Here is a 57,671-nt window from a genome sequence, read left to right as displayed (position 1 = left end):
CGACTCGGCCCGAACTCGTGACGTACGCCGAGGAGGGTCTCTGGGAGGACGTCGATCGCATCCGGGCGCTGGACCTCGAGACCGACGAGACGTGGGTCGTCCGGCCGACCGACGCGGACGAGGCCGTCGGCCACGAGTACTGGCTGGCGGACGGCGAGACGATCGGCTACCACGGCTGGCGGGGCGGCCGCGACGATCCGGACGCGTTCTTCGGACACGTTCGGTACGATGGCACGGACCGGCGCGAGTGGCCGGCACCGGATCTCTACACGCACTTCCACAGCAATACCCGAAATCTGGTCGTCGGCGACGGCACGTACCGCGGCGCGCCGTTCGACCTGCTCTGGTCGTGGGACGATGAAGACGGCGGGTACCGAACGCCGCGCAAACTCGTAGCTCACGGCTGGAGCGGCGACGACGACGTCCATCCCCACTCGCGGCTGAGTCCGAACGGGGACCGCGTCGTCTTCGATAGCTCCCGCGCCCGCGAGGGGACCGACAGCGACGTCTACCTGGTCGACGTTCCCGACGACCTCGAGGAACTGCCGACGTTCGACGGGCTGTAGTCTATCGTAACAACTGAAACGGTTCACACCTGCTCGCACAACCCCGGTTCTCGCTCACTCCGTTCGCTCACGGCTCGCAAGGCTCGCCGTCTGCTCACGGGCGCTGCGCGCCCGTTCGCATGGTCCGCAGGATCAAAGATCCCGCGCTATTCGCATTCCCGCGGTTCTCGCTCACTCCGTTCGCTCCGAACCGCGCTCGCTCCGAACCGCGCTGCCCTCGTGCGATCAGGTGTGCAGTGACGTTCAGTGGCTACTATCGTTGTGGGAGCCGGGCCGTCCGCGCTTCCCGTGTCGGTTGTCGTCGGTGACGAGTTCGATATCGGGTTTCGGCGGGTCGTCCATCCCGTGTCCGAGGAAATAACTCGGCCACGGCGGCTGGTTGTAGCCAACGTTCTGCCACGCGATCGCGGTCCGGTACTGCGGGTCGTGCAACAGCGTGTACAGCCGGTGGTCGGTCTCGTGGGGCGTCGCGTACAGGCGCAGCGCCTCACTGTCTTCAGTTCGCCAGATCACCTCCTCGCGCCAGTCGCCGAGGATGTCTCCGGAGAGACACGGATTGCCCTTCGACGAGTTGTTAGAGCGTGTGCCGTCGAAGGACTTCACGAGGTCTAGCTCCTCGGTTTCGGGGTTCCACTTCTTGATCCAACCCACGCCGTACCCCTCCTCCCAGCCGAGGAAGTCGTGGTCCAGTAGCTCCCGCTGCAGGTCGCCCGTCCACCAGACCGCGGAGTTGATCGAGTCGACGGTGTCCTCGCTGAGCCGCTCGCCGTCGGCGGTCCACGTGCCGAGCCCGTCGTCGGATAGCGGTATCCCCGCCCACGCTTCCGCTCCCTCGTAGTTCGGGTCGATGTCGGCGATCATTCCCCTGCCGATGTCTCCATCGCCTTCCTCGCCCCACAGTAACTCGCCCGTCTCGGCGTCGCGGAACGTCATTCCGTACGGTCCCCACTCGTGGGGCATGAAGACCTCGAGCCCGTCCCGACTGGGGTCGAAGTCGCTCACGTGCAGGGCGTCGCCGTGGTTCCAGCCGGTCGAGTAGAGCCCGGTGCCGTCGTGGTCGATGACCGCGGCGCCGTAGACGATCTCGTCCTTCCCGTCGCCGTCGACGTCGGCGGTTGCGAGCTGGTGGTTGCCCTGGCCCTCGTACTCCTCGTTACCGTCGTCGCTGTCGAAAATCCATCGGGTCTCGAGGTCGCCGTCCCGGAAGTCCCAGGCGGCCAGCATCGACTTCTCGTAGTAGCCCCGCGTCGTGAGGATGCTCGGTCGTTCGCCGTCGAGGTAGGCGACGCCGGCGAGGAATCGGTCGCCGCGGTTCCCGTAGCAGTCGCCCCAGTCGCAGATGTCCCCCCGCGCGGGCTCGAAATCCGTCGTCGCGAGTTCCTCGCCCGTCTCACCGTCGAAGACGGTGAGGTACTCCGGCCCCTTGAGGACGTATCCATCCTCGTTCGCGTAGTCGGCATCCGGGTCGCCGATGACCGCGCCGGTTCCATCCGTTGTCCCGTCGGCCGTCCGGACGGCCAGTTCGGCCGTCCCGTCGCCGTCGAAGTCGTAGACGACGAACGGCGTGTAGTGTGCACCCGCTCGGACGTTTTGTCCGAGGTTGATCCGCCAGAGGTGCTCGCCCTCCATCGTGTACCCGTCGAGCAGGACGTCGCTCGTGTGGCCCGACTGGGAGTTGTCCTTCGCGTTCGACGGCGTCCACTTCTGGACGATATCGAGCGATCCGTCGCCGGTGAGGTCGCCCACGCTCGCGTCGTTCGCGTGGTACGTGACCGTCTCCCCGTCTTCGCCCTCGACGGGGGAGGGTTTGTTCAGCGGAATCTCCTTGTACTGCTCGTCCCACACCTCGACGGACTTCGACATGCCGGGTTTGCGGTGGCCGCGCTTTCTGCGGTTCCGTCCGCTTTTCACACGACCGACGCCGACCGGGCGTATCGCGTAGGTCGAATCCGTCGTCCCATCGGGATCGAGAAAATTCGTGCTGTCGGTGATCGGTTTGTTGTTCACCCGTTCACCGTCGCGGTATACGTGGAACCCGAGGTTGCCAGGGTCCGTCCCGAACAGTCGCCACCGAACGAGTACGCCGTCTTTCGCCGGAACGGCCACGAGTCCCCGGTCAAGTGCCTCCATCTGACGGGGAGATCCGCGCCTGCCCTTCCCCCGTCCTCTCCCGCCAGCGCGCCGATTGGTTCGGCTGTCTGCGGTTGCTGCGCTGATACCGCTCGTTCCAAGCACCGTCGTCCCGGCCGCGATTCCACCGAGGAGTTCGCGTCGGGACCGTCGAAATCGCCGTTCGCTCTTGTTCGAATTAGTCATTGTCTTACACACCGCACGTTCCTCAAACCTGTTCTATAATTATAAGCGTTCGGGTGATAAAACCAAGCGTGATACTCTCTCAATCCGATTTCGAAGGGGCGATCCGTTGACCACGAACTCGACCGGGCGGCCGTGATCACACGACGATAGAACGAACTGCTCGCCGAAATCTCCTTGCTCTCCGAGGGTCGGAACGGGGGTCCCGCGCTCCAGCGACCAGCGAGGATCGACCGCGCCGGCACGCTTTTACGGTGCGGTTGAGTGTGGCACACCGGCTACGATGTCTCCCCACCAACCCGTGGACTTGCGAACCGAGTACGCGTCCAACCCGCTCGGAATCGACGAGACCGAACCCCGGCTCAGTTGGCGCGTCGACGCCGACTCCGAGCGTCGCGGTGCGAAACAAATCGCGTTCAGAGTGCTCGTCGCGTCCACGCCGGACCGTCTTTCCGCCGGCGACGGGGACCTCTGGGATACCGGAAAGCGACCGTCAAACCGTCCGGCAGTGCCGTACGGTGGTCGCCCTCTCGAGCCGGAAACCGAATACTTCTGGGCGGTTCGCGTGTGGGACGAATCCGACGAACCGAGCGAGTGGAGCGATTCGGCCCGGTGGGAGATGGGACTCCTCGATCCCGCCGACTGGGAGGCGTCCTGGATCCGCCGCTCCGAGGACGGCACGTTCGAGCGCGGCCGGTTCACCTACCTTCGCCGCGAGATCACTCTCGAGGGGGCGGTCGATCGGGCGCGAGCGTACGTCTCCGCCAGTCACCAGTACGAACTCTCCGTCAACGGGCGCGCGGTCGACCGCGGCCAGTCGTTTTCCTATCCGGACTACCAGTACTACAAGACGGTCGATCTCACGGACGATCTCGAAACGGGCGCGAACGCGATCGGTGCCCTGACTCACTGGAACGGCGACGGGCAGGGGCGACCGGCCGCCGAACCCGGATTCGTCTGCCAGCTCGTCGTGGCGTTCGCCGACGGTTCCGAGCGGACCATCGTCACCGACGGCTCGTGGCGCGTCCGCGAGGCCGAGTGGCGGGAGGACGCACCGCTGCGAAACGACGAGATCGCCGAGCCGGTCGAGCGCATCGACGGCCGCCGAGCGCCGATCGGCTGGGACGAACCGGGGTTCGAGACGGCGGCGTGGGAACTCGCAGACGTCGTCGGTACCCACCCGACGGGACCCTGGAAGTGCCTCGTCGCACAGAACACCGAGGTCGTGCGCTCACCGATCGAACCGGAGTCGATGGAACGACTCGAGTCCGGATCGTACGTCGTCGATTTCGGGCGCGTGTACGCCGGTCTTCCCGAGGTACGCTTCGATGAGGGGACTGACAGCCATCGAGTCGAACTCACGGCGGGCTATCTGCTCGAGGGCGATAGGACGGTTTCAACCGTCGAGGGAACCCAGTGGACCGACATGAGCTACGAGTACGTCCAGCACGATGGTGAGGGACGGTTCCGACCGTTCAACTACCTCGGCGTCCGGTATCTACAGATAGACGACCCGGGCGAGCGACTCGAGCCCGAGCAGGTGCGGCTGCTGGCGACGCGGAACGACGTTCCCGACGAGACGGCCGCGACGTTCGAGTGCTCGAACGAAACCGTCGATGCGGTCTTCGAACTCGCGCGCCACTCCGCGCTGTACGGCTGTCAGGAACAGTTCGTCGACACGCCCACCCGCGAGAAAGGCCAGTTCCTGCTGGACGCGGCCGCCATCTCGCGGACGACGGCCCTGGCCTTCGAGGAACGGACGCTCAGCCGGAAGGCGATCGAGGAGTTCGTTCGCTCCCACTACCGGTACTGGGCGGGTGACGGTCGTCTGAACGCCGTCTACCCGAACGGGGACGGCAAGCGCGACATTCCCGACTTTACCGCCTCGTTTCCCGGCTGGGTCTGGCGGTACTACCGCGCGTCCGGCGATCGGCGAACGCTCGATCTCGCTTACCCGGTCGTTCGGTCGATCGCAGCCTACGTCGAGCGCTACGTCGACGCCGATACCGGACTCGCCACGAGCCTCCCGGGCGGCGACGGCGGTCCCTACGAGGAGGGGATCGTCGACTGGCCGCCCGAGATGCGATACGGCTACGATCGGGCGTGGCCCGCCAGGACGACGGTCAACGTCCTCTGTGCGAGCGCGCTCGAGCGGGCGGCCGACATCGCGTCGGCACTCGAGCGGCCGGGCCACGAGCGAGCGCACTACCGCGACAGCCAGCAAGCGCTCGAGGACGCGATCGACGAGCACCTGCGCCAGGGCGACCGCTACGTCGACGGCTGCGACGCGAGCGACGCGAGCGAGTCGGCGTCCCAACACGCCAACGCCCTTCCGCTAGCGTTCGATCTCGTCCCCGAAGCGCGCGTCGACGCCGTCGCTGACCGCGTGGCCGACCGAGGAATGGAGATGGGACCGATGACGGTCTCGTGGTTACTCGAGGCGCTCGAGGCCGCGGACCGTCCCGAAGCGATCGTCGAACTGGTAACGAACCCCGCGGACGACGGCTGGGCGAACATCCTCGAGCAGGGTGGAACGTTCACCTGGGAAAGCTGGCACTGTCGCGATCCGTCGCTGCCGGACGACCGCCGGCGCAATCGCAGCGAGTCTCACGCCATGGGCGCGACGGTGCTGGTGAGCATTCTACGGGTGCTTCTGGGCGTTCGCCCCGGCGGTGTCGGGGGCGAACGCGTCGAGATCCGCCCGCCGGACGCGGGACTCGAGTCGGCGTCCGGTCGCATTCCGACCGAGCGGGGCGCCGTCGAGGTCTCGTGGACCCGCGGAGCGAGTGGCGAATTCGGCGACGGCGGTACGTTCAGTCTCGAGGCGACGATCCCGTGGAACGCGTCGGCGACGGTCGTGCTTCCGATGGACGATCGAGACGCCGTCGCGTCCGTCGACGGCGAACGGGTCCGGTTCAACGGGGACGACGGGAACGGCGGGAGATCGGCGACGCTGCCCGACGGCGTCTCGGCCGTTCGGGGCGGCGATCGCCTCGAGATCGACGTCGAATCGGGGTCCTACCGGTTCGCTCTCGAGTGACATCGCCGCGGCGTGACGTTCGATTCGGCGCTCGTCGCCTCGGCCGCAGCCCTGGCAGGGGACCGGTGTGTTATAGTCGCTCGAGGATCGACCGTCTCGCATGAAGCAGTACACGATCGCCCGTGCACGAAGCACCGTCCCCCTCGGCGACGCCGTCGACGGAACACCGTGGGAGGAAGCGACGGTATTCCGCATCGACGAATTCTCGTGGCACGAGGGCGGTCCGAAACCGCTCACGACCGGCCGCGTTTGCTACGACGACGAGGCGATATATCTGCAGTTCTCCGTCGAGGACCGCGAGATCACCGCGTCGGTGACGGCGCTCAACGGCCCGACATTCGAGGACAGTTCCGTCGAGTTCTTCGCCGATCCGACCCCTGACGAGGACTCGAGGTACTTCAACTTCGAGCCGAACTGCTGTGGCCAGTTCAAGGTGGCCTGGCAGGAGGCCGGCTGGCAGGAGCGAGGGATCGATCGCGACCTCATCTCGCCCGAACTCGCCGATCGAATCTCGATCCGCACCTCGGTCCCCGGTCCGACGACGGACGGCGAGTCCGACGCCGACGGCTGGTGGCTCGCCGCCGCGATTCCCTTCGACGTCCTCTCGGAACTGACCGGTCGCGAGATCGCGCCGACCGCGGGAACGGAGTGGCGGGGTAACTTCTACCGGAGCGGCGTCGCTACCGACTCTCAGAAGGCGACCTGGAACCCCATCGAGAAACCCGCGCCCGACTACCACTCGCCGGAGTACTTCGGTCGACTTCGGTTCGAGTGAGCCGCCGCCGGACCGTCGGTACCGGACTTAGCGGACCACTGCCACCGGGTCGTCCTAGCCGCAGTAGGAGTTCCCGCTGACGTCCGTGCTGTTCGCGTACGTTTCGATCGCTCCACCGGCGTTGTTACAGAGGTGATTGTGGACGATCGCGTTGTCTCCCGTATCGGGACCGGTCTCGTAGACGCCGTACTCGGCGTTGTCCGTGATATCGAGGTTTCGGACCGTGACGTTGGTCGTGTGGGGATGGTCGCCGCTGTCCCGCGAGTCGATTCGGATACCGCTGCTGCCGGTGTTCGTGACGGTCCCGCCGTCGATGAGTAGATACCGAGTGTCCTGAACGAGGTTCCCGCCGTTGCCGTCGAGGAACACGTTGTAGATCTCGATGCCCTCGCTTCCGGAGACGGTGAAGATCCCGCGGCCGCAGTCGACGGCGTCGACCCGGTTGACGACGATCTCCGGCCCGGCATCGTTCGCACACCGGAAGCCGGCGTAGCCGCCGCCCTGATCCGCTCGAGTGGCGTCCACGCGATCGACCGTCGCGTAGGCCGTGTCGTTCAAGAGCAACCCGCAGCCGCCCGTGTCGACGGTCTCGACGGTGCCGATGCTGACGTCGTCGACGCCGTAGGTCTCGACCGCGTGGTGCTGAGAGCCTTCGACGTAGGCGTAATCGAGCGAGACGTTCTGGCTCCGGCCGCCGTCGCTGTCGTCGATTCGGATCCCGATCCCGACGTCTTCAGTGTCCCACAAGGACATGTTGATGTCGCCCAACTGAACGTCCGAACAGCTCTGGATCCAGATGCCGTAGCGGGGGTTGCCCTCGATGGTGACATTCTGGATCTCGATCGATTCGACGCTCCGTGCGCGAAACGGCACGATCAGATCGTCGCCGCTGTCTTCGACGAAGATCGTGCCGCTGTGATCGATCACCGTGTAGCTGGGCAGATCGACGGCCTTGACGTCGCCGTCCCAGGAGTGGGGACCGACCGACCCGGAGTTTTTGATCAGGACTTTCTCCTTGGAGGTCCGGCCCGCGGTAAGGCTATCGACGGCCGCCTGAATCGCGTCGATGTAGTCCGAACCCTCGTACACCGTCCCGTCGTTGGCGGCGTACCAGGTGCCGTCGGTCTGCCAGACCTCGGCGTCGTGGCTGCTCGCCTGCGCCGTACCGATCGCACCCGCCGCCAGCCCCGCGGCCGCGACTGACAACGCGCGACGGCGAGTGACGCGCGGCGTCGGGGTGCTCGATTCGCTTGGTTCGGACGCTTCCCTGTGGGGATATCTCGTGCTATCTTGTGACATAGTAGCATCGATAGTAATTCGCTCCTATATTCTTAAATTTTATTTCTAGAATTAAATACACCTGTATTTTCAACCCGCTGTAACTCTCGAGCCGAGTCGGCCTATGCCGAGTCACCCCGTGCATACGAACAGACCAGCCGGATCGAACCCGAACCGGGTCGAGAACTCGCCTGCGTTCGATCGGTCGGGTGGTGGCTGAACGGTCGCTGGTTCTCCGTGGCGAAAGCCGGGACGAACGCCGATCGACATCACCGCTGCGGCGTTCCGATTGCCCGTCAACGCGTTCCGACATGTGGGACGGCTGGTCGCCTCCCGGGCACCGACTCGCAGACGGTCCGTCGCTATCACACGAGGATAGCGGCGTTCTCGAGGTCGTACTCCCGGAGGTAGTCGCGCTCGAGGGACATCCGGTATCAGCTCGAAGCCGTCGGCGGCGAGCAGGTCGGCGATACCAGGTCTAGTGACGGGAAACGGTCGAACGCGCTGTGAGTCGCGAGAGCGCCCCGGCTCCGATTACAGCACCTGAAAGCGAACTGGTGGTCGACCTCGAGAAGGAGAAACAGACGGGAAGCGACGGATCCTGACCGTGCCGACGCGTTAGGAGTCGGCGAACGAGAAGACGGGTTTGCAGGTTTCGGACTCGAGGAAGGCCTCGAAGGCGTCGGTCGGTTCGTCGACGCTGAAGGTACGATCGATGATCGCGTCGGCGTCGATGGCACCGACGGAGAGGAGCCGGATGGCCTGTTCGAAGTTCTGCCAGGTCGAGCCGTAGGAGGTGTTGAGGTCGATCTCGCTGCGAACCACCGGCGTCATGAACACTTCGCTGGGTGCGCCGGGAAGGCCGACGACGACGACCCCTCCGCCCTTGCGGACGTGTTCGATGGCCATCTCGATACCGCTTTTGTGACCGGTCGTGTCGAACACGGCGTCGAACCCGATGCCGTCCGTTCGGGCGTCGACGACCGCCTCGAGGTCGTCGTTCTCGATGTCCACCGTGTCGATGCCGAGTGTTTCGACCAGCGGGAGCCGGTACTCGGTGTCTTTGCCGAGTCCGGAGACGAGGACGTCGGCGCCCATCGAGTTCGCGACGGCGGCGACGAGGACGCCGATCGGGCCGGGTCCTTCGACGAGGACGGTGTCACCCGGCGTCACGTTCGACTGGTCGAACACGGCCCGCGTCGCGATGCTGAGGGGTTCGGTGATGCTCGCGTGACCGAGCGGGACGTCCTCGGGGATATAGTGGAGGTCACGTGGTTTGACCGTCGTATATTCGGTGTATGCACCGTCTGTGTGCATCCCCGTGATCTCGAAGTTCTGGCAGACGTTCGGCTGGCCGTTCTTACACTGAAAACACGCACCGCAGTCGTGGATCGGCTCCTCGACGACGTGGTCGCCGACGGCGAAGTCGGTGACGCTGTCGCCGACCTCGACGACCTCGCCGGAGTACTCGTGGCCCATGATCCGCGGGATGGGAATCCACTCGTAGCCGTCTTCGTACGTGTACGCGTGCGCGTCGCTGCCGCACAGCCCCGCCGAGTGGACGCGAACGAGTACTTCGTCGCTGTCGGGAACCGCCTTTTCGCGCTCGCGAATCTCGATAGATCTGGGACCGGTATGGACTATGGCCTTCATATAGGGTTACTTCGCTCTGGTCGAGCTATCAATAAGTGGGTGACTCACCTACATATACCTTTAGGTGCGAGTAGGGGGGTCCGAACGATGACGTTTTCGGCTGGATCAGTGCGGACGATCTCGGCGGCGTTGTTCTCGATGGTGACGTGCGGCCCCGACACGCCGAAGACGAGGCAACCGCTGTCGACACGTCGTAGTCAGTCGTTGGTACTCGAGTACTCGAGCGATCCGATCCACCGCTGTCCGCCGAGGGGGCGTTCGTCCCCGACGGGTGGCTGAATGCCGTCCGCGGATCCCGCTTCGGAACGTCCGTCGGGGGCCGTCTATAGTAACAACTGAAACGATTCACACACCGATTGCACAGCTGTCATGCGATTGGGTGTGCAGTGACGTTCAGCGGCTACGATAGTTACAGACGTCGGCACCGGCCGGCGGAACCGGCTGTTCCCTGCTCGGCGTTCCATCATCGCCGACGATCGGCCACCCGGCGTCGTCCCACCGAATGGGATCGATCATGAGCACGCGGGTATCGATCTCGTCGGTAGCCTCGACGTGGTACACCATCCACCAGTCACCGTCGTCGTCCTGAATCGCAGTGTTGTGGCCGGGTCCGATGAACTCGTCGGTTCCCGTCAGGACCGCGACACCGGCGTGGTGGTCGTTCAGGTCGCGCAGGTCGTCGCCGTTCTGGTTGACGTAGGGGCCGAAGAACGACTCCGAGCGACCGACCTCGACTTCGTAGGTGCTGTTTCGGCCGTCACAGCAGTTGCCCGTCGAGTAGAACAGGTAGTAGTACCCGTTCTCCCTGACGATCATCGCTCCCTCTATCATGTCGCCGGCCATGTGAAACACCGTTCCGGGGACGTAGTCCCTCCCGTCAGGGGTCAGTTCGACGCCGTAAATACCGTACCAGCTTCCCCACACCATGTAGGGCGTGTCGTCGACGACCACCAGTTCGCCGTCGATGGCGTTCGTCATCCCCAGGTCCTCCGCACGGAACACCGGTCCCTGGTCGGTGAACGGTCCCGCAGGATGGTTCGCGGTTGCGAGACCGATTCCCGGGTTGTTCTGGCTTCCCCAGGTCGAGTACGAGTAGTAGAGGTAGTACTCGCCGTTGAAGTAGTTGACCGACGGAGCCCACACGCCCGCGTCCGGATCGTCGCGCCAGTCCGGTTGCATCTCGAACGCCGAGCCGATGTACGTCCAGTCGACCAGGTCGTTCGACCGAGCGATCGGGACCACGTCTTCCGGCGTTTCCGTTCCGTACGCGTAATAGGTGCCGTTGCAGGTTCGAACGACGCTCGTATCACCGAACCCGATCGGGCCGACCGGATTTTGATACGTGTGCTCGTCCGCGAGCGCCAATCCGCTGAGACCGACCGCACCCGTGGCGGTGATCGCACTCGCTCCGATTCCTCTCAGTACGTTCCGACGAGGGGTGTTCGTGCTATCATCAAACATGATGTGTTATAATATACTGGACTAGTGTTAAAATAATTATCTTAGTATGTATTATATACGGCGAACCAATTGTGCTGTCGGCTTCAAACCGGTGCGCGAGCGAACGGCGACCGCGGCCGAACTCACCCGTCGTGCGGCGTCGCGCTTCCGTTCCGAAGACCGCGGGTCCACTCGAGGCGTCCAGGAACGCGTCGAGCGACTCGTCTGCGTCGCTCGCGTCGAAATCGGATCGACATCGTCCGGTCGACGGGATCGAATCCCCGGATACGCGCGCGTCGCCGCTCGGACTGGTAACGCCGATCGATGCACGCTGGCGGCTATCTTCGCTGCGATCGGCAAAAGGTTTACCACGGGTTCTGGTGAAATTCACCGCATGTCTTCGGTATCTGAGACTGAGGAAGTCCATCGACCGACTGACCTCCAAGTCGAGTACGAGACGACCCCGTCAAACGTCGATCCGTCGGAAGCGCCCCGGTTCTCGTGGCGTCTGCAGACCGACCACCGAGGTTCTCGGCAGACGGCGTACCGAATCGTGATCGGTCGCGACGAAAGCGCCGTCGACGCCGGTCGAGGGTCCCTCTGGGACTCCGGCCGCGTCGAGTTGTCGACGTCGACGAACGTCCCGTACGACGGACCCGACCTCGGTTCCGACAAGCGGTATCACTGGTCGGTAAAAGTGTGGACCGATGAGGGGGCAACGGAATGGGCGGAATCGGCTTCGTTCTTCACGGCCCTCCGTCCCGAACGGTGGCGCGGCGAGTGGATCACCCACCAACCGGGCGCGGGGGACACCGACGGCTGGCGAAGTCGGTGGCGGCGCGCGGACGAACGCGTCGAAGAGTGGGTTCAGGTCGACCTCGGTTCCAGCGAGCAGATCACGGCGGTCGACCTCCATCCGGCGTCACCGGTCACGGTGGTCCGAACCCCCGACGACGCGGCAGTCACGTCGTCCTGGTTCGACGACCCGCTCGAGGGCTTCGGTTTTCCGGACGCCTATCGAGTCGAGGTCGCGGACGATCCGGACTTCGAAACCGCGACGACCGTCCTCAAGGTCAACGCGTCCGACGAGGCGGTCGACGACGTACCGGACGGCGTCCCGGAGGAGACGGCGGTCGTTCACGCTCACGACGGTCTCGAGGCCGACGGTCGATACGTGCGGGTCACCGCGATGGAGCCGTTCGCGTTCGAACCGCTCGCCGAGGAGTCGTCTCACGCACAGAGTGCGGCTCGTCGGACCGAACACGTCGACGCCTGGCAGTGTTTCGCACTGGCGGCGCTCGAGGTGCGAAACGGCGACGAGGACCTGGCCCGCGGACGACCGGTCGAGGCCTCATCGTCCGCGGAGACCGATACGTGGGGCCGCGATCACCTCGTGAACGGGCACACCAAATCCGAGATGGCGGCGGCGTCGCCGCTGTTGCGGACGGAATTCTCCGTCGAGGAACCGATCGAGTCGGCCCGCGCCCACCTCGCCGCCGTCGGGTACGGCGAACTCCACACCAACGGCGAACGGGTCGGCGATCACCGACTGAACCCCGCCTGGACGGACTACGAGCAGCGCGTCTGCTACTCGAGTCACGATCTGACCGATCGGATTTCGGTCGGGATGAACGCGATCGGCGTGTGGCTGGGCCGCGGATGGTTCTCGAAGCGGGGCGCTTACTGGGTCCCCGACGGGTCTCCGCGCGCCCGGCTCGTGCTCACCGTGACGTTCGAGGACGGATCGACGCGAACGGTCGCGACCGACGGTGACTGGACGGCAACGGAGGGCCCGATCCGTGAGAACGACATCTACGACGGCGAACTGTTCGACGCCCGACTGTCCGAGGACGGGTGGCGGTCGCCGGGGTTCGACGACGGAGACTGGAATCCCGCGGCCGTCGTCGACGATCCGGGTGGGGTGCTTCGACCGCAGCGCGTCGAGCCGATGCGCGTCGTAGAGACGTTCGACGTGGAGACGGTTCACGAGCATCCGGACGGCCCGATCCTCGACTTCGGACAAAACCTGACCGGCTGGCTCGACCTCGAGATCCGAGACCCGGACGACGGCGACGAGATCGTCCTCGGACACGCCGAACGGCTCACCGAAGATGGGGACCTCTCCACGACCGATCTCCGAACCGCGGACGCGACGGACGTCTATATCGCCGCCGGGGACGACGTCGAGCGGTACGAACCACGGTTCACCTATCACGGCTTTCGATACGCGCAGGTCACGGGGTATCCAGGCGAGTTCGATCCGGATCTCGTGACGGCGAAGGCCGTCCACACGGCGATGGACCGACGGGGGACGTTTTCGTGCTCCAACCAGGATCTCGATCAGGTCCAACACAACGCCGTCTGGGGACTTCGCGGGAACACGCACTCCGTTCCCGAGGATTGCCCGCAGCGCGACGAACGGTTCGGGTGGACGGGCGACGCCCACATCTCGACCCGGTCGCTCCTGTTCAACTTCGACGCGGCACGGTTCGACGAAAAGTGGGCCCGCGATCACGACGACGCCGCCTCGGAGATGGGGTACGTTCCCGACGTCATCCCGAACAAGGTGAGCGAGGACCCCGCTGATCCGACGTGGTCGATCACGCGGGTGATGATCCCCTGGTACCTCTACCGACACGAGGGGAACGAACGCATCCTTCGGGAACAGTACGAGGGGATGCGCGACTACGTCGACTACTGGTACTCCGTCACCGAGAACGGGATCCTCACCGGTGACTATGGCAAGTACGGCGACTGGCTCGCCTTCGAGAACGTGGACGATCGGCGCGGTCTCCCCCACGACCTGTACAACACGGCGTTCCTCTATCAGGTCACGGATACGTTCGCGAAGATCGCCGACGCCCTGGAGAACGACGCGGACGCGGAGGCGTATCGCGACCGCGCCGACCGGATCGCGGAGGCGTTCAACGACCGGTTCTTCGACCCTGACCAAGGCGTGTACGGGCCCGGAACCCAGTCGTCGTACGCGGTCCCGCTCTTTCTCGACTTGGTCCCCGACGCCGAAGTCGAGTCGGTGGTCGACAATCTCGTCGAGAAAGTCGACGCCGACGGCCGCACACTCAAAACGGGATTCCTCGGGACCAGACCGCTCCTCCACTCGCTCGCCGCGCACGGCCACGCCGACGTCGCCTACGACGTCGTCAGCCAACCCGAACGACCCGGGTGGGTGTACATGGCCCGCAACGGGGCGACGACGATGTGGGAGCGCTGGGACAGCGACGACCGCATCGGAGACGGTATGAACTCGTTCAACCACTCGCCGTTCACTCACGTCTCGGAGTTCTTCTACGAGGTACTCGCGGGGATCCGAATCGGCGACCGTTCCGTGACCGACCACGTGACCATCGCGCCGGCGCTCGTCGACGATCTCGAGTGGGTCTCGGCTGCTCTCGAGACGCGAAACGGCGATCTCGCGGTGGAGTGTCGGCGCGACGAAGACGCCGCGACGTACGAGCTGTCCGTGACCGTTCCCTGGAACACGGACGCGACCGTCCACTTACCGGACGCCGCCACGAGTGACGTGACGGAGTCCGGGACGCCGCTGTCGACCGACACGGCGGGGGTTCGATCCGTCCGCAAAGACGGTGATACCGTCGTCGTCGAATTCGGCTCCGGCGCGTACGAGTTCTCGGTGGCGTAGGAACGTTCCGGCGTTCGTGCGTCGATCCCGCTTCACGGTGGCGGCTCCTCTTCTGAACGAACGATCAATACCTGAACGACAATACGAGTTTTTATTATGGAGTGTGTTGGCTGTGGAAACGCGGAATGAGTATAATTAACACGATACGGCTTCGTCCACTCCAGGGCATCGGCGGACAGACGCTCGTACTTACCGAATGGATGGCCATCTGCGTCTTCATGCTCGGTCTGATCGTATTCGGCGCCTACATGCGCCAGAATACCGCAGACTCGGCGAGTACGTTCCTCGCGGACCGGTCGCTGCCGCCGTCGGTTCAGGCGTTTTCGACCGTCGCGACCAATCTGAACGCGAACGACTTCCTGGGTCTCGCCGGGTTCGCGTACGCGTACGGGATCATCGTCCTGCTGGGCCCCATCACGAACGCGATCGCCATCGTGCTGGCGACGATCGCGATAATTCCGTTCATCAGACAGATACAGGCGTTCTCGCTTGGCGAATGGCTCACCCGACGGTTCTCGAGACCGGTCGGCGACGCGTACGACTTCATCTGGACGTTCGTCTGGATGTTCGTCAACATGGGCCTGTACATCTACGCCGGGTCGCTCGTCTTGAACACACTACTGGGCTGGAACCTCTGGCTGTCGATGGGCGTGATCATCGTCGTCGGAACGGCCTACACGATTCTCGGCGGGTTCGGCGCCGTCGCCGGGTCGGACACCATACAGTTCGTCCTCATGTTCGTCCCGCTGGTCCTCCTGCTTCCGGTCACGCTGTACATGGTGGGCGGGATCTCCGGGCTGATCGAGGGCCTGGAAGCCCACCAGGCGTCCATGACGCCCTCGGATCACCCGCTGGCCGCCGAGTTCCCAGTCGACGGTCCGATCGCCGTCTTCCTGCTGTACTTCGGGTTCCTCGCGTCCGCGATCTCCTACTGGAGCGCCGAATCGCAGATCCTCCAGCGGCCGCTGTCGGCCGAGGACGCGGAGTCCGCGCAGATCGGGTACCTGTACACGAGCATCTGGTACGCCATCCTCGTCCCGCTGTTCATCCTCCTTCCGGGTCTCGCCGCCGCCGTTCTGTACCCGAACCTCGACGTCGCCGACCACGCGATGCCGATGCTGATCAACGACGTCATGCCGCCCGGACTGTACGGCGTCGTCGTGGTCGGACTGATCGCCGGCGTCCTCTCGAGCGTCGACTCGCAGCTCAACAATTTCCAGACGCTCTTTACGGAGCGGATCTACCGCCGGTACGTGGCGCCGGACCGGAGCCCGGCACACTACGTGCGGATCGGCCGTATCGCGGGCGTCGTGTTCATGGTCGCCTGCATCGGCGTTGCGTACATGTTTTCGCTGGAAGATTCCATGTACCTCGTCGCGCAATCGGTCCTCGCGACGATCATGCCGACGTTCGCCGCCGTGGCCATCGTCGGCGGGCTCTGGGATCGGTCGACGAGCACGGGCGCGATACTCGGCATCGCGATCGGTTTAGCCGTCAGCGTGTACATGGGATTCGAACTCGGCCACGAGGCGCTGTACTCCCGATCGCTCTACTCCCTGTTGCTCGTGACGGGAGTCGTCGTGGTCGGGAGCCTCCTCACCGCGCCGAAAGACCACGAGACGCCGACGAACTTCGTCCAGTCGGCGCTCGACGACGACTCCGCCACCCTCAGTCCGCGCGTAAAACGAATCGCGGCCGTCTCCGTCTCGGTCGGAATCGCCTTGCTCATCGTCGCGATCCTCCTCTTCCAGGTGTGAACCCATGACAGACCGATCCATCACGCAGACCCAGGACGAACCGATAGACGACTCGCGGACTCGAGCGCAATCCGACGCCGACGGGTACGATCTTCCGATCGATCTGTACGCCGGCACGATCATCGCGATCATGGGTCTGCTCGTTCTCATTACGCCGCTGGTCGCCGAGATGCCGTCGGACGCGCCGTGGAACCCCATGGCCATGAATCTCATCAGTGGTGCGATATACGTGGTCGTCGCACTCGCACTGCTCGTCCGCGCAGATATCTTCTAATCGGTCGCCCCGACTCGAAGATTCTCGGTCGGTGCAGCCGATAATCCAGCCGATATCGCAAACACTTATATGGCTGTTTCTCACATCTCGACACGAATCTATCGGGATTGACTACTATGGAAATCACAGACGTCACTGCAACCAAGATCAGCAACGAGTCGTGGGGCGAGTTTATCGAGTTCCCCCTCGTCACGATCATGTCGAAGTACGAGGAGTACCGGAACGTTGACGGCGAGAACCCCCAGGCACGCCGTAAGTGGATGGGTCCCGTGGGCGACGTTGTCGTCGAGGTCGAGACGGACGCCGGGATCACCGGCGTCGGCGTCGGTAACTGGGGAACCGGCGCCATCGCCACCGTCGTCGAGGAGACGCTCTCGAAGATCGTGATGGGCGAAGATCCCACCCAGCGCGAGAAACTCTGGGAGCAGATGTACCGCGCGACGCTCCCCTTCGGTCGGAAAGGTGTCGCCGTCATGGCGATCAGCGCGGTCGATCAAGCACTGTGGGACATCGCGGGCAAGGAAGCCGATAAACCGGTCTACGAGCTGCTCGGCGGCCCCACGAAAGACGAGATCCCCGCCTACGCGTCGAACCTCCACCCCGTTGACATGGAGACGCTCGAACGCGAGGCCATCCAGTACGCGGAGGAGGGCTTCGACGCCGTGAAACTGCGCTTCCTTCACGGGCCGGAGGCCGGCCGCTCGGGGATGAAGGAGAACGAGGAGGTCGTCAAGACGGTCCGCGACGCCGTCGGCGACGAGCTCGAGATCGCGGCCGACGCCTACATGGGCTGGTCGGTCCGCTACGCGAAGAAGATGCTCGATCGCCTCGAGCCGTACGACATGGCGTGGGTCGAAGAGCCGGTCATCGCCGACGACATCGACGGCTACGCCGAGGTTCGCGAAGCCGCGCCGATGCCGATCTCCGGGGGCGAGCACGAGTTCACCCGTTGGGGTCACGAGGACCTCCTCGAAGCGGAGGCCGTCGACATCCTCCAGCCCGACGTCGGCCGGGTTGGGGGCATCACGGAACTGATGAAGGTCGCCGACATGGCCCAAGTCCACGACGTGCCCGTGATCCCGCACGCCGGCACGAATCCGACGCTGCACGCCATCGCGGCGCACACGAACATGCCCATGGCGGAGTACTTTCCGACTCCGGAATGGTTCCAAGAACAGCAAGAAGAGAAGGAGTCGACCTACGCTGACGCGATCTTCGAGAACCCACCTTCGCCCGAGAGCGGGTCGATTCCGCTCCCGGACGAACCCGGCGTCAGTACCCAGCTGAATCACGATGCGCTGGAACACTTCGCCGTCGAGTAACATGACCGACGTCACATTCGAGTACAACGTGCCGGTGTTCGCGGGCGCGCCGGAGTCGGGAACCGACCCCGTCCACCGCGACACCCCGTGTTACGAGCGACTCGACTGGGAGACGACGAAGGAGGGCGTCCTGAAAGCCGAGGCACTCGGCTTCGATGCCGCGTGGGCACCGGACCACCTCATGCTCGGTCGCGACAGAGCCGAGTACGAGTGCTGGACGCTACTGTCCGCGCTGGCTGGCCTCACCGAGGACATCAACCTCGGCTCGCTCGTCCTCTGTAACGACTACCGCAACCCCGCGCTGGTCGCCAAGATGGCCGCGACGCTCGACATCGTCTCCGACGGCCGCCTCGAACTCGGTCTCGGTGCCGGCTGGCACGAACCCGAGTACGAGGCCTACGGCTGGGAGTACCGCGACGGCTTCGAGCGGTTGATGCGCCTGGACGAGAGCATCCGCCTGATGAAAGCCATGTGGGCCACCGAATCCGGCGAGGCGGCCTCCTTCGCGGGCGATCGCTACGAGATCGATGGCGCCTACTGCGATCCCGGACCGGTCCAGGATCCACACCCGCCGATCCTCGTCGGCGGCCAGGGCGAGGAGGTGACGCTGAAACTCGTCGCAAAGCACGCCGATATCTGGAACACGGACGTGTTCAACGGGACCCCGGAGACCCTCGAGCACAAGATCGGCGTCATCGAAGACCACTGCGAGACGGTCGGCCGCGACTCCGACGAGATCGAGTATTCCTGGGACGGCCACGTCATCTGTACGCGCGATCCCGAGAAGTACGAGCGACTGCTCGATCTGATGATCCCGATCCAGTTCGAGGAGGAGTACGTCGATCAGGCCGACATCACGACCGAGGAGATCGCCAGCGAGTACTTCATTATGGGTACGCCCGAGGAGTGTGCCGACGCGATCCAGCGACGGATCGACGCCGGCGTCACGAAGTTCCAGTGTTGGTTCGTCGACTTCCCCGACACCGGCGGGATGGAACTGTTCGCCGACGAAGTGATGCCGCAGTTCCGGTAGCGTTCCGTTCCCGCCGTAGCCGCATTTTTGGGTTCGGTCCCGTCTTCGAACGCTCCAACCGCATGCAGGACGATTCGGCTTCGTGCAAGGCGAGTTCCTCGCGCGTGGCGGACGGACACTGCGTAATAGCTATGGGTACGTCGCTCGAGGGGAAGAACGCATGGCTCGAATCGCGTTCCACCTGCAGATAGCCGACGGAAAGCGCGACGAATACCGTGATGCTCACGAGAGCGTCCCCGACTGGCTCGAGGACGCCTACCTCGACTCCGACGCCGGACTCGAGACCTACAGCGTCTTCGAGCAGGACGGCCACGTCTTCGGCTTTCTAGAACTCGAGAATCCGGAGGCGATCAAGGAGGTCATGGAGACGAGCGACGCGCAGGCTCGCTGGGCCGAACAGATGGACGGCATCATCGTCGACGACGATTCCGATCAGTGGATGGACGAAGTCTACCGAATGATCTGATGCGTACGGACTGATCCGGGTCGATGGTCAGCGTCGACGGACCGTGGTTCAAACGCTCTACCGATCGCGATATCATAAAAAATTTCAAACAGTTATTTTGCGATTCACTCTGTCCTCGTGGTACAGTGACACGCAGTGTATCCGGACAGACCGGACGAACGTGGGCGAGCGTGCGAGGTGTCGTAGAACGCTGTGCTCGGATTTCTCGAACAGGATATCCGAACAGGGCTTCCAGGTGTTTACGCTTGTACGGCCGTAAACGATTATTCGTTCCCGTCTCGGTTGTATCGGTCATACCGGACAGTACGGGTTCCGTCGATCGTGCATAGCGTACCCTCGCGTGGAGCAGTGAGGGGATCAATGCGACTCGAGACGAAAAAGGGAGGGTTGTCGGCTCGTTCGTCCGCCGGTGGAAGAACGTCCGGGGGTAATGTCCGAGGGTAGCGTTATACGGCTGTGAAGCGTCGTTACGGGGATCCTTTGACGCCGTAACGATCGCGCTTCTCCGCAACGTCGGCCGAGACGGCTCCACCGCTGCACCCGACTTCGCAGCCGACTTTTCCCTCGTACTCGAGCGATACTGGCTGCGACCAGCTTTGTGCCGTCCATTCAGCGAACCGCGATGAGAACCCCCTCGTTGGTCGTTACTGCGAGGTTTGCGGCGAGGCCACGGTCGTCCGCCGCTGTCTCTGCAGCGGCTACTGCTTTTGCGTCGTTTCGTGGGCCCGTCCGTTCCGTTTTCACGGAGTATACCGCCTCGGCCCGGTTATAGATCTGCGTTGGAATAGCGGACCTTCGGGACGGTACGAATCGGTGGATTCATATCTCCAGATACACATTCGCGGCTGCGATCCCTTCGGTTCCGTCGGACAAAAAGCCCTCTGTAACCGGTGTCTCGAGCGAAGAATCCCGCTCGTGTAGCGACTCTATCCGGCCTCACCGAATCCCAGGATGACACACAGTACGCTACGCTGATAGTTTTGTGATAGAACGTGAAATCGAATCTCGGATTTCTAAACGCCGACTCGGAACGAGGACGAACGGCGGACGACCGGACTATCCCCCGCAGTCCGTCGATTCTACGGAGTTTACAATTACAAGCATACCTCTGTAAAGATTCTCGGTATCCAAATGCTTTTTATAGAGCGGCGACTATGGTGAATTAGTGACCGATCGTACTCATTCAGCCGAACCAGGGAGCCATTGTGGCTGCAAGCTCGGACGGGTCGCTGACAAGTATGCGTTTACGGGTCTCGATGAGGATCTGATCGCATACTGGACCGGCGACGCGGACGAACAGTATAGCACACGCAAACTCGCGACGCACGTAAACCAGCGCATCCTCGAGTCGGCACTCGAGGATGCGGGACTGCCGCCGAAGGAGGGGGAAGTCGAAAACACCTACCGGCTGTTGACCGACGACGTCAGCAGCGGGACGCAGGTTCAGACCCGCAACGAACTCGAACGCGACGGCGTCCCCATCGAACAGATCGAATCGGACTTCGTCTCCCACCAGACGGTCTACAATCACCTGACGGATTGTCTCGACACCTCGCTCGAGACGCCGAGCGACGACGAACGACTCGAGCGAAGCACGGAGAAACTCGGCGCGCTCCAGAACCGAACCGAAGCGGTCACGGCGGATACGGTCGCCCAACTGGAACGCAACGAGATCATCGACATCGGGGAGTTCAACGTTGCAGTCACCGTCACGGTGACTTGCGAGGACTGCTTCGAGGAATACACCGTCAGAGACCTGCTCGACGAGCGCTCCTGTAACTGTCAGGAGCTGGGTGCGGGCGATAACTGATAGGTATTTATAGTATGCGGCGCTAATCCAACGCAGTCTCGCCACCGAGACTGCACACCACGCAGGGGAAGTGGCAATACCTATGTATGTGGGCGGACAACGGCATCACATGGAAACTGGATTAGACACGAAAAAACGGAACGTTCCGGGAGAGGCGACGCTCTCCGTAAACAATATCGGTGGTATCGATGATGCCGAAGTCTCCTTTCAACAGGGCGTGACAGTGCTTTCCGGTCGAAATGCGACCAATCGGACCTCACTGCTGCAGGCGATTATGGCCGCGCTCGGAAGCGATCAAGTGAGTCTCAAAGCCGACGCGAACGAGGGAAGTGCGGTACTCGAATTTGGCGACAACACCTACCGCCGGCACCTCGAGCGCCGAAACGGAACGATAGCCACCGACGGCGACCCCTACCTCGAGGACCCGGAACTCGCCGATCTGTTCGCGTTCTTACTCGAGTCCAACGAAGCGCGACAGGCCGTCGCTCGCGGCGACGACCTCCGCGAACTGATCATGCGTCCGGTCGACATCGACGCGATCAAAAGCGAGATCGAACAGTATGAACAGCGAAAGCGTCAACTCGACGAGCAACTCGACGAACTCGACGATCTCGAACAGCGCCTGCCCGATCTCGAGGCGAAACGGACGCGCGTGTCCGAAGAAATCGAGACGCTCTCCGACGAACTCGAGGAGGCCCAGGCCGAACTCGAGGAGACGAACGTCGACGTCGAGGAGCGTCGGGAGGAAGAATCCGAACTCGAGACGAAACTCGAGGAACTGCGCGGGACGCGATCGGATCTCGAGCGGACCCGCGACCGGATCGAAACCGAGCGCGAGAGTATCGAGGCGCTCGAGGAGGAACAGGACGAGGTTCGCACACAGCTCGAATCGCTCTCGACGGGCGACGAGACGGAGATCAGCCGGCTCGAGGCGGAGATCGAGACGCTGCAGGACGAAAAGGCGACGCTCTCCGAAGCGATCTCGCAACTTCAGAGCACCATCCAGTTCAACGAGCAACTCCTCGAGGAGCCGGATTCGTTCCTCGAAAACGCAGAACAGGACGACGACGAACCCGTCACGGAGCAGTTGCTCGAGGACTCCGAGACCGTCACTTGCTGGACCTGTGGGTCGTCGGTCGCCCGAGACCAGATCGAAACGACGATCGAGCAGCTTCGAACCGCACGACAGGAGCGACTCGAAGAGCGCTCCGAGATCAGTTCCGAACTCAACGACCGACGAGAGACGCTCTCGAGCATCAACGAAAACCGAACCGAGCACCGCCAGACCCAGCGGCGCCTCGAGTCGATCGACGACGAGATCGAGCGCCGAAACGACCGCATCGAGGAGTTGACCGAGGAGCGCGAGGCGCTCACCGACGAGATCGATGCCCTCGAAGTCGAGATCAACGATCTCGAGACGGAAGACTACAGCGGCGTCCTCGACCAGCACAAGGAGGTCAACCAACTCGAGTTCAAACTCGAGCGCAAAGAGCGCAAGCGCGACGAGATCACGGACCAGATCGCCTCGATCGAGGACCGACTCGGCGAGCGCGAGGATCTCAAAGCCCGTCGTGAGGACACCACCGACGAACTGACGAACCTCCGGACGCGGATCGACCAGATCGAGGCCGACGCGGTCGAAGCGTTCAACGAACACATGGAGAACCTCCTCGAGACGCTGGAGTACGGCAACCTCGATCGGGTCTGGATCGATCGGAGCAGTCGGGAAGTTCGTGAAGGTCGCCGAAAGGTCTCGCGATCGTCGTTCGACCTCAAGATCGTCCGCAGCACCGATGACGGTGCGGCCTACGAGGATACGATCAACCACCTGAGCGAGAGCGAACGGGAGGTAATCGGACTCGTGTTCGCGCTGGCGGGGTATCTCGTCCACGACGTCTACGAGACGGTGCCGTTCATGCTCCTCGACTCGCTCGAGGCGATCGACTCCGAACGGATCGCGACGCTCATCGAGTACTTCGAGTCCTACGCGCCGTACCTCGTCGTAGCGTTGCTTGACGAGGACGCACAGGCGGTCGAAGTGGAGCACAGTACGGTCTCGAACATCTGATCGAAGCGGCGGTATCGCTCCGAAACCGACTTCTCGCATGCGGTTTTATCACTATCCGGTCGAAAACGGCTGCATTCGGAGGCAGCGCCCAGCGGGACGGTCTCGAATACCGACCTCGCGTCGTTTGTCGTAGCTACTGGAAGTCATTGTACGTTTCAGTCGTTGCCACCGCACGGAGACCGCCACTTCCGCCTGAACGTACGTCAGCCTGCGACGGATATGGAACCCCATTTCTCTCGGTACTCCTCGATACCCGTAGCCGAGTTGTGAATGTATCAAATTACTTTTCCTATTGGGGACGTACTAGATAAGTGAATATTACGGTACAAGAAGTCAAATGACTAAGCTGCGCTACGCGAAGGACGATGGGACTTTCGAGCAGAATTCGTCTCTTCTTTTCTTCGAATTTGATCGGGCAACAACACGATTCCGTCGTATACTGCGCTCAAAGCGGATAAGATGCGTTCTACTCACGCTACAATCTCTAATCCGATCCGAGGGAAATTAACAATATTAGTTACAACACTGTATTCCGAGTGGTTAGCTCTCATCCAAACTTTTCGGTCCGAGATTCACTCGGATGCTCGCTCGAGGAAGCGTCGCTAGAGTCCAGCGGTCCAGTCGGATCGCAAGAGCGTCACAATCACGTTTACGAATCGGCGTACATTTAAGTACGGACCCGGCTATACTGGGTGACGTACCAACTGATGGCGTCTCCTTCACCACCGCTCGAGGGCACCTGCAAACTCCTTCCCGAACCGGTTCCCAGCGACGAGCTATTCGAGTGCCTCGCGGCGGAGTACGCCGCACTCGCCGACGACTACGGTGCACGGAACGTCCTCGTCCTGAAGCGCCATCCCGCGGGCCTCGAGTCCCTTTCCGAGGCCCTCACCGACGCCGAAGCGACGACCGAGTCGCCGCGATCGCCGCGCGTCGAATCGCTTCCGGAACACGCCTCGAAAGTTCTCGAGGAGTTCGATCCGACGCTCGACCGACTCGAGTACGAAGAGCGGATCGAACTCATCTCGCTGGTGATCGACGGGGCCAGTCGAGACGTTCCGAGCTACCTCGAGCGGGCGGCGAATCACGAGAGTTTCGCCCGTGACGTCGGGCAATTGCTCCTCGAGGCGACGCGCCAACGACTCCGCCTCGCCGATATCGAGGCCACGAAGCCACACGAATGTCTGGCCTTCCTGTACGCGATGAACGACCGCTTCCACGCCGAACTCGAGGATCGAGGCTACGTCGAGCGGGCCGACGTGATTCCGCGGACCGTCGATCTGCTCGAGTCGAATACGGACGGGCTACGGGACAGAGTCGGCGACTCGATCAACGCGGTCCTCGCCGTCGAGTTCGAGGAGTACCGTCGACTCGATCGGCGGTATCTCGCGGCGCTCACCGCCGAGGCCGACCTCGTCTGTCTGGGCGAACGCCACGCCAGCGTCGAACGCACTCGGATCGAACCGGGCCGAATCGAAGCCCTCGTCGGAAACGGCCTCGAGATCGAGGTCGTCGAGTCTCCCCGCGCGGTGGGCGGTGAACGCGACTCGCAGACGCCACCGCACCGATCGATCACGCGGTTTTTAGCGACCGGAGAGACGCCCGGATCGCGCACAACACCGGGACAGCGAACGCACAGTGATGACGACCAGCGAGCGCGGGGCGATGACGACGGATCCGCGCCGGTAGTCCACGGGCGAGCGCGCCGAATCCGGAGTCGAACCGCCCGCGAACAGGTGAAAACGGTCGCGACCGAAATTCAGGCGCTTCGGGACCGTCACGACTGGAGTTACGACGGGTTCGCCGTCGCCGTGCCGCGGATCGAGCGGGTCCCCGAGGTCAGAACCCAACTCCGCAACGCCGGGATTCCGACGGCGACGATCGGCACCCACTCGCTCGCCGAGGACCCCGCGGTAAACGAACTCTACGCGTTCGTGACGCTACAGTGCGAACGGGAGCGGGACGGCGAGGGAATCGGCCCTCTCGACCCGACCGATCCCACTCGAGACGCGACCGATCCTCGCGACGTCTCGATCGATCGGCTGCACGCTCGCGTCGACGACTTCTCGGCTGAACTGCTCGAGTCGTGTACCGACTCGAGCGTCTCCCGGTCGCTCGAGCGGTGGATCGGTCGGACGGATCTGAAGGGACGGATCGCCCGTCAGGAGGACTGGGTCGACGCCCGAGAGCAGTACGCCGGCATCCGACGGGTGCTCGAGATCGCCCGATTCGTTGAGGAGACGGACCTCGTCGGGCCGGACTGGCGGGGGCTGCGCCGGATGCTCCGGCGGACGATCCAGTACGACGCCGCCTACGTTCACGCCGTCGAGACCCAGCCGCCGACCGGAGGCGTCACGGTCTGTGCCGTCGGGGATCTCAAGTACGAGTCGCGGGACGCCGTCTTCTTGCTCGACCTGACCGACGACACCTACCCCGGCGAGCAGTTCCTCACCCAGCTGTTCCCAACGGCGTGGCTCCGCGACATGCCGACCTACCCGGCGGTCACCGATCCATCAGCGGCGGATATCACGGAGACGTTCGCCACCACCGAGGCCGCCGAGATCGGCGATCCCTTCGAGACCTATCACGCCGACCGATCTCGGCGACAACTCGCCCTCGGTGCTCGCGCCGCGCGAACCCACCTCTACTGTTGTTCCTACGAGCGGGGCTCCGGGGGTCTCCGTCGGACCTACGACGAGTCTCGCTACCTGCAACTGGCCGACTCGAGACCCGAACTCGCGCTCGTCGACGTCGAAACCGAGACGACGGCGGCGATTCACGGCGAGACGAACGCGCTCGAGGCGCTGCTCGCCCAGCCTCACGGCGAACTCGAGCGGATCCTCAGGGAGGCGAGTACGGGCGGCGAGGCCGATCTCGGAGCCACGGAGGAGCTGTTCGAGGAGATCGCCGTCGTCCTCGAGGCGGGCGACGTGAACGACGAACTCGCCGAAGCGGTGCGTTCGCAGTTCGAGTTCGCGGCCGGAGAGGTGATTCGCGATGACTGAGGGGCGCGCCGAGTCGATCGCCACCGGCCTCTCCGCGGCGGGCCTGGCGACCTACCTCACCTGTCCGCGCCGGTACGAGTTCGCCCGCGTCCACGGCCTCGAGGGCGACGGCGACGAGACAGCGATAGACGACCGCGTCGCGCTCTTGCGAACGGCGATCTGTGATGCGTTGCGACGCGGTAACACCGACGAGGCGAGCCTCGTGGACGCCGCACGTGAGCGACTCGAGGCGCTCTGGGCCGATCACGACGAGCGGTTCCACTCGCTGGCCCAGCGACGCCACGAACGGCGAGTGCTCGAGGCGACGCTCGAGGCCTACGCCGAGCGCGTCGGGGTCGACCACGCGGCCGGGATCGATCGACTGGCGGCGGACGCCACCGACGGGGGGTTGGTCGGGCCGGGCCTTCCGCTCTCGAGTGCGGTTTCGGTGCCCGGCGAAGACGCCACCGTCACGATCGACGCCAGCGTCGACTACGTTTACGCCGACGGCTCGTCGGTCGTCGGCGTTCGGTTCGTCCCGACGCTCGCACCGCTCGGCCTCCTGCGCTACCGATCGGACTGGGAGGGAGCCGTCGCCGAGGAGTTCACCGATCACTTCGACCCCGACGCGGAGACGTTCGAACCGGCGTTCGTCGGCACGCTCTTCGAGACCGCCGTGGTGATCGACGGCCTTCGGAATCGCTGTGACCGACTCGGACTCGAGGGGCGAACCTGCCGGTACGTCCAGATTCCGCTCGCCGACCGCTCGGGCACGTCGGTCAACTGGGTTCGCGAGACGGTCGAGGCGAGCCTCGAGACCGTGGATCTAACCGAACCGTATCTCGACCACCACACCTACGGGATGACGCACGAACACCGGAATCGGACCGTCGACGACCGACTCGCAGCCGTCGTCTCTCGCCTCTCCGAGCGGGCGTTCGATCCGACCGACCGCTGGGACGACATTTCGAACACCGTCTGCCCCACCTGCGAGTATACGGTCTGCTGTCAGGATCACCTCGCTCAGGAGGTGCGCTTCGATGGGTGACGATGGCGGCGAGGGGTCTCTCGAGGAAAATCGTCTCGAACCGACGGACAGCCAGCGGGCCGTCATCGACAGTCGGGTGGCCTGTACCTCCGTCAACGCCGGGGCCGGAACCGGCAAGACGACGACGATGCTCATGCGGATCGAGCGCGCGATCGAACGGGGCGACGTCGACCCCGAGGACGTGTTGGTGTTGACGTTCGCGAACGAGGCCGCCGGGAGCATCCGTGAGGCGGTCGCCGAACGCCTCGATCCCGGGGCGGCGGCGGCGATTGACGTCTACACCTACCACTCCTTCTGTTACCGATTGGTTCAGGAGTACGCCTACTACCTGGGCTACTCGCCCGAGTTCGACGTGATTACCGAACAAAAACGACGCCGAATCGTGGGTCGGCTGCTCGCCGAGAACGACTACGACTTCGCGGCCGCGTCGGTTCGGGGCGACGGCTCGCCGGAAGCCGTCACCAGCGCCGTCGATCGGTTCATTCAGGCGATGAGTCAGGAGGATATCGCGCCCGACCAGCTCCAGAACCAGCTGCCGGCGGTACGCTCTCTCGAGCTCTGCAACGAGTTCGTCCTCTGGCTCGAGCGAACGGCCGGCGACGAGCTTTCCTTCGACAACGAGGCGCTGCGATACTTCAACGCGGACGAACACCTCGAGGCGAGCCGAGAGTCGCTGGTCGCCTACGGCAAACTCCTCGAGTACTGTCGGGAACAGATCGCGGAAGCTCCGGCCGCGTTTCGCGAGGACGACGTCGTTCGCGACGTCGACCGCTATCTCCGGGTGCTTCAGGAGTGCGTGACGAACACGATCGAGGCGCTGTCGCTCGAGGAGCCGACCACGAAGCAGCTGCCGCGAGCGCTCTTTGGCAACGAGATCTGGCGCACGGCGACGGAGCGGATCGAACAGAGCCCGTTCGGTCGCCTGAAACACTACGTCGAGTTCCTGCGACTCGCCCGCCACTACACCGCGGTCTACGCCGACTACCACGACACGCTCGAGGCCGAGCGAACGCTGGATTTCGACGAACTGGTGCGGACGGCGACCGGCTTGCTGTCGGACGAATCGATCGCCGACGAGATCACGGGCCAGTGGACGCAGGTCTACTGCGACGAGTTCCAGGACACCGACGAGACGCAGTTCGCGCTCATCACCGAACTCACGGACGGCCCCGACCGGCCCGACCTGCTCGCCATCGGCGACAAGGATCAGGCGATCTACGGCTGGCGGGGGACCGACAGGGAGGGACTCGACAGGCTCGCGGCGGCGTACAACGACCACGAGGCGATCGAACTCGAACTCAACTTCCGCTCGCGCCAGGAAATCCTGGACCTGACGAACCACTGCGAGTACGGCTCGCAGTCCTCGAAGACGCTCCGCGAGGTCGGCCGGACGCCGGGGGAGTACGGGATGGATGATGGCGCTGGTTCCGAGGGCGACGCTTCGGACGGCGAGCCAGCGCAGCCGCCCGATCGCGTCGTCAAAGTCGAGAGCGACGAGGTCGGCTGGTCGACGGCCGAGCAGGTCGCGACGACCGTCTCGCGGCTGTTGAACGGCGAAGCCGAGAACGTCCCCCAGCGCGGCCTCGAGGACATCGCGGTTATCGTCCGGACGAATCGCCACGCGCAGGCGGTCGCCGACGAACTGCGAGAGCTCCGGATCCCCTACGAGATTTCGGGGTCGCCACGCGGCGATATCTCGCCGGGGATGCAGACCGTTCTGTCGTATCTTCGCGTACTCGTCGACTCGGATGCCGACGCCCACCTCCGGCGCGTGCTGCTCTATCGGTACCGCCTTTCCGAGCCCACCCTCGCGACGCTCCAGCAACGAGACGGATCGCTGTACGACGCGGTGATGACCGTCGACGCGGCACCGCTCGAGGACCCGGATCGAGTCGAACGGGCGCGCGACCACCTCGCGGAACTGGAGACGCTTCGAGACGTCTACCCGCTGTCGGGATTCTTCCGCCGGTTCCGCGAGGTGACGCGCCTCGAGTGGTTCCTCACGAGCGAGGAGCGAGCGGAACTCGAGTCGCTCGAGCGCTTCGTCGACGCCTACACCGGCGATTCGGTGATCCAGACGCTGACGCCGGCGTTCGTCGACGCGCTCGAGGGGACGCTCCGGGGCGGCGGCAGCGACCGCACTCGCGGCACGCAGTCGTCGGACTCGATCGACGTGATGACGGTTCATCAGGCCAAAGGCCTCGAGTTCGACACCGTGCTCGTTCCGTACCTCTCCGACGAGGAGTGGTGCGTCGAGAACGACTACGCCGAACGCGCCCAGTACCGGCTTCTCGCGGCGGCGCTCGACGACGAGATCGACTCGCCGCTGCTCGCGGACCTCGCGACCGAGACGGTCGGCGAGGAGTGGCGCGTGCTTCACGTCGCGCTCACTCGCGCCGAGAACCACCTGTTCGTCTTCGGTTCCGAGTACGACTACGACGGCGAGGAGGGCGAACTCGCCGCGTCGACCGCCGAAGCGTGTCTCGCGAGCGAGATCGAGTGGTCGGTGGTCGGTCAGCGGATGAACCTCTGGTCGTCGCTGCGATCGAGTTTCGAGCAGGTGCGGGAGACCTATCCCGAAACCGTCGTCGACCGAACCGAGGCGATCGCGCTCTCGGCCGGCCTCAGCCCGGGGACGATCACCTACTACGCCGGGTACGACGACCGCCCGATCGAACCGCTCGAGACGCGCGAGGCGATCCGCACGGTTCACCGACTCGGTCGACTGCTGCGCAACGGGACGCTGTTGCCCGCCGCCGACGCGGCGAGTCACGGCCCCCGTGGACGGGAACGCGAGCGCGAGAACGGATCAACGGGGACGACCCGGCGGGTACCGAGTGGCCGTCGGCCGTCCGCGCTAACGACCGACACCGTCCGCTTCCCCGTCGAGACGCTCTCGGACGCGACCGAGTTGCCCGCCGCGATGCGCCACAGCTACTCGGCGATGGAGACCCACGACACCTGTGCGCGAAAGCACTACCTCGACCATGTCGTCCGGGCGATCGACGATCCGGCGGCGGTCGGCGAGTTCCGCTCGGAGACCTCGAGCCAATCCGGTTCCCGGCTCGTCGGGACCGTCTTTCACGATATCGCCGAGGAGGCGTTCTACCGCGAGTACCGAACCCGCGAGGAGTGGCGCGAGGCCGCCCTCAGACAGCTGACCGCGCGGGACCTGCTCGAGCACCGCCAGGCCGTCCTCGCGTGCATCGATCGCTTTTTCGAGGCGAGCGCCCCCGGCTTCGACGAGGCGGTCGCCGACTGGAGCCCCCTCGCCGCGGAACTGCCCTTCGCGCTCGAGGAGGTCACCGGCGTGAGCGGCGAGGTCGTCGGCTACGTGGATTCGGTTCGGAGAACGCCCGACGGCGACCTCGTCGTTCTCGATTACAAGGCGACGGCCGAGCGGATCGATCCCGGCGACGCCACGCAACTGGCGCTGTACGCCCGCGCCTGTGAACGGCGCTTCGACGAGTCGGTGTCGGCTGTCGGCTACGTCTACGTCGGGGACGTCGACGGTCCGCGCGTCGACCTCATGGACCCGACGGATTTGCCGCCATGGTCGGCGGTGCTCGCGACGCTCGAGGCGGTCGACGATCCGTCGTTCCGCGAGACGACGCCGGACGATCACTGCGAATACTGTCCGCACCGGTCCCTCGGCTGTGGACCCGAGGAGGGCGAACACGGTGGCAACGCCTCGAGCGACGACTGATCGGCGGCTACCGGCGTCGAGTGCTGCGGTGCTCGGTGGCGACGACTGGCTGCCGGTTCGATACTGATACGTTACAGTGACATCAGGACCACCGCGAGGACGGCGAAACCGATCCCCATCGCCGTTCTGGTCGTCAGCGACTCCTCGAGTGCGACGATCCCGATAATCGAGCTAACCGCGATGAACAGTCCGTATATCGGAACGACGACGCTCACCGGACCGAGGGCGAGCGCCCGGTAGTACGCCAGGAGACCGACCGCGAGCAGGACGCCCCAGACGACGATGTGCGGCGTTTTCTGGTGCGAGAGGTACGGGCGCGGCGATGTCCCGTTGTAGAGCAACAACCCGCCGAGCAGGGCGAGCATGACGGCGTTCGAGATGAACACCGCCGTCGTGCTCGGGATCGTTTCCATCGCGACCTTCAACAGGGGAGCAACAAGACTGTACGCGACGAACGCGACCAACGAGAGGAGCAGATACCGTCGACTCATCGGTTTCCACCCGCGCTGCAGACGATCGCGAGCACCGCACAGACGATCCCGGCCGCTCGAGTCGCCGTCATCGTTTCGCCGAGAAAGAGGATACTTAGGACCGAACTCCCGACGATGAACAGCCCGAAAACCGGAACGACGACGCTCACCGGGCCGCTCTCGAGCGCCGCGGTGTACGCCAGAATGCCGATCGTGAGGAAGGCACCGGCGACGTAGACGTAGCCGGCCTCGACCGACACGGCGGCGGATGGATCGGCAGTGCCGGTCGAGACCATCACCCCGGACGCGATCACGAGGAAGACGAGCGTCGCGAGGAACAGTCCCGGGGTCGCCGGAACGTCCTCCATGATGACGCTCGTCAGGGGGGCGACGCCCGAGTAGGCGAGAAGCGCTATCAGGACCCACAGGAGATACTCCATACCTCTTCCTGCGAATCGAGGAGCTTAAACGCCACGAGACCGCCGTGACTCCAATACTGACGCTTTATGTGTCGTCGAGGAAACGAACTCGTATGATCGAGGCGACGCTGTGCTTCCCGCAACGGAGCCGTCGTAGTGACGGCGACCGCACGGACGAGGTGCTCCTGATCGAGAAGCGACGCGGTCTCGGCGAGGGCTGGTACAACGGCCCCGGCGGGAAACTCGAGGCCGGCGAGACGCCCCGCGAGTGTGCCGTTCGCGAGACTCACGAGGAGGTCGGTCTCGAGATCGATCCGGACGTCGTAGAGAAGGCGGGCGAACTCACGTTCTTCCTCGACGGCGAAGCGCACACGTTCTGTCACGTGTACCGGACGCGTTCGTTCTCCGGTGAACCGACCGCCTCCGCGGAGGCCCGGCCGGAGTGGGTCCCCGTGACGGACGTCCCCTACGACCAGATGTGGACGGACGACCGGCTCTGGTTACCGGGCGTCCTCGAGGGCCGGACGGTCGTCGGCGAGTTTCGGTTCGCGGGCGGGACGCCGCTGGACGAAGCCGAGTTCGTCGATCACGACCTCGAATGGGACGTCCCCGTCGAAATCGACACCGAATAATCGGCCGATCGGCGACGGCCGCTTCGGTCGCGGATCGCCGGAGAACGCGTGAGTTTTGCGAGTCACAACCCACACAGGGAACGATTACTCTTCTACCCCGTCGCGGTATTCACGCCTGAGAGAATGACTGATACGACTCGTCGGCGAACGCTCATCGCGGCCGTTTCCGGAACCGTTAGCGCGCTCGCGGGCTGTCAGGGCCGGTCGTCCGACGGCAACGACGAGGGTGAAACCGACGCCGAAGAAGACCTCTTCGCGGACGACGGCGATCCGGTCGAGATCGGGGAAGACGAGAGCGAACCCGCCGACGAAGACGATGTTACCGTCGAGGAGGACACGGACGAGGACATCTCGGCCGACGGGACGATCGAAGTTCTCGCCGGCGTCGAAGTCGACGGCTCGATCGACGCCGGCGAGGACGCGCTCCTCGAGGAAGACGTCGAGGTCGCGGGACCGATCGACGCCGGCAACGTCGAACTCGGATCGGACGTTGTGGTCGACGACGACGTTACTGCAGGGGGAGACGTAACGACCGCCGAAGACGCCGAGATCGCGGGGCCGATCGACGCCGGCGGTGCCGTCGATCTCGGCGACGACAGCACGGTGGACGGCGACGTGACCGCCGAGGGATCGGTAACGACCCGCGCGGACGTAGCGGTCGACGGCTCGATCGACGCCGGCGGAGCGGTGTATCTCGGGAACGGCACCGAGGTCGACGGCGACGTCTCCGGTGAAACGGTCGAGGAAGGTGACGATACCGATGTCGACGGTGACATCGAAGAAGACGATGGGGAGGACGATGACGGTGACGACGGCGACGAAGACGATGATGGTGATGACGGCGATGAAGACGATGCAGGGAACGATAGCGACGAAGATGATGATGATGGTGATGACGGCGAAGAAGACGATGCAGGGAACGATGGCGACGAAGACGACGATGGCGACGACGCGTAAGCGGACGGCCGGAGGTCGATTCGGATACCCCGATCGCCGGTCAGGGTTTTAGCACGACCTTCCCGGAACTCTTGCGGTCTTCGATGTACTGGTGGGCTTCAGCGGCGTCCTCGAGCGCGAACGACTTCCCGAGGACGACCTCGAGATCGCCGCTGCTCAGCCCCGCCGTGAGTTCGGGGACGGCGTTCATGATCCGACTCGGGTCGTGGGAGGCGGCCTGTCCGAGGTGGAACCCTTTCACGGTCTTGTTCTCGAACAGCAAGCGACGGTTCTCGACGGTTCCTGGAACTCCGCTGGCGACGCCGTAGGTGACCATGCGTCCGAAGTGACTCATCGCGTCGAGGCTGCGCTCGAAGACGTCGTCGCCGACGCTCTCGAGGACGAGATCGACGCCCTCGCCGTCGGTCTCCTCGTCGACGACGTCCCGAAAGTCCGTCTGGGTGTAATTGATGGGATGATCACAGCCGAGATCTGCGGCGAGGTCGAGTTTGTCCCGGGTGCTCGCGGTGCCGAACACCTCCGCGCCGGCGTTCGAGGCGAGCTGGACCGCGGCCGTCCCGACGCCGCCCGCAGCGGCCTGGATGAGAACCGCCTCGTCCGCCTCAAGGCCGCCCCACTCGAACAGACAGCTGTGGGCGGTCAGGAACTGCACGGGGAAGCCGGCGGCCTCCTCGAAGCTCATCCCCTCGGGGATGGGGAAGAGCATCTGGGCGTTCCCGATCGCGTACTCGGCGTAGCCGCCGGTATTCAGCATCGCGACGACGCGGTCGCCCTCGTCTAACTCGAGGCCCGCTCGTGGCTCTTCGCCGCTCGCGTTTTCCGCGGAGTCATGCTCTGCGCCCCCGCCGATCGCGTCGATCGTTCCCGCGACCTCCATACCGGGGGTGTACGGGGCCTCGGGTCCGCCCGGATAGACCCCGCGGCGTTGCATGATGTCCGCGAAGTTGATCCCCGCGGCTTCGACCTCGATTCGGACCTCGCCCGCGTCGGGTTCGGGCATATCCACGTCGATCGCCTCGAGTTGCTCGCTGTCGCCGTATTCTGTTACCTCGATGGCTCGCATAGACTTCCATTTGTAACGTAGCCGGATAAAGGCCAGAGAACGTGGAAGAACGGGCTCGTCGTTGTCCGTGGGCGATCCGGTGAGGACGACCGATATCGGCTCCAAACGGGGCGACTACTCGGACCAGCCCTGGTGGGTGGGTTGTAGGTCGTGCTCGTCGTGATTGTCCCCCTGCTCCCAGACGTCGCCGGTTCCGCCGCTCGGACCCCGACGGGTCTTCCACTCGAACTCGCCGGGATCGTCGATAGTGACCTCCCAGACGTTGCCCTCCGACCAGGTTCCTTCGATGCCGCCGCCCCAGTTGGTGAGTTCGTCGCTGCCGCCGGTGAAGTAGACGGACTCGCCGTAGCCGACGTCGACCGTCACCCGTAACGTGATTTCGCCGTTGTCGCCGTCACCGTCGTCATCGTCGCCGTCGTCGCCCTCGTCGTCGGGCGCGTACATCACCCAGCCTTCGGCCGGGACTTCGATCGTCACCTGCCCGCTGGCGTCGACGCTGACGGCCTCGCCGTAGCCAGTCCGGTCGACGAGGGTTGCGTCGCTCCAGGAGGTCTGGACCGTTTGCTCCCGTGCCAAGTCGCCCTTGTTGATGCCGGCCAACAGGTTCCCCTCCCGTTCGAAGACGTAGGTATCCTGATCGACGTAGCGGTCGACCACGCCGCCGTGTGCGAACTCCTGTGAGACGGCGACAAGGTCCCGAAACGCCTGGTCGTCGAGTTCGGACCGATCGTCCGGCCCGGAGCGATACACCATCGGCATTCCCGCATACGCGAAGACGAACGCTTCGGCGAGTTCGACCTCGCGGCCTTCGGGTTGATCCGGTTCGACACCCGGGCCGACGGTATCGTGGTTCTGGGCGAAAGTAACCGCAACATTCGGCCGGTGATGGGCGACGCCGCGTGCGGCGTTCTGAGAGAGAGCCTCCATGCTCCCGCCCTCGAACGCCTCGACGATGGCGTCGTACAGCGGAAAGTCGAAGACGGTCATTCCGGTGTCGGCGAACTCGAGGAGTCGATCGACGTCGTACTCCCAGATTTCACCGACGCGCCAGAGTCCGAGGTCGTCCGCGAGCGCGTTGATCTCGGTCTCGAAGTACCACGGCCAGACGTGGGCTGCGGCGTCGTACCGAAGTCCATCGGCACCCAGGTCGGCGATCCGCTGGATGTAGTTTCGCTGGGCGTCCTGTACGTACGACTGTTCGATGTCGAACGACGGTAACCCGAGCAGGTTACACTCGTACTCGGCCCGCTCGCCGTCCAGTTCGCAATCCTCTCCGAGCGTCCCGTAGTCGTGGAAGTGTTCGTCGCGGTCGAACTGCGGTAGCTCCACGTACCCGTCTGGGCCGTCGGCCGCCGCCATGTGATTCAAGACGACATCGACGATGACCGAGATACCGCGCTCGTGGCAGGCCTGGATCAGGGACTCGAGTTCGGCTTCGGTGCCGAACGTCGAATCGAGGTCCCGCAGATCGACGGGCTGGTAGCCGACCGGCGGGTGCGGATCGCGCCAGCCGTACGGGGACCGCTCGTCGTAGAAGCCGTACTCGCCGTCGTAAGAGAGGTCGTCCCACTCGAGTTTGCTCCGCGCCGGCTGTTGAATCCAGATCGCGTCGACGCCGGCCGCGGCGAGCCGCGGGACGTCGGCCTCGATTTCGGACCACTCCGCGTGGAAGTACTGGTAGGCGACGGTTCCGTCTTCGACCGCGGGTTGCTCAGGGAGCGACCGTGCGCTCGCCGACCCGAACAGTCCACCGCCGACCGCGAGCGCACCGAGGGCGGCGCTCGTTTTCAGCAGTGTCCGTCGTTCGACACCATTGCGATGGTAACTCTGTTCGTGGTTGCTATTGTCAATCATTGCAACTCTGCCGTATATATGTGAAGTAATAAAACATAATACTTTTATCTCAAATCTGCAATCGGATTTTATAGCCATATGAGGCGTTCATACAACATTCACTACGAGTTCGATTATGTCGGAACGATTGCATCCGCTCTGCTCGATCCTGCCGCCGTGCGAGAGCGACGAGCCCAATACGCGGTTCACACCCGTCGTTCGATCGATCCAGTCGTGATCGACAGCGGCCCTTCGCATGGTTTAAGGCCGCGCTGACTGCATGTCGAATCAATGAGCGACGAGAGCCAGGAACTCGGGATCACCGAGTCGAAATCGCACAAGCCCGGCGAGTGGTACGCCGAAGTCGTCCAGAAGGCCAATATCGCGGACTACGCCCCGATGGGCGGCTTCATCGTCACGAAACCGCGCGGCTACGCGCTGTGGGAAGCCATTCAGGACGCCCTCGACGGCTGGTTCAAGGAGACCGGCGTCGACAACGTCTACTTCCCCCTGTTCATCCCCGAGAGCTTCCTCGAGCGCGAGAAGGACATCGTCGAAGGCTTCGACCCCGAGGTCGCGTGGGTGACCCACGGCGGCCACGAGGAACTCGAGGAGCGCCTCGCCGTCCGCCCGACCAGCGAGTCGATCATCGCTCCCTTCCTCGCCGACTGGACCCGCAGCCACCGCGACCTGCCGCTGCGGCTCAACCAGTGGTGTTCGGTCGTCCGGTGGGAGGCGACGGAGACGAAGCCGTTCTTCCGGACGAAGGAGTTCATGTGGCAGGAGGGTCACACCGCCCACGCGGACAACGAGGGTGCCTGGGAGGAGGTCTGGACCCGTCTCGGCCAGTACGAACGCGTCTACGAGGATGTGCTGGCGATTCCAGTGCTCCGCGGCAAGAAGCCCGAACACGACAAGTTCCCCGGTGCCGACACCACGACCACGGTCGAGGCGCTGATGCCCGACGGAAAGTCGGTTCAGGGCGCGACGAGCCACAACCTCGGCCAGAGCTTCGCCGAGGCGTTCGACATCACCTTCGCCGACGAGGACGAGGAGGAGCGAACCGCCTACACCACCTCGTGGGGCCTCTCCTGGCGCGCGATCGGTGCGCTGATCATGACTCACTCCGACGATCAGGGGCTCGTCCTCCCGCCGACGGTCGCGCCCACACAGGTCGCTATCGTCCCAATCTGGCAGGAGGAGACGAAGGCGGACGTCCTCGAGTACTCCGAGCGCATCGCCGAGGAACTCGAGGCGGCCGGGTTCCGCGTCGAACTCGACGACCGCGACGAGCGCAACCCCGGCTTCAAGTTCAACGAGCACGAACTCAACGGGATCCCCCTGCGCCTCGAGATCGGCCCCTACGAGGTCGAAGACGAGGAGGTCACGCTGGTTCACCGCCCCGACAACGAGGAGGCGGTCGAGGATCGCGACGAGATCGTCGACGCCGTCGACGAGCATCTGGACGAGATCTTCGACAAACTGTACGACGCGGCCGCGGAAAACTTGGAAGCGAACGTCCGCGAAGCCCACAGCCCCGAGACCATTCTCGGGACGATCGGCAAACACGGCGGCTACGTGAAGACGCCGTGGTGTGGCGACGAGGCCTGCGAGGAAGCCATCAAGGAGAAGATCGCCGCCGAGATCGTCATGCAACCGCTCGAGGACGAGGGCGGGTCCACCGCCGGGGAAGTCGCCGAACCCGAGAAGGACGAGTGCGGCGTCTGTGGCGATCCCGCGGACGAAATCGCGTACTTCGCGAAATCGTACTGACCGGCGATCGAGATCCGCTCGCTTTTAACGACGGTGTTCGCATCACCACGTTTCAGATTTCAGACCACTCGAGGAAGTTTCGGGAGCGCCGAGATCGACCGGCGATCCCGTTCGGGTGCTCTCACGGGCGATGACCATCCGACCGCTGCGGATGACCGTTTCAATCCTACCTAACTCTTTAACCAAATATTGCTTATGGATAGCGCGATAACGAATTAACGTGGTGTTCACTCTGGTGGGTGAGCACTACGTGCCTCTGACACTTCTGCCCCACCCGGGCAGTCATCTCTGTTCGATCCAGCACGCGGCTTGTCCCTCGTCCCAACTCCGTTCGAGTGCACCGGTTCTCGCTCGACCGCGGATGCTCTTGCTGGGCGATTCGAGAACCGCTCTCGGCCAGTACACCCGTTCGCACCGCGGATAGCAATAGACCTTATATTCGATTATATGTGTCTATAATACACTTAGTCATTATGGGGTAGCCTCTTATACCTGTTTTCGCTAGTGAGGGTATGTCACAGCCACATATAGCACCATCCACCGAGCGTTCACGGGGGCTCGCGGACCCCGCGGACGAACGGTCGAACTGCGGTGTTGGCGTCGTTATGGACCTCGATGGAGAGGGAGGTCACGACGTCGTCGCCGACGGACTCGAACTACTCAGCAATCTCGAACATCGGGGGACGACCGGCGCGGAACGGAACACCGGCGACGGCGCGGGCATCATGATCCAGACGCCCGACGCATTCTTTGCGGACGTTCTCGACGCAACTCTTCCGGATACCTACGCTGTCGGCTCGCTCTTTTTCCCGCAGGACGACGAGGCACGCGAGGAACTCGTCTCGATCGTCGAGGAATCACTCGAGACGTACGGACTCGACGCCCTCGAGTGGCGGGACGTACCGACGGACAACGAGGGCCTCGGGGCGACGGCGGTCGATTCCGAACCCGACGTCCGGCAAGTCGTCGTCACGCCCGAAGCCGACATCGACGGCGAGACGTTCGACCGACGCCTCTACGTCGCCCGACGTGCGCTCGAAAATTCGGTCGAGGACGCCGATATCGACGGCTCGGAGCGGTTCTACGTCTGCTCGCTCGATTCGGACACGCTCGTCTACAAGGGCCTGCTCAAGGGCGTTCAGGTCCCCGCCTACTATCCGGATCTCACCGACGACCGCATCGAATCGACGTTCGCGATGGTCCACGAACGGTTCTCGACCAACACGCTCGGTGCCTGGCACCTCGCCCATCCGTACCGGAACATCATCCACAACGGCGAGTTCAACACCATTCAGGGCAACATCAACTGGATGCGCGCCCGCGAAACCGACATCGAGAGCGAGGTCCTCGAGGATCTCGAGGCGGTCAAGCCGATCATCGACGACCCGAACCAGTCGGATACGGCGAGCGTCGACAACGCGCTCGAACTCCTCATGCAGGACGGACGGGACTTAGAGCACGCGCTGCGGATGCTCGTCCCCGAAGCCTGGCGCGGCGACGACGCGATGGACGAGGACCGAAAAGACTGGTACGACTTCCACGCCTCCCTCGTCGAGCCGTGGGACGGGCCCGCGCTCGTCGCCGCGACCGACGGCGAACGCGTCGGGGCCGTCCTCGACCGGAACGGGCTGCGTCCCTGCCGGTACGACGTGACGACGGACAACCGCCTGATCGTGGCCAGCGAGGCCGGTGCGCTCGAGCCCGAACCCGACGAAATCGAGGAACGAGGCCGACTCCAGCCCGGACAGCTCTTCCTCGCCGATCCGAACGAGGGTCGCGTTATTCCCGACGACGAGGTCTTCGACGGCCTCACCGACGACCGCTACGGCGAGTGGGTCGACCGGGAACAGGTCCATCTCGACGATATCCGGACGACCGGCGACAGTTCGCCGCAGCAGGCGGTCTCCGGGCTGCGCGACCAGCAGGCCGCCTTCGGCTACACGCACGACGAACTCGAGAACATGATCGAGCCGATGACCCAGAAGGGGAAAGACCCCGTCGGCTCGATGGGCGACGACACGCCGCTGTCGGTGCTCACCGAGTTCAACCGACCGCTGTTCTCGTACTTCAAGCAGCTGTTCGCACAGGTCACCAATCCGCCGCTGGACTACATCCGCGAGGAACTGGTCACCTCGATGGAGAGCCGCCTCGGCTTCCAGCGCAACCTGCTCGACGAGTCGCCCGAGCACGCCCGCCAACTCGTCCTCGACTCGCCGATCCTCACCGACGCCGAACTCGGTTCGATCCGCGACTGTGACGCCAACGGAATCACGGCCGCGACGGTCGACATCACCTACGAACTCACGAGCGACGAGCACGGCCCCGACCTCGAGTCGGCGATTGAACGCGTCCGCGAGGACGCCGTCGAGGCGATCGAAGACGGGTACGACATCATCGTCCTCTCCGACCGGAACGTCGACGAGGATCGGGCGGCGATTCCGAGCCTGCTCGCGACCGGCGGCGTCCACCACCACCTCGTGCGGAACGGGCTTCGCAACCACGTCGGACTCGTCGTCGAGTCCGCCGACCCGCGGACCGTCCACCACTTCGCGACGCTGGTCGGCTACGGTGCCGGTGCCATCAACCCGTACCTCGCCTACCAGACCATCGAGGATCTCACCGCCGGTCCCGACGGCGCGGATACCGAGGTCGCCATCGACGCCTACGTCGGTGCCGTCGAGGACGGCCTGTTGAAGATCATGGCCAAGATGGGAATCTCGACCGTCGAGAGCTATCAGGGTGCTCAGATCTTCGAGGCCGTCGGCCTCGACTCCGCGGTTGTCGACGCCTATTTCGAGGGAACCGAGAACCGAACCGAAGGGATCGGCCTCGCAGAGATCGAAGCGGACGTCCGCGAGCGCCACGACGCCGCGTTCGGAGCGGAGGAGTCCAAACTCGATCGTCAGGGCGAGTTCGAACACCGCTCGAACGGCATCTACCACCAGTGGAACCCGGACACGGTCGGCGCGCTCCAGCAGGCGGTCCGATCGAACGACTACGAGCGCTACGGGGAGTTCGCCGAGCTGATCAACGACCAGCAGCGGAACCTCCAGACGCTTCGCGGTCTGCTCGAGTTCGACTCGGACCGCGATCCGGTGCCGATCGAGGAGGTCGAGCCGATCAAGGATATCGTCCAGCGCTTCTCGACGGCGGCGATGTCGCTGGGCAGCCTGTCGCCGGAGGCCCACGAGAACAACTCGATCGCGATGAACCGTCTGGGCGGGAAGTCCAACTCGGGCGAGGGCGGCGAACCGCCGGAGCGGTTCAACACCGATCGCGAGTGCAACGTCAAGCAGGTCGCCAGCGGCCGCTTCGGCGTCACCTCGACGTACCTCTCGAGCGCCGACGAGTTGCAGATCAAGATGGCCCAGGGGTCCAAACCCGGCGAAGGTGGCCACCTGCCCGGCGAGAAGGTCAACGAGATGATCGCCCACGTCCGCAAGTCGACGCCGGGCGTCGGCCTCATCTCCCCGCCGCCGCTCCACGACATCTACTCCATCGAGGACTTGAAGCAGCTGATCTTCGACCTCAAAGCCGCAAACGAGGCGGCGGATATCAACGTCAAACTCGTCTCCGAAGCCGGCATCGGCACGGTCGCCGCCGGCGTCGCGAAGGCGAACGCCGACGTGGTCCACATCTCGGGCCACTCCGGCGGAACGGGTGCCTCGCCGCGCACCTCGATCAAAAGCGCCGGCCTCCCCTGGGAGCTCGGCCTCGCCGAAGCGAACCAGATGCTCTGTCGGACCGGGCTGCGCGACCGGATCCGCGTCTCCGCCGACGGCGGGCTGAAAACGGGCCGCGACGTCGCCGTCGCCGCCCTCCTCGGTGCCGAGGAGTACATCTTCGGGACCGCCTCGCTCGTTACCAGCGGCTGCGTGATGGCCCGGCAGTGTCACAAGAACACCTGCCCGGTCGGCGTCGCCACCCAGCGAGAGGACCTGCGAAAGCGCTTCCCGGGCGAGCCGGAACACGTCATCAACTACATGACGTTCATCGCCCAGGAACTGCGCGAGCACATGGCCGAACTCGGCTTCCGCACCGTCGACGAGATGGTCGGACAGGTCGACGTGCTCGAGCAGCGAACCGATGTCGACCATCCGAAGGCCCGTAACGTCGATCTCTCGGACGTGCTGGCCGATCCAGGCGGCGACGTCCGCCGCAAGATCCGCGAGCAGGATCACGAACTCGAGGACCAGCTCGACCGCGATCTCATCGAGGCCGCGGCCGACGCGATCGAGGCCGAGGAGCCGGTCTCGCTCGCGGCCGACGTGACGAACGTCGACCGAACCGTCGGGGCGATGCTCTCGAACCGCATCACCAGTCGGTACGGCGAGCCCGGCCTCCCCGAGGACACCATCACCGTCGATCTCGAGGGAACCGCCGGACAGAGCTTCGGTGCGTTCCTCGCCAGCGGCGTCTCCATGCACCTCAACGGCAGCGCCAACGACTACGTCGGGAAGGGGCTCTCGGGCGGCAAGATCACCGTCCGGACCCCCGAGACGGCGACCTACGACCCGACCGAAAACATCGCCATCGGCAACGTCGCGCTCTACGGCGCGACCGGCGGCGAACTGTACGTCAACGGCGTCGCCGGCGAGCGCTTCGCCGTCCGGAACTCCAGTGCGAAGGCCGTCGTCGAAGGCGTCGGCGACCACGGCTGTGAGTACATGACCGGCGGCGTCGTCGCCGTCCTCGGCGAGACGGGCACGAACTTCGCGGCCGGCATGTCCGGCGGCATCGCCTACGTCTACGACCCCGACGAGGAGTTCGAGGACCGCGCCAACACCGGGATGGTCTCGCTCCACGACGAACTCGAGGAGAAAGACGAGGAGATGCTGCGCCGCCTCGTCGAGAATCACGTCGCCTACACCGGCTCCGAGCGAGGCGAGCGCCTCTTAGAGAACTGGGAGCGCGCGCTCGAGGCCTTCGTGAAGGTCATGCCCGAAGCCTACTACGAGGCGATCACCGAGCAGGGAAGCGACGACGTCCGCAGCGAACTGCCGGGGTCGCCCGAGGCGGAAGCGACGGCCGAATCGGCCAGTTTCGCCGCGAGCGACGACTGATCGGGGAGACGCGCGAATTCGACCGTTTTGCGGATTCGATTCCTACGATCGACCGAGCGTGTGGAACTCGTCGTTCGGTCGCATTCCGGCAAACATCGCGAGTCGGTTACTCAGGTTGTAGAACGCCGTGACAGCTCCGATGTCCCAGATGGCGTTCTCGCTGAAGCCGGCTTCCCGAAGCGCCTCGAGATCCCCTTCCTCGACTTCGGTCGGCCGCTCGGTCAGTTTCACGGCGACGTCGAGCATCGTCCGGTGGGCCTCGCTGATATCCGCCGTCCGGTAATTGGCGACCAGTTGGTCGGCCAGGGTCGGATCGTCGGCGTAGATCCGGACGAGCGCGCCGTGGGCGACGTTGCAGTAGTAGCAGTGGTTGACGCCGGAGACCGCGACGACGATCATCTCGATCTCCTCGCGCTCGAGGGCGGTGTCTTCGACGAGCGCGTCGTGGTACTCGAAGAAGGCCCGAAAGTGCGAGGGCCTGTACGCCATCGCGGCGAAGACGTTCGGCGTGAACCCCGCCCGCTCGGTCTCGTCTTCGATTCGGTCGCGGAGATCGTCGGGGAGGGTCTCGAGATCGGGAACGTGAAACCGGTCCATCGCGTCGTCGCCGAGTACTGGGTCGACTGTGACTTCGGTATCTGTGTCTGAATCGGGCATCGGTATCTGTTCACGATGGAGGGGGATAATTCGGGGTGGCCGGCGTCCGCTCCCCTCCCGACTGCGAGCGACCGACTTGCACTCGAGACGGTTCGGAGTCGAGCGCGGAGCGGACGGTCGGTTCGCGAAGGCGTTCGTAGGGTGATCGTTCGCTCGGTGCAGTCCCATCGCCGACGTTTTTACCGCGAGCGGCGACGAGTTGGTATGGACAGCGCACTCGTTATCGGCGGCACCCGGTTTATCGGTCGCCACCTCGTCGAGGAGTTGCTCGAGCACGGCTACGACGTGACGATCTTCAATCGCGGGACCCGCGAGAACCCCTTCGAAGCCGACGAGCGCGTCAGCCACATCGGGGGCGACCGGACGAACGACTCGGCGCTCGAGGCGGCTGCGACGACGGTCGCTCCCGATGCCGTCTTCGACTGCGTGGCCTACCATCCGAAGGACGTACACGCCGCGACGCGGATCTTCGACGACAGCCGGGCGTACGTCTACGTCTCGAGCGGCGCGGTCTACGGCTCCGAGGAGATACCCAAGCGCGAAGGCGTGACATCCCTCGAGCCCTGCACGCCCGACCAGGCCACCGACGACTCGATGGATACCTACGGAAATCGGAAGGCCGAGGGCGACCGTGCGGTCTTCACGGCCGCGGAGAACGGGATCGATGCGATGAGCGTCCGCCCGTGTATCGTCTACGGCCCCCACGATTACACCGAGCGACTGGACTGGTGGATCGACCGGGTGAACCGCTTCGATCGCGTGATCGTCCCCGGCGACGGGACGAACGTCTGGCACCGGGCGTACGTCGAGGACGTCGCCGCCGCGTTACGGATCGTCGCCGAGCGCGGCGAGGCCGGCGAGGCGTACAACGTCGGCGACCGGCGACTCGTGACGCTCGAGGAGCTGGTCGAGCTGATCGCGGCCCAACTCGGTACCGATATCGACGTCGTCACCGCCGGGCCCCACGAACTCGAGGCGGGCGGTATCTCTCTCGACGAGTACCTGCTCTACCGGGAGTATCCCCACGTCCTCTCGACGGCGAAACTCGCCGACCTGGGCTGGGAGTCGACGCCGCTCGAGGAGGCGATGGATCGCTCGGTCGCCTCCCACCTCGAGAGCGACCGCGACGGGAGCGAACACGGCCCGGAGCGGGAGGCCGAAGAGCGGGTGTTGGGCATTTTAGAGACGCTCTAACTCGAAATCCGCCGGCCCGCCGGGAGACGACCGTCATCTCGTCTCGGTCCGAACGACAGGAAAAACACATGACCCGCGGGTGAGTGAGAACAGCTATGTTCGAAAAGTCGACGTGGATTCGGCTGCCGCGAAATGTCGTTGTCGGCCACGGTGTCATCGATCAGGTCGTCGACGTCATCGACGACCTCCACCTGCAGGGCCGGCCGTTGTTCGTGACCAGTCCGACGCCGCGCGAGGTCGCCGCGGATCCGATCGCCGCGGATTTCGAGGCTGCAGGCATCGATCCCGCGGTCGTGACGATCGAGAAAGCGACGTTCGACGCCGTCGAACGCGTGATCGAGACCGCCGAAGCCGAGGAGATCTCCTATCTCGTCGGCATCGGCGGCGGGAAGGCGATCGATATCGCCAAGATGGCGAGCCACCACCTCGACATGGGCTTTCTCTCGGTACCGACGGCGGCCAGCCACGACGGCGTCATCAGCAACCGCGGCTCCGTGCCGGACGGCGACACCCGTCACAGCGTCGCGGCCGAACCGCCGCTCGCGGTCGTCGCGGATACCGAAGTGCTCGCTCGGGCACCCTGGGAGCTGACGACCGCCGGCTGTGCCGACATCATCTCGAACTACACCGCGGTGATGGACTGGCGACTGGCGAACCGGCTCAAAAGCGTCGAGTACTCGGAGTACGCCGCCGCGCTCTCCGAGATGACCGCCGAGATTCTGGTCGACAACGCGGATCTCGTCCGTCCCGGTCTCGAGGAGTCGGCCTGGATCGTCAGCAAGGCGCTCATGTCGTCGGGCGTCGCGATGAGCATCGCGGACTCCTCGCGACCCGCGAGCGGTGCCGAACACCTCTTCTCGCACCAACTCGACCGACTGGCACCCGGCGCGGCGCTCCACGGCCATCAGGTCGGCGTCGGCTCGATCATGACCGCCTACCTCCACGGCGGTTCGACGAGCGTGGCGAGTCGAAGCTCGGGACGGCTTCGCCGGTCCGTTGGCGAGGACGGCATCTGGCGCGATATCAGGGACGCGCTCGCTAGTATCGACGCGCCGACGACCGCCGACGAACTCGGCATCGACGACGAGACCGTGATCGAGTCGCTGACGACCTGCCACGCGATTCGCGACCGTTACACGATTCTGGGCGACGGGATGGACGAGCGGGCCGCTCGAGAGGTAGCGACGAAAACGGGCGTTATCGACTGAGCGACGGCTCGAGAACGAGGGGTGGACTCGTCGGCCAGCGATCAGCCCAGATCGGCGCGTTCGAATCGCCAGATGCCGAGCACGAGCGGGACGACCAGCCACGCCAGTAGGATCACGATCATCACCTCGCCCTCGAGATACCAGGGATCCTCCGCTGCCTGCGTGGCTTGCGTCGTCGTATTCGGGAAGACGAGATCGAGCGCCCCCATGAACGCGATTATCGGACTCACGAGTGCCTCGATAACGGAGAGAACACCCGCGGAGAGATCGGCGGCGAGGACGTCGTTGAAAATCCAGCCGAGCGCATTGCCGAGCAGTCCGAACAGGGCCAGCACGTTCGTCACGAAGAAGTAGGCGATCGTGCCGCCCATCGCTCGCGACCGAGAGGCCGTCGCCGCGGAGATACCGATGGCGATCGAGACGTATGTCAGGGTAAACAGGATCGTCAACGCGAGCGTCCCGAGGAGCATCTCGACGTCAACCGACGGATACCAGAGGTAACCGAGAACCGTGCCGATGCCGAAGGCGACGAGAATCGAGCCGACGACGACGGCCGAGCGGGTCAGGAATTTTCCGAGGACGACGTCGCGTCGGCTGTTCGGGATCGAGAGCATATACTTGATGCTCCCGGACTCGCGCTCACCGGCGATGGCCAGATAAGCGGTGATGAGTGCGATGAGCGGGATGATCATCGCACCGTTACCGGTCAACCCTCCCAGAGCGTTCCGGAACTCTGGATTCTCGACGCCGTTCTGACCGAAGTAGAACATCAACACCGCGATAAGCAGGTAGAGACCGGTGACGAACCAGATGATCTTGGCCCGGCGGACGTCGAGGAAATCCTTCCTCGCGACGTCGAGCGTGCTCATGCCGTCACCTCCGGCGCCGGAGCCTTCTCTTCGTCCGCCCGCTCGCCGTTCGTGTAGCTGTTGAACAACTGCTCGAGCGACGTGTCCTCGGAGATGATGTCCTCGACGGTCGTCGCCGCGGCGACGCGTTCGACGACGTCGACCTTGACCGATGGGTCGGCGCAGGTTGCCGTGATCGTCGTCCCCTCGACGCTGACCGAGCGGACGCCATCGAGGTGTTCGAGGGCGAACGAATCGGGCACCGTCGCGACCTCCAGCGAGATCGGCGCGCCGAGATCAAGATCGCCCTGCAGGTCGTCGAGCGTACCGGTTGCGACCAGGTTCCCCTCGTTCATGATACCGATTCGGTCACAGACGGCCTCGACCTCGCCGAGAATGTGACTCGAGAAGAAGACGGTCGTCCCCCGATCGGCCTCCTGTTGGATGATCTCGCGCATCTCCTGCATTCCCGTGGGGTCGAGTCCCGAGGAGGGTTCGTCCAGAATCAGGAGGTCGGGGTCGCCGACCAGCGCCATCCCGAATCCCAAGCGCTGGGTCATCCCCTTCGAGTAGCCGCCGGCGGCTCGGTCGCCGTTCTCGCTGGTGAGTCCGACCCGCTCGAGGAGTTCGTCCGGATCGTCGTCGGCCCCTTTCGTGTCGATGACCCACTGGAGGTGTTCGCGCGCGGTGAGTCGATCGTAGACGCTCGCGCCTTCGGGAAGGACGCCGATCCGGTGGCGGATCTCGTCGGTGTCGGTCTGTGCGTCAAAGCCGAGCACCGTCGCGGTCCCCTCGGAGGGACGTACGAAGTCCAGCAGCATGTTGATCGTGGTCGACTTCCCGGCTCCGTTCGGGCCGAGAAAGCCGAAGACTTCGCCTTCTTCGACGGTGAGGTTCAACCCGTCGACCGCGAGAACGTCCTCGCCGTACCGTTTGGTTAGGGCGGTCGTTGTGATAGCGGGCATACATGAATCACTCCCCGTCGAAATGTAAACCTTGCTATGGGTATGGGGAGCGATTAACGACCGATAGAGAGTAACAAACGCGGAAAGCGGACGACCGACGCGGTCGATGAACGTCGATCGACGCTACGTTGACGGTGCCGACGGCGATCGAGGTGGTGAACCGCTGGATCGGGTCCGGCGCGGACCGATCAGACGTGCTCGTCGAGGAACGTCGCGATCTCGGTGTAGGCTTCGATGCGGTTCTCGAGCTTCGAGAAGCCGTGACCCTCGTCGTCGAAGATCAGCTTGCGGACGGGAACTCCCTGTTCGGCCGCCTTCTCGGCGATCTGCTCGGCCTCGCCGACGGGGACGCGCGGATCGTTCTCGCCGTGGAGGACGAACAGCGGTGCCTCGATGCGTTCGATGTTGTTCGTCGGCGAGATACGCTCGAGAAACTCGCGGTCGTCCTCGAGACTGCCGTACTCGGCTTCCCTGAGTTCGCGCCGCCAGTCGCCGGTGTTCTCGAGGAAGGTGACGAAGTTGGCGATGCCGACGATGTCGATGCCGGCCGCCCACAGGTCGGGGTACTCGGTCAGCGCGGCGAGCACCATGAAGCCGCCGTAGGAGCCGCCTTTGGCGACGATCCGGTCGGGGTCGACGGCCGAATGCTCCTGGAGCCATGTGACACACGCTTCGACGTCCGCGACCGAATCCATCCGTTTTTCGACGTCGTCGAGGGCCGCGTAGTCGGCTCCGTAGCCCGACGAACCCCGAACGTTCGGCTCGAAGTAGCCGTAGCCCCGATCGAGGAAGTACTGCTTGACGCTCGAGAACGACGGGCGACGTTGGCTCTCGGGGCCGCCGTGGATGTCGACGATGACCGGCGTCTCGTTCGCTTCGCGAGCGTCCGGGAGGGTCAGAAATCCGGGGACCTCCAACCCGTCAAAGCTCTCGACGTGGACCAGTTCGGATTCGTCGAACGACTCCCGCGGGATGCCCGCCGTCGGGGCGTCGGTCCAGCGCTCGGCTGCTCCGGTCTCGATGTCGACCACGAAGACGTTCGTGTTGACCACGTCGCCGGTCGTCGACAGCGCGAAGCGTTCGGCGTCGGGGTCGAAGCTCACGCCGCCGGAGATGCCCCCCGGAAGATCGGGTTCTGGGAAGGTCTCGAACTCGGTGGGGTCGGTCTCGTCGAACTCGCCGACCGTCAGGTCGGTGTAGCCCTCGACGTTTCGCGAGTAGACGAATCGCCCCGTCTCGTCGTCCAGCGCGATGCCGTCGACGTTCCATCCGTCGCCGTCGGCGACGGTCTCGAGCTCGCCGCTCTCGAGGTCGAGATAGGTCAAATAGAGGGTATCGACGTCGCCTTCGTCGGTAACGAGATAGATCCCATCGCCGTCCGGTGCCCAACTCGCGCTCTGATAGCGGACGTCGCCCTCGTGGGGCGTGAGGTGTTCGAGTTCCCGCTCGTCGCTCTCGAGGTCGAGCAGGTAGAGGTCCTGGTCGAAGTTGGAGTACGCCTGCGAGACGAGCACGCGGGAGTCGTCGGGGCTCCAGCCGGAGAGCGAGAGCCAGCCGTCGCCCTCGTAGACGAGCGTCGCATCGTCTCCCGATTCGTCCCGCCGTTGAACGTAGAGGTCGAAGACGGATTCGTCGCGGCGGTTCGAGGCGAACGCGAAGCGCTCGGCGTCGTGACTCCAGCCGCCCCATCGATGCTTCGCGTCGGGCATTCCCGTCAGGTTCTCGATCGCGCCGGTCTCGGCGTCCAGTTTGAATAGTTGGGCGCGTTCGTTGCCGCCCTCGTCCTTTCCGAAGATTACCTCGGGTCGCTCCGGCGACCACGAGGCGAACGTCACCCGCTCGTCGTAGAACGTCCGCTGCTCGGGCCAGGACCGGGGCTCCTCGAGCGTCCAGACCTGTGGCGTTCCGGTCGTGTTCATCAGGAACGAGAGGCGCTCGCCCTCGGGGCCGAACGACGGCCCGTAGGCGCTTCGAATGTTGAGATAGCGTTCGATGTCGTAGGTGTCCATACCACAGGGTCTCGACTCGAGGCGGTAGTGGTTTTGGTTGCGCCACGCTGGCTCCCGGTTCCCGATCCCGCGTCTCCGGACCGAGATACCGTCTCAGTACGGTTTCGCTATCCGTCTAGCCCGATCCTACAGCGATTCCAACCGCACGACACTGTCTCGAGGCCCTCGAGTTCGGCGTTTCACTCGCTTTCTCGAGTCGCAAACGCGTGGTTGACCGTAGTGCAGCGTTGATTGGCGTGCGTAACAAAACGTCTCGAGATGGATACCGTTCTACACAATGCAAAACTCTGGTGAGCGGAGTGGCGACGATCAGGTCGGTGTTTCGACCGGCGTCGTCCTCGTGACGGTTCTGATCGTCCTCGTCGCGTTCGGTACGACGATCGCAGTCGTTGGAACCGGATTTTCGATCGGGGATTCGACGAGCGACGACGAGGATCCGGTCGATGCTGGCAACGAGACCGACGACGAACACTCCGACGAGGCCGATAGCGGCGTGGATTCGGAGGTGAGCGAGGCGACGAACGACTCGGCGGACGCTGGTGACGGCGATGACACGGCCGACGACGGGGCGGACGAAGAAGGAAGCGAGGACGACGCGACGGGTGAAGGCTCCGATTCTGCTGATACAGACGATGAAGGCGAAGACGAGGAGTCGACGGACGTAGATTCGGGGACGGACGACTCGAGCGACGAGGACGAACCCGATGACAGTGACGCCGACAGCGATGTCGAAGACGACGGCGATGTCGAGGAGCCACCAGACAGCGATGACAGCGGGGCCGACGACGGTGGTGGCGACGATGCGGACGGCGACGAAACTGCCGCGGACGGTAATTCCGACGACACCGGTACCGAGGACGACGAAGGGAGCGAGAACGGCGGTATACTCGATCGAATCACCGAATTCTTCACCGATGCGGTCTCCTTCGGTGACGACTCGAGTACCAACTGAAACGAGTTACACACCGATCGCATCGTCCGCGATTCTCGCTCACTCCGTTGGCTCACGGCTCGCACGGCTCGCCGCTCGCTTCCCCGCGGTTCTCGCTCACTCCGTTCGCTCCGAACCGCGCTCGCTCCGAACCGCGCTCGAAAACAGCTCCGGAACGAGCAGGCACACACCCTTCTTCGAGACGGGAGTACGCGTCTATAGATTCCAGAATCCCGCGGCCGGGACCGACGATTTGATGCCGAATCGGTAACCCGGCGGCCGACTAGCCGAAAGAAGTGACTTTTTATCCTCCCGCTACGTCCCGCGCTGTATGCGCGTCGCGTTCGTCTCGCTCGAAACGGTTCACCACCGCGACACCGAGACGAACCGGCGGTTGCAGACGATCATCGAGGTACTCCGCGATCGAGATCACGACGTGCACCTGTTCTGTGCCAACTTCTGGGACGACGAATCGGGCACGCTCGAGCGGGACGACGTCACCTATCACGCCGTTTCGGCCGACCCGGAGGCTCGCCGGTCGTTCTGCCTGCGACTGCCGTTCGATCTGGCGGCTGCGAGTCCCGATATCGTTCACGCGACGGCGCAGCCGCCGACGTCGGTGCTCGCGGCTAGCTGGGGTGCGACGCTCGCGCGCGTGCCGCTAGTCACCGAATGGTACGGCGACGGCGGCATCACCGACGATCGGTGGACCCGGTTGGCGGCGGGGCGGGGTGCCCGAATCGTCGCGCCGTCGGAACTCGTCGCAACGTGGGTCCGGGAGCGCGGAGCCGACGGCGACGACGTCGAGACCGTTCCGAACCCGATCAACCTCGAGCGAATCCGGGCGGTGACGCCGGACGATCGAGTCGACGTGATCTACGCCCGCCGGCTCGACGAGGGTGCGAACCTCGAGAGCCTCCTGCTCGCGCTCGCGGAACTTCGCGGTCGCGGCTGGCAGCTGACGGTGGTCGGCGATGGCCCCGAACGGGCGGCGTACGAACGGCTCGCGAGCGATCTCCGGATCGACGATCGAATCACGTTCGTCGGCGACTTATCCCTCGAGGAGCGTATCGCGGCCTACCGGGGGGCGCACGTCTTCGCACAGACGGCCGAACGCTGCGTCTTTCCGACGGAGATGCTGTGGGCGCTGGCGTCGGGCTGTGTCGGCATCGTCGAGTACCACGCCGACTCGAGCGCCCACGAACTCGTCGAAGGCTGGGACCGGGGCTTTCGGACGACCAGCGAGGAGGAACTCGCCGATGCGATTCTCGACGCCGGCGACCTCGAGTACCGGGAGTTCGACGATCGGTTCGCCGACTACGACCGGGACGCCGTCGCCGATCGGTATCTCGAGCAGTACCGGACGCTGCAGGACGAACACGGACTGTTGTGATTTCGTCTCTCGGCGGCTTCGGCCGAACCGGTCGATCGTTCGTGCAGAGTTACCTATATGTTCGCTCGCGAGAGGTATCGGGTATGGAAGACGAGTGTGAGTTCTGCCGAATCGTCGCCGGCGATCGCTCGGCGCACGTGCTCTACGAGGACGACCGAACGATCGCGTTTCTCGACGCTAACCCGGCCGTCCGGGGACACAGCCTCGTCGTTCCACGCGTCCACGAGCAGGAGTTGCTGGCGGTCGACGAGGCGATGTCGGCGGCCGTCTTCGACTCGGTTCAAACCGTCGCGAACGCGCTGGAGGCGGTGCTCGATCCCGACGGATTCAGCGTCTTCCACACCAGCGGACCGCTGGTTGGGACCGTCGACCACGCACACGTACACCTTCTGCCCCGGACCGTAGACGACGACGTGTCGCTCTCGCTGTTTCGGGACCGACTCGAGCCCGACGATGCGTCGGCGCTGGCGACTCGAGTGCGATCGTCGTTGTGATAGCGGGCTCACAGAGCTCGAGACGCCGCCACGGAGTACGCTCGAGCGAGCGATCAGAGGTCGAACTTCGCGGCCATCGTTTCCATATCCTTGTCGCCGCGTCCGGAGAGGTTGACGAGGATCGTCTCGTGTTCGCCGGCTTCGGCGAGTCGAACCGCTCGCGCGACGGCGTGGCTGGACTCGAGAGCGGGGATGATTCCTTCAGTCTCGCTCAACTCGCGGAACGCCGCGAGGGCTTCGTCGTCGGTGATTCCGGTGTACTCACAGCGGCCGACGGCCCGAAACATGGCGTGTTCGGGACCGACGCCGGGGTAATCGAGTCCCGCCGAGACGGAGTGGACCTCCACGTCGTCGTCGATCACGCGCGTTTTCATCCCGTGAATGACGTCGTCTTTGCCTTTCGAAAGCGGGGCGGCGTGGCGACTCGAGTCGCTTCCCTCGCCGCCACCTTCGGCACCGTAGAAGTCGACGTCGTCCTCGCGGAACGCGTGGAAGAGACCGATCGCGTTCGAGCCGCCGCCGACGCAGGCGACCGCGGCGTCGGGGAGTTCGCCGGTCTCCTCGCGGAACTGTTCGCGGGCCTCCCGACCGATGACGCTCTGGAAATCCCGGACCATTCGCGGGAACGGATCCGGACCGACGACGCTGCCGACGAGGTAGTGCGTGTCGTCGACGTTCTCCGCGAAGTCCTCGAGCGCTGCATCGACGGCGTCCGTGAGTCCCTCGTCCCCGCGGGTGACCTCGTTGACCTCGGCACCCATCAGACGCATCCGGAACACGTTCATCTCCTGGCGGGCGACGTCCTTCGCGCCCATGTAGATCTCCGTCTCGAGGCCGAGCAGCGCGCCGACCATCGCGGTCGCCGTGCCGTGCTGGCCGGCCCCGGTTTCGGCGATCAGTCGATTCCGACCGGCGCGTTTGGCGAGGAGGGCCTGCCCGAGGCAGTTGTTGATCTTGTGTGCGCCGCCGTGGAGCAGGTCCTCGCGCTTGAGGTAGATTTCAGCACCGTAGCGCTCGCTCAGATTGCTCGCGTGATACAGCGGCGTCGGCCGCCCGGCGAACCCCTCGAGCAAGTCGTGCAACTCGGCTCGGAACTCGTCGCTGCCGGCGACGTCGTCGTAGGCGGTCGCGAGTTGCTCGAGCGGCTCGAGCAGCGGTTCCGGAACGTGTCTCCCGCCGTAGCCGTCGAATGCGCCATCGGACATACGCCGGGTAGTTGCGCGCTCGAGGTAAAGTATGTTCTGTGCCGCCCGGTGGCGCTCGACGTGACACGTCTTTGAGGGGTTTTCCGGGCGATTCGAAACCCCTGAGTGGGTGACGAGGGACTCCACGTAAGTTTATAACGTATTATTGAACAACTGTGAACCGTATGTCCGAGTATGGTATTCTAGCACTAGCACCCCCGTTGCTCGCAATCGGACTCGCGATGTACACGAGACAGGTGCTGGTATCGCTGTTCGCCGGCGTCTGGATCGGCGCACTGATGGTCGTCGGAGGAAATCCGATCTCCGCCACGGCGCTCTCGATCGACTGGCTCGTCGAGGTCGTCCGCGAACCGTTCAACACGCGTTTTCTCGTTCTAATCCTGTTCATGGGCGCCGGCGCCGCGTTCATCTACCGTTCGGGCGGGGTCATCGCGCTGCAGAACTGGATCGGACACCGAGTGAACACTGCTCGCGATTCGCAGGTCCTGACGTGGCTCATCGGGATCTTCATCTTCTTCGATTCGTACACGAGCACCATCGTCACGGGGAACGCGACGCGGGACCTCTCCGAAGAGAACCACAGTTCGCGCGAGATGCACGCGTACGTCCTCGACTCAACTACCTCCCCCGTGACGACGTTCGGGCCGGTCTCGAACTGGATCGGCTACCAGGTCTCGATGATTATCGTGGGGTTCGAGGCCGCCCGCGTTTCCGCGTCGGACCTCGGCCTGACGCCGTTCGGCCTCTTCTTACAGAGCATTCCGTGGAACGTCTACTGTCTGCTCGCGTTCTTCATGGTCGGTTTCATCGCCATCACGCAGCGGTTCTACGGACCGATGCTCGACGCCGAGTGGCGGGCGCGAAGCGAGAAGCGAACGATCCGCGAGGACTCGACACCGCTGTCAGACGTCTCGAGCGAGGTCGGCGAGCCGAGCGAGGAGAATCCGACGCTCGTCAACTTCTTCGCGCCGATCCTGGCGCTGCTGGTCGTCGGACTGGGCGCGATGTGGTGGCTCGGCGGCGGGTACCAGCCCGACGTCGACGTCGCCACCGCGTTCCAGGAGACCGACGTCGCGCTCGGACTGCTCTACGGCGCGTTCGCGTTCATGGCGGTCGGGCTGTTCGGTTCGATCGGGTATCGAACGATGACGCTGGAGGAAGCGAGCGAAACGATGCTCGACGGGTTCAAGACGATGATGATCGCCGCCGCGATCATCGTACTCGCGTGGGGAATCGGCCACGCCGCTGGCGAGGTCGGAACAGCGGACTACATCGCCGACCTGCTCGTCGGCAGCGGCGTTCCCGGCTCGTTCCTCCCGATCCTGATCTTCGTCGCCGCGACGTTCGTCGCCTTCACGACCGGGACCTCGTGGGGGACGATGGCGATTTTGACGCCGCTCGCGATCCCCCTCGGGTACGACCTTGGGGGCGCGTCGCTCCTGCCCGTGCTGCTCGGCGTCCTGTTCGGCGGGGCGATCTTGGGCGATCACTGCTCGCCGATCAGCGACACGACGGTGATGTCGTCCATCTTCGCGGGGTCGGACCACATCGACCACGTCAACACCCAGATTCCGTTCGCGCTAACCGCCGCCGGCGTCACGGTTCTGGTACTGCTGCTGTACGGATTCGGAATCACGACGCCGCTCGTGTTGCTCCCGCTCGCGTTCGTAATGACCGCCGTCGCCGTCGTCGCGCTGAACAAGTGGGACGCCCGCCGGAAGGGCCTTCCCGAAGTGATGCCGACGGTAGAGCGACTCGAGGCGGCGTCCGATTCCCGAGTCGAGCGGACGGTCACCAACGGTTCGTACGGCCTCGTCGAGACCGTGCCGATCGCCGCGGTCGTCATCATCGCGGGCTATCTGGGCGTCGTGTTCTTCTTCGCGACGTTCGGCTGGTGAACCGCTTCGTCGGGTGAGACGCGCCGTCTCCACTGGGCGGAGGTGTCTGTCGGCGGAACGGTTCCGTCCAGTGTCGGCTCGAGGCGGCGCAAACGAGGGCATCTCGCCCGGCGACCTCGGCGACGTCGAGACGTTTCGTGAGTGAGTCGTCGAACGGTACCCGGAACGGCCACGGATTCGTCGGCGTCGACGCCGACGAGTTCCCGTACGACGCCGAAACGCACGTCCGCTATCACCGTGATCTCGCCGACGAAACCGACGCTCGCCACCCGAATCTGCCGCAGCTGTTCATCGACTGATTCGACTCGAGGACGGCCGAGATAGCCGACGAGTACGCGATAGAGCGGGAGAAAGGGGCGAATCGGCACTGAAGCGCGGATTCAGCGCACTGGTTGGTTGCTGCCGTGTCCGGACGCGAGCCGAAAACCCCCTCAAAACAGCAGCGTCAGCACCAGGAGCGAGAGCGTGCTGACGACGAGCAGCGAGATCAGAACGGCGACTGCTGGCATCATTCCGGTGGTTCGGAGCTCGGCGAGCCGAATTTCCGTGCCGAGGCCGACGAACGCGAGCACGAACAGCCAGTCGTAGATCGTCTCGATCGTCGCCTGCTGCGTCGACGAAAACACGTCCGCACTCGCGAGGAGCATGAATGCGAGGAATCCGAGCACGAACGTCGGGAAATCGTTCCAGAGGGCCCGAACGGAGGAGCTGTTCCCGCTCCCCGTTCGTGCGTAGTAACTCGCGTACCCGAGGACGACGACGCCGATCAGCACGTTTCGCGAGAGCTTCGTCATCGTCGCCCACTGGCCGGCGACCTCCGAGTGGGCGAATCCGACCGCGACGACCGGTCCGGTCGAGAACATGCTGACGCCGGCCCAGATTCCGAAGACGACCCCCGATAGCCCGAGCGCGTCGCCGACGATCGGATAGACCACGATGGTGACCGCATCGAACAACAGGACCGTCGCCGCCGCGTAGGCGATCTGATCCTCTCGAGCCTCCACCGCCCCGGCGACCGCGACGACCGCCGACACCCCACAGATGCCCGCACCGGCCGCGAGCAACGATCCGAGCCGATCGGCGAGTCCGAAGACGGTCCGGGAGAGCGTTTCGACGATGGCGATCGTTATCCCGGCCACGAGAACGACGATGAGCAGGACGGTCACGCCGACCTCGAGGACGGTATCCAGCGTCAACGACGCGCCCATGAGGACGATGCCGGCACCGAGCCAGAGCTTGTGGGTTGCGATACCCGGCTCGAACCGCTCCGGGACGTCGACGCCGTTCGCCAGGAGAAATCCGATCGCGATGGCGACGAGCAGGTGATTGAGCGGGGCGATCTGCGCGATGACCTGGGCGAGCAGCGCACCGAGACAGAGGACCGCGAGCCCCGGAAGACGATGGGAAACCATGTCGCTACCGAGGAGCCGGGAGCGCGAACGCGTCTGTCAGTGCGACGGTCGCC

At 64.4% G+C, this 57,671-nt stretch carries 41 protein-coding genes (2 of these 41 cut by a window edge); 25 read left to right on the top strand and 16 right to left on the bottom strand.

Going from position 1 to position 57,671, the window contains the following annotated elements:
- Positions 1-566 carry the 3' end of an oligogalacturonate lyase family protein gene (locus tag DWB23_RS04030; RefSeq protein ID WP_121741498.1) on the top strand. 613 nt of this gene lie to the left of the window's left edge, so the window shows 566 of its 1,179 coding nt (coding positions 614-1,179); the start codon falls outside the window, past its left edge; it ends in the stop codon at positions 564-566.
- Positions 567-809: 243 nt separating this feature from the next.
- Here the strand turns inward: DWB23_RS04030 and DWB23_RS04025 are convergent, their stop codons facing one another.
- Entirely contained in the window at positions 810-2,696 is a 1,887-nt protein-coding gene (locus DWB23_RS04025; protein ID WP_121741497.1) for a rhamnogalacturonan lyase, read from the bottom strand.
- A gap of 466 nt (positions 2,697-3,162) precedes the next feature.
- Here DWB23_RS04025 and DWB23_RS04020 point away from each other — a divergent pair, with 466 nt between their 5' ends.
- Both DWB23_RS04020 and DWB23_RS04015 read left to right on the top strand, forming a co-directional pair.
- Complete coding sequence (locus DWB23_RS04020; protein WP_121741496.1) at positions 3,163-5,919, top strand: family 78 glycoside hydrolase catalytic domain; 2,757 nt, start codon at positions 3,163-3,165, stop codon at positions 5,917-5,919.
- Positions 5,920-6,019: 100 nt separating this feature from the next.
- Complete coding sequence (locus tag DWB23_RS04015) at positions 6,020-6,694, top strand: carbohydrate-binding family 9-like protein (RefSeq protein WP_121741495.1); 675 nt, start codon at positions 6,020-6,022, stop codon at positions 6,692-6,694.
- Between the two features lie 54 nt (positions 6,695-6,748).
- On the opposite strand, the gene DWB23_RS04010 is transcribed toward DWB23_RS04015, so the two are convergent.
- The 3 genes from DWB23_RS04010 to DWB23_RS04000 form a co-directional block, all read right to left on the bottom strand.
- Entirely contained in the window at positions 6,749-7,993 is a 1,245-nt protein-coding gene (locus tag DWB23_RS04010; RefSeq protein WP_121741494.1) for a right-handed parallel beta-helix repeat-containing protein, read from the bottom strand.
- A 597-nt stretch (positions 7,994-8,590) separates the two neighbouring features.
- A complete protein-coding gene (locus tag DWB23_RS04005) occupies positions 8,591-9,625 on the bottom strand; it encodes a zinc-dependent alcohol dehydrogenase (protein ID WP_121741493.1) in 1,035 nt (344 codons plus the stop codon).
- A gap of 393 nt (positions 9,626-10,018) precedes the next feature.
- Positions 10,019-11,086 (bottom strand): family 43 glycosylhydrolase, encoded by a 1,068-nt coding sequence (locus tag DWB23_RS04000; protein ID WP_121741492.1) that lies wholly within the window; start codon positions 11,084-11,086, stop codon positions 10,019-10,021.
- A 373-nt stretch (positions 11,087-11,459) separates the two neighbouring features.
- Between DWB23_RS04000 and DWB23_RS03995 the strand changes: the two genes are divergently transcribed.
- The 6 genes from DWB23_RS03995 to DWB23_RS03970 all read left to right on the top strand — a co-directional run bounded on the left by DWB23_RS03995 (position 11,460) and on the right by DWB23_RS03970 (position 19,578).
- Positions 11,460-14,726 carry an alpha-L-rhamnosidase gene (locus DWB23_RS03995; protein ID WP_121741922.1) on the top strand — a complete coding sequence of 1,089 codons (3,267 nt, stop codon included), beginning with the start codon at positions 11,460-11,462 and terminating at the stop codon, positions 14,724-14,726.
- A gap of 125 nt (positions 14,727-14,851) precedes the next feature.
- Positions 14,852-16,483, top strand: a complete 1,632-nt coding sequence (locus DWB23_RS03990; RefSeq protein WP_121741491.1) for a sodium:solute symporter family transporter — start codon at positions 14,852-14,854, stop codon at positions 16,481-16,483.
- Between the two features lie 4 nt (positions 16,484-16,487).
- On the top strand, positions 16,488-16,757 hold the full coding sequence (locus DWB23_RS03985; RefSeq protein WP_121741490.1) for a hypothetical protein: 270 nt from the start codon (positions 16,488-16,490) through the stop codon (positions 16,755-16,757).
- Positions 16,758-16,873: 116 nt separating this feature from the next.
- The gene (gene rhcD / locus DWB23_RS03980; protein ID WP_121741489.1) at positions 16,874-18,079 is read left to right on the top strand and encodes an L-rhamnonate dehydratase; all 1,206 of its coding nucleotides are present in this window, start codon (positions 16,874-16,876) and stop codon (positions 18,077-18,079) included.
- Between the two features lies 1 nt (position 18,080).
- On the top strand, positions 18,081-19,112 hold the full coding sequence (locus tag DWB23_RS03975; protein ID WP_121741488.1) for an LLM class flavin-dependent oxidoreductase: 1,032 nt from the start codon (positions 18,081-18,083) through the stop codon (positions 19,110-19,112).
- Between the two features lie 160 nt (positions 19,113-19,272).
- Entirely contained in the window at positions 19,273-19,578 is a 306-nt protein-coding gene (locus DWB23_RS03970) for an L-rhamnose mutarotase (RefSeq protein ID WP_121741487.1), read from the top strand.
- Between the two features lie 609 nt (positions 19,579-20,187).
- Here DWB23_RS03970 and DWB23_RS23685 read toward each other — a convergent pair.
- Positions 20,188-20,322, bottom strand: coding sequence for a hypothetical protein (locus tag DWB23_RS23685; RefSeq protein WP_275086283.1), 135 nt, complete (start codon positions 20,320-20,322; stop codon positions 20,188-20,190).
- Between the two features lie 421 nt (positions 20,323-20,743).
- On the opposite strand from DWB23_RS23685, the gene rdfA reads away from it, so the two are divergent.
- From rdfA to DWB23_RS03945, 5 genes are all read left to right on the top strand, one after another.
- Positions 20,744-21,388: a rod-determining factor RdfA gene (rdfA, locus tag DWB23_RS03965; protein ID WP_121741486.1), complete on the top strand. Its 645-nt coding sequence runs from the start codon at positions 20,744-20,746 to the stop codon at positions 21,386-21,388.
- Positions 21,389-21,497: 109 nt separating this feature from the next.
- Positions 21,498-23,456: an archaea-specific SMC-related protein gene (locus DWB23_RS03960; protein WP_121741485.1), complete on the top strand. Its 1,959-nt coding sequence runs from the start codon at positions 21,498-21,500 to the stop codon at positions 23,454-23,456.
- A gap of 707 nt (positions 23,457-24,163) precedes the next feature.
- Positions 24,164-26,461 (top strand): hypothetical protein, encoded by a 2,298-nt coding sequence (locus DWB23_RS03955; RefSeq protein WP_121741921.1) that lies wholly within the window; start codon positions 24,164-24,166, stop codon positions 26,459-26,461.
- Positions 26,454-27,488: a PD-(D/E)XK nuclease family protein gene (locus DWB23_RS03950; protein WP_121741484.1), complete on the top strand. Its 1,035-nt coding sequence runs from the start codon at positions 26,454-26,456 to the stop codon at positions 27,486-27,488. Before DWB23_RS03955 ends, DWB23_RS03950 begins: the two co-directional genes overlap by 8 nt.
- The gene (locus tag DWB23_RS03945) at positions 27,481-31,194 is read left to right on the top strand and encodes an ATP-dependent DNA helicase (RefSeq protein ID WP_121741483.1); all 3,714 of its coding nucleotides are present in this window, start codon (positions 27,481-27,483) and stop codon (positions 31,192-31,194) included. Before DWB23_RS03950 ends, DWB23_RS03945 begins: the two co-directional genes overlap by 8 nt.
- A gap of 71 nt (positions 31,195-31,265) precedes the next feature.
- Here the strand turns inward: DWB23_RS03945 and DWB23_RS03940 are convergent, their stop codons facing one another.
- Together DWB23_RS03940 and DWB23_RS03935 are read right to left on the bottom strand one after the other, a co-directional pair.
- Entirely contained in the window at positions 31,266-31,685 is a 420-nt protein-coding gene (locus DWB23_RS03940) for an EamA family transporter (protein ID WP_121741482.1), read from the bottom strand.
- Positions 31,682-32,104 carry an EamA family transporter gene (locus DWB23_RS03935; RefSeq protein ID WP_121741481.1) on the bottom strand — a complete coding sequence of 141 codons (423 nt, stop codon included), beginning with the start codon at positions 32,102-32,104 and terminating at the stop codon, positions 31,682-31,684. The genes DWB23_RS03940 and DWB23_RS03935 overlap by 4 nt, the downstream gene beginning before the upstream one ends.
- Before the next feature lie 92 nt (positions 32,105-32,196).
- On the opposite strand from DWB23_RS03935, the gene DWB23_RS03930 reads away from it, so the two are divergent.
- Together DWB23_RS03930 and DWB23_RS03925 are read left to right on the top strand one after the other, a co-directional pair.
- A complete protein-coding gene (locus DWB23_RS03930) occupies positions 32,197-32,715 on the top strand; it encodes an 8-oxo-dGTP diphosphatase (protein WP_121741480.1) in 519 nt (172 codons plus the stop codon).
- Between the two features lie 123 nt (positions 32,716-32,838).
- A complete protein-coding gene (locus tag DWB23_RS03925) occupies positions 32,839-33,672 on the top strand; it encodes a putative sodium/potassium/calcium exchanger (protein ID WP_121741479.1) in 834 nt (277 codons plus the stop codon).
- Positions 33,673-33,712: 40 nt separating this feature from the next.
- Here DWB23_RS03925 and DWB23_RS03920 read toward each other — a convergent pair whose 3' ends face one another.
- Positions 33,713-34,735: a quinone oxidoreductase family protein gene (locus tag DWB23_RS03920; protein WP_121741478.1), complete on the bottom strand. Its 1,023-nt coding sequence runs from the start codon at positions 34,733-34,735 to the stop codon at positions 33,713-33,715.
- A 114-nt stretch (positions 34,736-34,849) separates the two neighbouring features.
- On the bottom strand, positions 34,850-36,589 hold the full coding sequence (locus tag DWB23_RS03915; RefSeq protein WP_121741477.1) for an alpha-amylase domain-containing protein: 1,740 nt from the start codon (positions 36,587-36,589) through the stop codon (positions 34,850-34,852).
- Positions 36,590-36,859: 270 nt separating this feature from the next.
- Here DWB23_RS03915 and proS point away from each other — a divergent pair, with 270 nt between their 5' ends.
- On the top strand, positions 36,860-38,341 hold the full coding sequence (gene proS, locus DWB23_RS03910) for a proline--tRNA ligase (protein WP_121741476.1): 1,482 nt from the start codon (positions 36,860-36,862) through the stop codon (positions 38,339-38,341).
- Between the two features lie 512 nt (positions 38,342-38,853).
- Positions 38,854-43,404 (top strand): glutamate synthase large subunit, encoded by a 4,551-nt coding sequence (gene gltB, locus DWB23_RS03905; RefSeq protein ID WP_238717335.1) that lies wholly within the window; start codon positions 38,854-38,856, stop codon positions 43,402-43,404.
- A gap of 42 nt (positions 43,405-43,446) precedes the next feature.
- Here gltB and DWB23_RS03900 read toward each other — a convergent pair whose 3' ends face one another.
- Positions 43,447-44,061 carry a peroxidase-related enzyme gene (locus tag DWB23_RS03900; protein WP_121741919.1) on the bottom strand — a complete coding sequence of 205 codons (615 nt, stop codon included), beginning with the start codon at positions 44,059-44,061 and terminating at the stop codon, positions 43,447-43,449.
- Between the two features lie 204 nt (positions 44,062-44,265).
- Here DWB23_RS03900 and DWB23_RS03895 point away from each other — a divergent pair, with 204 nt between their 5' ends.
- Positions 44,266-45,255 carry an NAD-dependent epimerase/dehydratase family protein gene (locus DWB23_RS03895; RefSeq protein ID WP_121741475.1) on the top strand — a complete coding sequence of 330 codons (990 nt, stop codon included), beginning with the start codon at positions 44,266-44,268 and terminating at the stop codon, positions 45,253-45,255.
- Between the two features lie 95 nt (positions 45,256-45,350).
- A complete protein-coding gene (locus DWB23_RS03890) occupies positions 45,351-46,463 on the top strand; it encodes an NAD(P)-dependent glycerol-1-phosphate dehydrogenase (protein ID WP_121741474.1) in 1,113 nt (370 codons plus the stop codon).
- Between the two features lie 41 nt (positions 46,464-46,504).
- Here DWB23_RS03890 and DWB23_RS03885 read toward each other — a convergent pair whose 3' ends face one another.
- The 3 genes from DWB23_RS03885 to DWB23_RS03875 all read right to left on the bottom strand — a co-directional run bounded on the left by DWB23_RS03885 (position 46,505) and on the right by DWB23_RS03875 (position 50,285).
- On the bottom strand, positions 46,505-47,332 hold the full coding sequence (locus DWB23_RS03885) for an ABC transporter permease (RefSeq protein WP_121741473.1): 828 nt from the start codon (positions 47,330-47,332) through the stop codon (positions 46,505-46,507).
- Positions 47,329-48,276, bottom strand: coding sequence for an ABC transporter ATP-binding protein (locus tag DWB23_RS03880; protein ID WP_121741472.1), 948 nt, complete (start codon positions 48,274-48,276; stop codon positions 47,329-47,331). Before DWB23_RS03880 ends, DWB23_RS03885 begins: the two co-directional genes overlap by 4 nt.
- A 188-nt stretch (positions 48,277-48,464) precedes the next feature.
- Complete coding sequence (locus DWB23_RS03875) at positions 48,465-50,285, bottom strand: S9 family peptidase (RefSeq protein WP_121741471.1); 1,821 nt, start codon at positions 50,283-50,285, stop codon at positions 48,465-48,467.
- A gap of 277 nt (positions 50,286-50,562) precedes the next feature.
- Here DWB23_RS03875 and DWB23_RS03870 point away from each other — a divergent pair, with 277 nt between their 5' ends.
- The 3 genes from DWB23_RS03870 (at position 50,563) to DWB23_RS03855 (ending at position 53,103) form a co-directional block, all read left to right on the top strand.
- Positions 50,563-51,237 (top strand): hypothetical protein, encoded by a 675-nt coding sequence (locus tag DWB23_RS03870; protein ID WP_121741470.1) that lies wholly within the window; start codon positions 50,563-50,565, stop codon positions 51,235-51,237.
- 310 nt (positions 51,238-51,547) lie between these two features.
- Positions 51,548-52,609, top strand: a complete 1,062-nt coding sequence (locus tag DWB23_RS03860) for a glycosyltransferase family 4 protein (protein WP_121741468.1) — start codon at positions 51,548-51,550, stop codon at positions 52,607-52,609.
- An 83-nt stretch (positions 52,610-52,692) separates the two neighbouring features.
- Complete coding sequence (locus tag DWB23_RS03855; RefSeq protein ID WP_121741918.1) at positions 52,693-53,103, top strand: HIT family protein; 411 nt, start codon at positions 52,693-52,695, stop codon at positions 53,101-53,103.
- Between the two features lie 53 nt (positions 53,104-53,156).
- Here DWB23_RS03855 and trpB read toward each other — a convergent pair whose 3' ends face one another.
- Positions 53,157-54,308, bottom strand: coding sequence for a tryptophan synthase subunit beta (trpB, locus tag DWB23_RS03850; protein ID WP_121741467.1), 1,152 nt, complete (start codon positions 54,306-54,308; stop codon positions 53,157-53,159).
- A gap of 164 nt (positions 54,309-54,472) precedes the next feature.
- Here trpB and DWB23_RS03845 point away from each other — a divergent pair, with 164 nt between their 5' ends.
- Together DWB23_RS03845 and DWB23_RS22840 are read left to right on the top strand one after the other, a co-directional pair.
- Positions 54,473-56,206: a Na+/H+ antiporter NhaC family protein gene (locus DWB23_RS03845; protein ID WP_121741466.1), complete on the top strand. Its 1,734-nt coding sequence runs from the start codon at positions 54,473-54,475 to the stop codon at positions 56,204-56,206.
- Positions 56,207-56,343: 137 nt separating this feature from the next.
- Complete coding sequence (locus tag DWB23_RS22840) at positions 56,344-56,505, top strand: hypothetical protein (protein WP_162989736.1); 162 nt, start codon at positions 56,344-56,346, stop codon at positions 56,503-56,505.
- Positions 56,506-56,637: 132 nt separating this feature from the next.
- Here DWB23_RS22840 and DWB23_RS03840 read toward each other — a convergent pair whose 3' ends face one another.
- On the bottom strand, positions 56,638-57,618 hold the full coding sequence (locus DWB23_RS03840; protein ID WP_121741465.1) for a YeiH family protein: 981 nt from the start codon (positions 57,616-57,618) through the stop codon (positions 56,638-56,640).
- A 4-nt stretch (positions 57,619-57,622) separates the two neighbouring features.
- On the bottom strand, positions 57,623-57,671 hold the final stretch of the coding sequence (locus DWB23_RS22835) for a hypothetical protein (RefSeq protein ID WP_162989735.1). It continues 92 nt past the right edge of the window; the window shows 49 of its 141 coding nt (coding positions 93-141); its start codon lies off the right edge, out of view; the stop codon is at positions 57,623-57,625.

Origin of the sequence: Natronorubrum halophilum (genome assembly GCF_003670115.1) — an archaeon.
Lineage (GTDB): Archaea > Halobacteriota > Halobacteria > Halobacteriales > Natrialbaceae > Natronorubrum > Natronorubrum halophilum.
Note: the sequence above shows the minus strand (reverse complement) of the source record. Positions and strands in the feature narration are given on the sequence as shown.

Coding starts and splice junctions, on each gene's coding strand:
- DWB23_RS04025 (WP_121741497.1), bottom strand. CDS start 2,696: ATGGAGGCACTTGACCGGGGACTCGTGGCCGTTCCGGCGAAAGACGGC.
- DWB23_RS04020 (WP_121741496.1), top strand. CDS start 3,163: ATGTCTCCCCACCAACCCGTGGACTTGCGAACCGAGTACGCGTCCAAC.
- DWB23_RS04015 (WP_121741495.1), top strand. CDS start 6,020: ATGAAGCAGTACACGATCGCCCGTGCACGAAGCACCGTCCCCCTCGGC.
- DWB23_RS04010 (WP_121741494.1), bottom strand. CDS start 7,993: ATGTCACAAGATAGCACGAGATATCCCCACAGGGAAGCGTCCGAACCA.
- DWB23_RS04005 (WP_121741493.1), bottom strand. CDS start 9,625: ATGAAGGCCATAGTCCATACCGGTCCCAGATCTATCGAGATTCGCGAG.
- DWB23_RS04000 (WP_121741492.1), bottom strand. CDS start 11,086: ATGTTTGATGATAGCACGAACACCCCTCGTCGGAACGTACTGAGAGGA.
- DWB23_RS03995 (WP_121741922.1), top strand. CDS start 11,460: ATGTCTTCGGTATCTGAGACTGAGGAAGTCCATCGACCGACTGACCTC.
- DWB23_RS03990 (WP_121741491.1), top strand. CDS start 14,852: ATGAGTATAATTAACACGATACGGCTTCGTCCACTCCAGGGCATCGGC.
- DWB23_RS03985 (WP_121741490.1), top strand. CDS start 16,488: ATGACAGACCGATCCATCACGCAGACCCAGGACGAACCGATAGACGAC.
- rhcD (WP_121741489.1), top strand. CDS start 16,874: ATGGAAATCACAGACGTCACTGCAACCAAGATCAGCAACGAGTCGTGG.
- DWB23_RS03975 (WP_121741488.1), top strand. CDS start 18,081: ATGACCGACGTCACATTCGAGTACAACGTGCCGGTGTTCGCGGGCGCG.
- DWB23_RS03970 (WP_121741487.1), top strand. CDS start 19,273: ATGGCTCGAATCGCGTTCCACCTGCAGATAGCCGACGGAAAGCGCGAC.
- DWB23_RS03960 (WP_121741485.1), top strand. CDS start 21,498: ATGGAAACTGGATTAGACACGAAAAAACGGAACGTTCCGGGAGAGGCG.
- DWB23_RS03955 (WP_121741921.1), top strand. CDS start 24,164: ATGGCGTCTCCTTCACCACCGCTCGAGGGCACCTGCAAACTCCTTCCC.
- DWB23_RS03950 (WP_121741484.1), top strand. CDS start 26,454: ATGACTGAGGGGCGCGCCGAGTCGATCGCCACCGGCCTCTCCGCGGCG.
- DWB23_RS03945 (WP_121741483.1), top strand. CDS start 27,481: ATGGGTGACGATGGCGGCGAGGGGTCTCTCGAGGAAAATCGTCTCGAA.
- DWB23_RS03940 (WP_121741482.1), bottom strand. CDS start 31,685: ATGAGTCGACGGTATCTGCTCCTCTCGTTGGTCGCGTTCGTCGCGTAC.
- DWB23_RS03935 (WP_121741481.1), bottom strand. CDS start 32,104: ATGGAGTATCTCCTGTGGGTCCTGATAGCGCTTCTCGCCTACTCGGGC.
- DWB23_RS03930 (WP_121741480.1), top strand. CDS start 32,197: ATGATCGAGGCGACGCTGTGCTTCCCGCAACGGAGCCGTCGTAGTGAC.
- DWB23_RS03925 (WP_121741479.1), top strand. CDS start 32,839: ATGACTGATACGACTCGTCGGCGAACGCTCATCGCGGCCGTTTCCGGA.
- DWB23_RS03920 (WP_121741478.1), bottom strand. CDS start 34,735: ATGCGAGCCATCGAGGTAACAGAATACGGCGACAGCGAGCAACTCGAG.
- DWB23_RS03915 (WP_121741477.1), bottom strand. CDS start 36,589: ATGATTGACAATAGCAACCACGAACAGAGTTACCATCGCAATGGTGTC.
- proS (WP_121741476.1), top strand. CDS start 36,860: ATGAGCGACGAGAGCCAGGAACTCGGGATCACCGAGTCGAAATCGCAC.
- gltB (WP_238717335.1), top strand. CDS start 38,854: ATGTCACAGCCACATATAGCACCATCCACCGAGCGTTCACGGGGGCTC.
- DWB23_RS03900 (WP_121741919.1), bottom strand. CDS start 44,061: ATGCCCGATTCAGACACAGATACCGAAGTCACAGTCGACCCAGTACTC.
- DWB23_RS03895 (WP_121741475.1), top strand. CDS start 44,266: ATGGACAGCGCACTCGTTATCGGCGGCACCCGGTTTATCGGTCGCCAC.
- DWB23_RS03890 (WP_121741474.1), top strand. CDS start 45,351: ATGTTCGAAAAGTCGACGTGGATTCGGCTGCCGCGAAATGTCGTTGTC.
- DWB23_RS03885 (WP_121741473.1), bottom strand. CDS start 47,332: ATGAGCACGCTCGACGTCGCGAGGAAGGATTTCCTCGACGTCCGCCGG.
- DWB23_RS03880 (WP_121741472.1), bottom strand. CDS start 48,276: ATGCCCGCTATCACAACGACCGCCCTAACCAAACGGTACGGCGAGGAC.
- DWB23_RS03875 (WP_121741471.1), bottom strand. CDS start 50,285: ATGGACACCTACGACATCGAACGCTATCTCAACATTCGAAGCGCCTAC.
- DWB23_RS03870 (WP_121741470.1), top strand. CDS start 50,563: ATGCAAAACTCTGGTGAGCGGAGTGGCGACGATCAGGTCGGTGTTTCG.
- DWB23_RS03860 (WP_121741468.1), top strand. CDS start 51,548: ATGCGCGTCGCGTTCGTCTCGCTCGAAACGGTTCACCACCGCGACACC.
- DWB23_RS03855 (WP_121741918.1), top strand. CDS start 52,693: ATGGAAGACGAGTGTGAGTTCTGCCGAATCGTCGCCGGCGATCGCTCG.
- trpB (WP_121741467.1), bottom strand. CDS start 54,308: ATGTCCGATGGCGCATTCGACGGCTACGGCGGGAGACACGTTCCGGAA.
- DWB23_RS03845 (WP_121741466.1), top strand. CDS start 54,473: ATGTCCGAGTATGGTATTCTAGCACTAGCACCCCCGTTGCTCGCAATC.
- DWB23_RS03840 (WP_121741465.1), bottom strand. CDS start 57,618: ATGGTTTCCCATCGTCTTCCGGGGCTCGCGGTCCTCTGTCTCGGTGCG.